Source organism: Chitinophaga caeni, assembly GCF_002557795.1.
GTDB lineage: Bacteria > Bacteroidota > Bacteroidia > Chitinophagales > Chitinophagaceae > Chitinophaga > Chitinophaga caeni.
In genome coordinates this window covers 3,035,416-3,093,086 of the sequence record NZ_CP023777.1, presented here as the reverse complement: position 1 = coordinate 3,093,086, position 57,671 = coordinate 3,035,416, and the positions used below count along the sequence as shown (strand labels likewise).

The following is a 57,671-nucleotide window of genomic DNA, read 5'->3' as shown; positions in this document are numbered from 1 at the left end:
CCGTAATACTTGAAATCCGTGAACCTTATGCTTTAATGGACACCTGCAAATCCCTATTGTATTTATTTCTATACTCGATCGGGGACAATCCTGTCGTCTTCTTAAAAACCGACCTGAAAGCCTTGGTATCCGAATATCCCACCATGTACATCACCTCGTTAACATTATCCCGTGATGTTTCAAGGCTCATCTTGGCAGCTTCGATCTTTACACGTTGGATATATTCCAAGATAGTATTAGAAGTAGCCTTTTTGAACCTACGTTCCAGGTTTCGCCTACCGATCGCCAGCATTGTTGCCAATTGATCTACGGTAATTTTTTCCTGGTAATTTTTCTCGATATACTCTTGGGCCCTAATTATCGATTCATCATCATGCCCCTTCTGTCCACGGAACATGATAAATTGCGATTGGCTACCGCGATCAAATTCAATCTGGAAAGTTTTGGAGCAAAGGATCGCGATCTCCCTCCCGGCATACTTCTCGATAATGTATAGCACCAGGTTTAGGAATGAATAAGCGCCTCCACTAGAATAAATACCTTGCTCATCCGTAATAATTTTTTCATCTACCAAGTCTATGCGGGGATAAGTTTTTCTAAATTCATTGGCATATAACCAATGCGTTGCACAACGTTTTCCATCTACCAAGCCCGTTTCTGCCAAAAGGAAAGCCCCCACGCATAAACTCGCAATCTCGGCACCCTTATTATATTGTTCCACTACCCATGGAATAAATTCTCTATTCATGCTAACAGACTCCTGCATATCACCATGCATCGCCGGTATAAATATCAAATCGGTATGATCTATATCATGGATCATCTTCTCCGGAAATACAGAAAACAGTCCCTTGTTTAATACGGTCGAACTATTTGCCCCTACCAACTCCACCTTGAATACGGGATCATTCCCCATGCTTTCCGCGATATCATTAACTGCCGTTAACAATTTATGGGTTCCTTCTATACTGCCCAGTATGGCTTCGTTTAAAACGAGAATGGAAATGTGTTTCATAACATAAAATTATGTAAATATTTTGTCGCAAACTGCCCCTAAAATTGGCAATTTCAACCATCAATTCAAAATTAGGAGATAATTAGCTTTGTAAAATAATCATTCTCAATGGAAAATAATTTTTATATGTTTAAACAACAATTTACATATTTCGAAGATGCTTTACAGGATCTCGAAAATGCCATCGCGACATTTAATGATCAAAATTTTAATACGAAACCGGCTGAAGGCGCCTGGTCGGCAGGACAGGTAGTGGAACACCTCATAAAATCTTCCGATGGACTGGATGCCCTCATGATCAACCCCGTTACCAAAACTCAACGGGATCCCCTGGAAAAAATACCACTGATAGAATCGGTATTCCTCGATTTTGAGGCTAAATACAAAGCGCCGGAGTTCAATACGCCATCTGAAGAGCCGAAGGACAAAACTTTATTGCTACATCAAATATTAGAAAACTATAGAAATTTCCGGGAGACTTACCTACAACTTCCACCGGGAGAATTGTGCACCGGTTTCGAAGTTCCGACAATGGGTACATTCACCAGGGCTGAATGGCTGGCATTCGTAAGATGCCATACCACCAGGCATACCAGGCAACTACGCAACATTTTCAATACTGTTTAACCGGGCAGTTAACTTGTAAAACCATCACAGCATATATACTTCCCATCCCGGTAAACATCATTGCAACTAGATGTAATTTTTCCGTCGATGTTCCATGTTTATAGTAAAATTTTCGGTAGATTTAACGCCTAATCAATTTTAATAACTGCCGATATGGAGCAAAGTAAATATATAACGAACAACATCAGCATTAATGCTACTGCGGAAGAGGTTTGGGATGCTCTTGTAAACCCTTTGAAAACCCGGCAATACATGTTCGGTTGCGAAACGGTTTCAGATTGGAAAGTTGGGAGTGAATTACGCTGGCGTGGAAAGATGGATGGCAAAGAAATAGATTTTGTTACTGGATATATCGTAAGTATCGATCCGCCATCAAAATTAGTCTATACAGTTTTTGATCCCCTTTCTGATATGGAAGATATCCCGGAAAACCATCTCACCGTAACTTACGATCTAATCACCGAAAACGGCGCCACGACTTTAACGGTAACCCAAGGTGATTATTCCAAGGTAGCTAACGGTGAAAAACGGTATGCCGATTCTTATAATAATGGCGAGGGTTGGATGCCCGTCCTGAAAGCGATAAAAGATTTAGTCGAAAATGGATAAACCTACATTTTTTAAAAATGCAGCGGCATTTAAAAATTGGTTAAAGAAAAATCATGATAAAGAAACGGCCTTCTTGGTAGGTTTCTACAAGGCTGGCACGGGAAAACCCAGTATGACCTGGGCGGAATCGGTGGAAGAAGCACTTTGTTACGGCTGGATTGATGGTATGCGCAAAAGCATTGATGAAGAAAGCTATTTTATCCGTTTCTCGCCGCGCAAAATGAATAGTACCTGGAGCGCCAAGAACATACAGACCGTAGCAAAGCTAATCCTTGAAAAAAGAATGCAAGCGCCGGGTTTACATCTATTCGAAAACCGTGCCCCGGGTAATACAAATAAGTATAGCTTCGAAAATAAGGGCACCGCATTAGATGCAAACCTTCAAAGAATACTTAGAAACAATAAAAACGCTTTCAAATTTTTTGAGCAGCAAGCGCCTAATTATAAAAAAGTAATGAATCATTGGATCATGTCGGCCAAACAGGAAACAACACGGTTAAGAAGGTTGGAAAAGCTGATATCCGCTTGCGTTGAAGGGAAAAGATTACATTAGCAATGAATTACCAGGTTTTCTTACCATCACCCGAATTAGCGCCTTATATCCGCTTGTATTGGAGCCTTTCCAGCGATCAAGCTTATATTCATCACGCGATGGCGGATGCATGCGCGGAAATGATTTTTCACCTTGATGGCCAATTTGAAGAAATCTTGCCCGGTAATTTGTTTTCACGATCTCCCCTAACAGGCCTAATCGGCCCCGCCCAGCAAGCCAGGAGATTCCGTATCGAAAACGGCTTCCAAATTTTCGGGGTATACCTCTATCCTTTCAGCATCCCCTTGATATTTGATTTACCTGCCGCGGCACTGACCGATGAGATGCCTCCATTAGAAGATATTTTGCATAAAAATCACCGCCATCTTGTAGAACAAATTATGCTGGCCGGTAGACACGAAGAAAGGATAGCCATTATGAACCGGTTCTTCATGGAGAGGTTGCAACGTAAACAACACGATGACCTGCCCGTCTTTGGCGCCATCCGGCAAATTATACAACAAAAAGGACTCGTCGATATACAAGATTTATTTAAATCCGGTTACCTTTCTAACCGTCAATTTGAACGGCAATTCAAAAAATTCGCCGGCCTACCCGCCAAAAAACTGGCCCGGATTGCGCGGTTCCAGGCTGCAACGGCAATGTACGGTCAAGATATTCAGCTCACGGAAATGGCGTATAGTCTCGGCTATTATGATCAGTCCCATTTCATCCACGATTTCAAGTCCTTTTCGGGCGTTTTGCCAAAGGATTATTTTGCCGGCAATACTGCTGCCAGCGATTGGCGTGAATAATGTCGTTTTTCTACAATTCTCCCGGTAAAAACCCTCATAACTTTGTGATCATTACCATAAAGAAATAAAATTCATCATTATGAAAATTCCATCCACCCACCAAAGCTTAATGGCTTACTTGATTGTACCCGACGCCAAGCAATTTTTCAATTTTTGCCAAAAAGTATTCGGCGCCGAAAAGACTTATGAGCTATTACGCGAGGGAACAGATACCATTCAACATGCTGAACTGCAAATAAATGGCATCACCATCATGTTTGCTAATGCGATAGAACAATGGCCGCCTGAAACCGGCAGTTTCTTTATTTATGTAGATGATGCCGACAAAACTTATAAAGTTGCATTAGAAAATGGCGCAAGTTCCATTTTGGATTTAAGCACCAAGGATTATGGGCGAACTTGCGGCGTAAAAGACCCTTCCGGCAACACCTGGTGGATCACGTCATTACCCGGTAAATAAAATTCTTACTTTTTTTAAGTTGCGAAGGCTTTAAATTTGCCGGATGGATTATTTCAAGAAGCTATCCGGGCTATTGAGGGAAGAACGTAAAGAAGACCGGTCTATTTATGAAACATTGACCGCCAGTACTTCGATTTACGATCGTAGGGCAAATGGGCTTACCTGGTACCCCTTGGCCAACAGGGGTACCGAACCCAGCAAAGGTGATTATATCAACGTGGAGTTCGAAAGAACTTCCTACCAAGATATTAACCCGCAATTCAAAAGCGGCTCTGCCGTCATGTTGTTCTCCAACCACAATCCCAAGGAAGATCGCTTAGAAGGTACAGTGACCTATCTATCCGGGAATAAGCTGAAAATTAATTTCCGCACGGAAGAGCTCCCCGATTGGGCTGATGACGGGAAACTGGGTATCGATACGCTTTTCGATGATAATAGTTATGACGAGATGGAAAAGGCGCTTACCATAGCTGAAAAACGCTTGGAAGCCGGCGGAAAGGACGATCGCCTGGTAAAAATCATCACGGGTCTCAAAAAACCCGAATTTTACGAACAACGTAAAGTTCATGGTCTTTCCGAACATTTGAATACTTCGCAACAATTAGCCATCACTAAAATTATCCAGGCAGAAGATCTCGCTATCGTTCACGGCCCGCCGGGAACGGGAAAAACAACGACCCTCGTGCAAGCGATCGCCATGCAGTTGGAACAAGGCGCCAAGAAGGTTTTAGTAACTGCACCGAGCAACACTGCCGTTGATCTGCTGAGTGAAAGACTATCAGAAAAGGGCTTGAAGGTTTTACGCATCGGCAACCCTGCCAGGATCAGCGAACGGCTGGAGTCGCTCAGCTTAGACTATCAACTGGCCCAACATCCGGCTAATAAGGAGATCAGGGCGTTCAAGAAAAGGGCTAAAGAATTTAAAGACATGGCCCACAAATACAAACGCAATTTCGGTAAGGCCGAAAGGGAACAGAGAAAAGCGCTCTTCGATGAAGCCAGGAACATCATGAAATCGGTAGAAAAAACCGAGCAATACATGATGGACGACCTGGTAGCAAAGGCTCAAATCATCACGGCCACCTTGGTGGGAAGCCAACATTACAGTATAGCGAAAATCACCTACGATGCCGTATTTATTGATGAAGCCGGGCAAGCATTGGAGCCCGCCTGCTGGATACCGATCCTGAAAGCGCCTAAACTGGTACTTGCCGGCGATCATCAACAATTGCCCCCTACCATTAAATCCCGCGAAGCAGCAAAACAGGGCCTGGCTGAAACGTTAATGGAAAAGTGTACACGGCTTTATCCCGAAGCAGTAGTTTTGCTCGAAGAGCAATACCGGATGCACCGATCGATCATGCATTACGCTTCCCAAGTATTTTATGATAATAAATTAAGAGCACATCATACCGTAGCAGAACAACTACTATTCACCGGAGATTTACCGGTTAGTTTTATCGATACCGCCGGCTGCGGTTTCGAGGAGAAAATCGAAAATACGGCTATCTCGAACCCCGAAGAAGCACAATTCCTTTTTCAACATCTCATGCAGTTTTGCCTTCAACTTGTTCAACATTTCAAGGATAAAAAATACCCTTCCATCGCGATCATTTCACCTTATAAAGCACAGGTTCAGTTGCTAAAAGACTTATTGATCGAATCGCAATTGCCGGGCGATATAAAAAATTATATCACGGTGAATACGATCGATAGCTACCAAGGACAAGAACGGGAGGTCGTATACATCAGTATGACACGCAGCAACCCCGACAGTAAAATCGGCTTTCTTTCAGATAACAGGCGGATGAATGTTGCAATGACACGCGCCAAGAAGAAATTGGTAGTAATTGGCGACAGCGCCACTTTATCGCAATTTGATTTCTATAAAAATTTTATTCAATATACCGAAGCGCAAGACTCCTACTTGAGCGCATGGGAGTTTATGGAATATTAGCCGGCGATTGAAAGCAGCTTTTTTTAGTAAATTGGAAACGGCAAGGAAAGAAAATGTATCTTTCGGCCACAGATATCGAGGCTACTAATTGGGCAGTGGCAAGATGAAGAAAAATTTTACCTAGAATACGATGCAGAACTCCAAGTTTAAGTTATTGAAATTGACGTTATCCTTATTGTTGTTGCAGATCAATATTGCAACGGCGCAAGAGGTTAATAATAAACCGAAAGTGCTTTCATTTTTCTACGGGAAAGATGATTTGGCCCATGTTAGCTTTGATCATGAAGCTAATGAATGGTTTTCTAAACTAGCTGTGGAGAAAGGCTTTATTTACGATACCACGAGTAATTGGGACCTGTTGGATACCGCCGTTTTGAAAAACTACCAAGCTGTATTCTTTCTCGATTACCGTCCCAACACTGCAAAACAAAGGGCGGCATTTGAATATTATATGGAGAATGGCGGCTCTTGGCTCGGATTTCATTTCGCCGCATTCGCATTAACGCCGAGCAAATACCCGCAAGACTGGGATTGGTACCATATCCATTTTCTAGGTTCGGGAAGTTATGTAAGTAATACTTGGAGACCGACGCCCGCCTATTTAAAAGTTGAATCAAGGCACCGTACTACGCGCCGGCTTGACAGTGTATTCATTTCCGGGGCCAATGAATGGTACCGCTGGGAAAGGGATCTGCGCAATAATCCTAAAATAAAAATATTACTATCCATCCACCCGGAAAGCTTTCCTTTAGGCACCGGGCCGAAGCCTTCCGAAATATGGCACCGCGGGTTCTACCCCGTTGCCTGGACGAATAAAGATTACAGGATGGTTTATATCAATATGGGGCATAATGATATGGATTACGAAGGAGGCACCAATAAAACATTAAGCCATACGTTCGGCCATGAAATGCAGGATAAGTTCATCACCCAATGCGTGGCATGGCTATTGGATTTATATTAAACAGGTTTACGGTCGCTATGGCCCAGGCTTTTACCGGGATTAACATGATCCCTGACCGTTTGTTTCAACTGTTTTATTTCCGGGAACTGCCCATCACGCTTCCGGTCGAATAAAACGACCTGGTCCAGTAAAACCTGGTAAGAACCGGCAATCTCGGCAGGCTGTAAACTCACCGCGCTTAAATCTTCTTCGAAAGTAGTTAACAACTCCTGGGCCATGTATGCGGCCCTCAAAAGCCATCCACATTTCGGGCAATAACGTATCGTAATGCCGGGTTTATTTTGTAGTTCCATAAATGTTCCTGTTGGCATTTAATTAATAAACAAGCTACAATTTTGAGCCGCAATATTTGCAAAATTCCGCATCGTGGTCATGCCCATCCTTCCCGCAAGAAGGACAAGCTTCGTTAGTATGAAATTTTCTCCTCGCGGCTAAAGCCATCTCCGTAGTAACAATTCCCGTGGGCACGGCAATAATACCGTATCCCAACAGCATGATAAAGCTCGCGATGAATTTCCCGAGCGTAGTTGCCGGGGCAATATCACCGTAACCGACGGTTGTAATCGTTACGATCGCCCAATATACCGATTGCGGGATGCTGGTAAAACCAGAATTCTCGTCTTCCACGAGGTAAATCACCGAACCGAGAATTATTACGATCGTAATAACGAACAAGATGAATACGCTGATCTTGCGTAAACTATTGGTAACGGCGATCGTTAAAAATTTGATCTCCGAAACGAAATGCACCAACCTAAATATCCGGAATACCCTTAATAAACGTAAAGCCCGTAATACAAGCAAGGATTGCGATCCCGGGATCAATACGCTTAAATAACTCGGTATAACGGCAAGTAAATCAATAATACCAAAAGGGCTCAGGGCATATTTCCAAGGGCGGGTGATGCAGAGCAGGCGGAGTAAGTATTCCACGGTGAACACGGCAGTCAAACCCCATTCGATAGCGTGGAACAAGACCCCGTAACGGGCGCTTAGCTCCTGTACACTATCGAGCATAACGACGATGATACTTAAAATAATACAGCACAATAGGGCCACATCAAAAGCCCTTCCTGCCGGGGTATCCGCTTCATAGATGATCCTATGAACCTTTTCTTGCCAAGGTGAGGGTGTTTTGTTATCGTTCATAATACTGGTAGAATCCGGTCAATGATAATGAATTGCACTTTAAAAACAAAACAGTCCCGTTCTAGTTACATGAAAAAGTTCTCGGAAACAATTTTACCATCCTTTACAACATACACGCAAATTTCATCCATCTTATTACGCCCCATCTTCGGATCTTTATAAGTCGCATCGAGAGAAAGGACGACGGAAAAAGAATTGCCGGCAATGACAGGTTTGCCAACTTCGCAACTATGAAATTCCTGGACGATCTCGTTAAACCGCCTGCTTTTATCAAAAAGATTATCCAGCCCCTTCGTTACCTTTGGAAAGCCAGGGGTATCGTATAATTCAATACTTTCAGCATCCTTGGAATACAGTTCCTCCAATGCTTTTTCAAACTCGCCCCGATTGCATAACTCAACGAGGCGATCTGCAATTTCTTGGATTTTCATACCGTATATTTTTTAGAACATCAATTTAACCAATTTCTTTACCATTGCCATTTATAAAATAAGCAGAACCGCTATCCGTTTAAAAATGTAAATTAGACACTTATACTATCTACCTACAGTTATGAAGAAATATTTATGCTACTTGTTGGCAGGTTGTTTATTTACAGCTTGCCAAAACTCCGGATCTAAAACGGGACATGCCGAATGGCAATATTTATTCAACGGCAAAGATCTTAACGATTGGATTGTCAAGATTCACCACCACGAAACCGGCGATAATTACGGGCAAACATTCAGGGTGCAGGACAGCATGTTACTGGTTCGCTATGACCAGTACGATCATTTTAATGAACAGTTCGGGCATATTTATTACAAAACGCCTTTCTCAAGATACCACCTCAAGTTCGAGTACCGCTTTACCGGTAAATGGCGGCAAGATGCACCCGGCTACACGATCCTCAACAGCGGGGTAATGTACCATTCCCAAGATCCCCGTACCATGCCAAAGGAGCAGGATTGGCCCATCTCGGTAGAAATGCAGTTATTGGGTGGTTTGGATGATGGCCAGCCACGCCCTACAGGTAATATGTGTTCACCAGGTACGCATGTAGTTTATGAAGGAAAATTAGATCAACGCCATTGCATAGATTCCCATTCCAAGACTTACCGGGGCGATCAATGGGTGAAGGCTGAATTGATAGTGTACGGAGATTCATTGGTACAACATATTATAAACGGGGATACAGTTTTGCAATATAGCCAACCACAAATTGGCGGAGCTGTCGTGAATCGCTACGACAGTACCCAAAAAATAGATGGCAAAATATTGTCATCCGGTTACATCGCCTTTCAAAGTGAAGGCCAACCCATTGATTTCAAGAATATTATGATCAAGGATTTGTCAAAATAAATATTCCAGGGGGGAATTATACTAATAATCCCCCCTTTTACTACTTCCTCTCCAGGATTAGTGATAATTTTGCGTTTTAAATTAATGATTTTGAGCGCGACAGTATTATTAATCACACCTCCATTTACACAACTCAATACCCCCTACCCGGCAACGGCTTACCTGAAAGGCTTCCTGAATACGAAGGGAATCAGCTCTTTCCAGGTTGATCTGGGCATAGAAGTAACGGTAGCCCTGTTCTCGTCGGGAGGTTTAACCACGCTCTTCCAACAACTAAATCAAAATCCCCGGGAATGGGATGCTAACATTCAACGGATATTAGCTTTACAAGATGATTATATCCAAACCATCGATGATGTAATTTCCTTCCTTCAAGGTCATAATCCTACCCTGGCGCACCGAATTTGCAAAAGGGCCTTTTTACCGGAAGCCGGTCGATTTTCCCAATTGGAGGATATCCACTGGGCATTCGGCAGCATGGGGATACAAGATCAAGCTAAGCACCTGGCCACGATGTACCTTGAAGATCTTTCGGATTTAATTATGACAACCGTAGATGAACATTTCGGTTTCAGTAGGTACGCGGAAAGGTTAGGAAGATCAGCAAATAGCTTTGATGAGCTTTATCAGGCTTTGCAAGCCCCTTTTACTTATATAGATCAACTTACAATAGCATTATTACAACAACACCTGGAAACCGTGCAGCCGGAATTGGTAGCCCTTTCTGTCCCGTTTCCCGGCAATCTTTATACCTCCCTACGTTGCGGTCAATTCATCAAGAAGCATTATCCCAAGGTGAAAGTGGCCATGGGTGGTGGATTTGCCAATACCGAATTACGGTCAATCTCGGATCCGAGGGTGTTTGAATTTTACGACTTCATCACCTTGGATGATGGAGAAGCGCCGGTAGAGCAATTGGTAAAATTCGTTCAAGGCGACATTCCCAGGGATGCATTGAAAAGGACGTTTTTACTCGATGAACAGCAGGTAATCTTTATCAATAACACGGCCTGCAAGGATTATAAACAAAGCGAGGTCGGCACCCCGGATTACAGCGATTTTTTGCTTGGTAAATATATATCCGCTATAGAGGTGATCAACCCTATGCACCGCCTTTGGAGTGATGGCAGGTGGAATAAATTAACGATGGCGCATGGTTGCTATTGGGGCAAATGTACATTCTGCGATATTTCGCTTGATTATATAAAGATTTACGAACCTATTGCCGCAAGCATGATTTGCGACCGCATGGAAACCATCATGCAACAAACGGGGCAAACAGGCTTTCACTTCGTGGATGAAGCGGCGCCGCCTTCGCTGATGAAAGCGGTTGCACTGGAAATTATTAAGCGTAAACTAACCCTCAGCTGGTGGACGAACATCCGTTTCGAAAAAAGTTTCACAAGGGATTTGTGTTTGCTCTTGAAACAGTCCGGCTGTATTGCCGTATCTGGCGGTTTGGAAGTGGCTTCAGACAGGTTGTTGGCATTAATTCAAAAAGGGATTACCGTTGCGCAAGTAGCCCAGGTAAATCGCAATTTCATGGAAGCCGGTATCATGGTTCATGCGTACCTGATGTATGGATTTCCAACGCAAACAGCACAGGAAACCATCGATTCACTGGAAATGGTCCGGCAGATGTTCAAAACCGGGATCTTGCAATCCGCCTTTTGGCATCAATTCGCGATGACAGCTCATAGCCCGGTGGGCATAGACCCGGCAGCCTTCGGGGTAAAGAAAGAAAAAGAATTGATGGGCACTTTCGCAAATAATGATATCGTCCATATCGATGAGCAAGGCGCTGATCATGAAATGTTTAGTTTCGGGCTGAAAAAGTCTTTATTCAATTTCATGCACGGACTTTGCCTTGATGATCCCTTGCAAAAGTGGTTTGATTTCAAAGTACCCAAAACGAAAGTGGCCCCGGATTTTATCGAGCAGTCCCTTGAAGAAATTCAATATCAAACGAAGAAATCAAACACCAAGGTCGTATTTACCGGTAAACTACCCTCGCTTGAGATAGTTACCAAATCAAAGAAAGGGCAGCAATGGGAAGTTTGCAGCCTTACTTTCCAAGGATTGAAAAGTTCACATAATATCCAAGTATCCCCGGGGCAAGGAAAATGGCTTAGGGCAATGCTCGGAGAATTACAGCCCAACCGGGCCAAGTTATATTCCTTGCAAGAAATCAGCCAGTCATACGAAGCGGCCGGTTTAGAAGATTTCGAATTATTTTGGGATAATAAGCCGGTAAACACACTTCATAAAGTAGGCTTATTACAGGTATAACTGCAAGATTACGGTGGTTGCCCTTACTTTTCCGCGGCCATCCTTTCAGCAGCATCTTTCAATTGTGCTATGATTAACGGGATCGTATTTAAACCCCAATGCTCAAGATATTGACCATCTTTCAGGCGCACCATATCCATCACATCGATCTTGATATCTAAGCCCGTGGGAGGAATTCCCAATAAGTTACCGGTATGCTTACCCGTGATCGTTTTCCTGCTCGACACGAGATCACCTTCCGCGATTTGCTCCAGGATATCGACTTTCAGACCAGGGAAAGCTTGGTGCAATACATTCTTCACCGTGTTAATCATACCTTGAGCGCCGTTGTCAGCAGTGGGTGGCGCCGTGCGATTGATAAATTCCGGGTGCATAATTTCAGCGAAGCTATCCAGGTTGCCATCCTGTAATACTTCGTAATTAAAGCGTCTTACTACCGCTTTGTTTAGTTCTAATAAATCTTGCATGATTTCAAACTGGGTTTTACTTGGTAGGCTTGTAGATGTATTGAATGGTAAAAATATGAAAATTAGAAAGAACACGGGAAGTCAAATTAAATGGTCATATTTTCTTGCTTTTCGATAAAATACGCAATACCCTCAACCGGTTGTATTGTTGTAAGAATATTGGATATAAATTATAAAGAATATTATTTAGAAAAATGATGATAGCCCAAATCCAATCCTTTTCTACGGCAGCATAAATTGAAACCGCCAACATAAAAATCCATAGCAACATATGGAAACGTTCGAAGAAGTATGTTTTAGCAATATAGCCATCGATATCCTGCCGCCTGAAAATGACCGTATAGTTAGGGTAACGCCTCCTAACGGCCTGGTTGACCCAATCACCGTCCTGGCTAAATTTCCGGATCAACAAGATGCCAACTTTATGGTAAACCCTGATCCGGTTAGATAATTGAATCCAGAAATAAAAACGGTGCGGTAAAGCCGCGAATACAATGCTGATCCCCCCGAATATGTATAAATATTTCAAAGGTAAATCTGAAAAGCAATACACGGTTACCGGCGTAAGATGCAAAACCGTCCATATCATATTAGGAATAATATTATATAAAGAAGCTAACCTTTTCCCTTCGGTATAAGATTGCCGCCTGGATATATGTCTATTTTCTAACATAATAATTGCAATAATATCTAAGAAATGTCGCTATTGAAACGGATGAATAAAATACAACATATTTTATTGGCGTACAAGTGCGCGGTATCCCGGTTTGCAGTATTCTTAAACAACTGTCAAATTCTGTATTTTTTAACAAATCCCCACTCACAGGAAGTCAATTTTCCGACTATCTTTGCCTTGCTAACAAGATGGCCATTTTCCCTACCTTATATCGATTTGCAAAACGTACCTGGCACTACATCGTCAACGTAGGTGTTTATGAGGGTATGCCGTTTATCGAATCGCGGCGCACCAAGTTGCTGAACTTGATTACCATCCCTTGTATACCTTTTATGTTTTACTTCGGCTGCTTAAATGTTTACCAAGGCAGGTACTTGCTTTCAATAGTCAATTTCACAACCACCTCGATAGGTATTGCCGTATTTTTCCTGCACCAATCAAGGCGTTACGTTACGGCAAGGTTCCAAATGATTATTTTAAGTATCCTTTTATACACTTTTACGGGTGTATATTTTCATAATGGTTCCGAATACTTCCTGCTTAATATCTTGATCGTTTCCATCCTCGTATATGATCATAAATGGATCGTTACGGGTTTAAGTATGTTGATTATTACCGCCTTCCTCTTTATCATTTTTATGCCCCAGGATAAGGTTTGGGCAGATCCCGTTCCTACGCAAAGGGTTTGGGTCAACGTGGGAATGGCTATTTCTTTCATTGCCGTTGCATTGGCCTATTTCAAATATATTCAATCCGATTACCAGAAGGAAATCGAGCATCAACGGCAAGCCCTTGCTAACATGAACAAGGACAAGGAAAAATTGTTCTCCATCGTGGCGCATGATATCCGTAGCCCATTGGCCACATTGGAAGTTTTGCTGGAGATGTTTCAAAAAGGAGAATACCCGGAAAAAGAGATGGTAGAGGCCGCGGCTGCCTTGCACCAAAAGGTTTCACAACTCGGGGGCACCTTGGATAACCTACTCCGCTGGAGCACCAAAAGTATGAAAGGCATCCAAACGCAACCGCAAGATTTCCTCATAGATCCCTTACTGAACGAGGTAATTGGTTTTTTCCAGATGATACTACAGCAAAAGAACATTCAACTACTTATCGAACATCAAGAACCGGTAGCTGTATACGCTGACCGGGACCAGGTTTCAGTAATACTGCGTAATGTACTTAGCAACGCCATTAAATTCAGCCCTGCCGGGTCACAGGTTAAAGTTGCGTTCTTTCAACAAGATGACCTAGCTATTATCGAGGTAATGGATCATGGCCAAGGGATGAGTAGCAAGCAATTGAAATCGCTGTTTACGTTTAACAGCACCCCTTCTTACGGTACCCATGGAGAAAGGGGCAGCGGTCTTGGTTTAATGCTTTGTATAGAATTTATCAAGTCAAATAATGGCACCATCGATATACAAAGCAAGGTTGACCAGGGAACCCGCATCAGGATTGGCCTTCCCAAAGGAAACCTCATGGCAAAAATGAACGCCTCCCCACCCGCTTTGTCCAATTGAGAACTTTAATTGCCGGTTAATCAAATACCACTGTTTTATTTCTAAATACGAACACCCGGTCATCGAATACTAATTGCAAAGCCCTCGCCAATACTGCCATCTCTATTTCCTTGCCGGCCTGGCGCATTTTCTGGGCATTGTAAGTATGGTTTACAGGAATTATTTCCTGGAAGATAATAGGCCCTTCATCAAGATCATCAGTAACGAAATGTGCCGTAGCGCCGATCAACTTCACACCTCTTTCAAATGCCTGTTTATACGGGTTAGCGCCGATGAAAGCCGGTAAGAATGAATGGTGGATATTGATAATCTTCAAGGGATATTTCGCGTTAAATGCAGCGCTTAATATCCGCATAAATTTTGCCAAGACTATAAAGTCAGGTTGGTATTGATCGATTATACTTGTAATACCTGCTTCGAAACCGGCTTTATCTTTCCCTTCTGCTGCGACTGCATAAAACGGCACATCGAAACGCTGGCACAAATCCTCCAAATCAGGATGATTTCCAATCACACATTGAATAGATGCCCCCAATTCTTTAAAATGATGGCGCACCAATAAATCGGAAAGACAATGATGCTCCTTGGTAACCATTACCACTATTTTTTTAAGTGCGATCGGGTTCACCTGGACGGTAGCCGTGGCTGGCAAAATCCCCGATAATTCCCGCTGCAATAACAAGGCCTCCGCATCATTAACCTGGCCGGATGTCTCTATCCTTATAAAAAACCTGGTTGTTGACGGATCCACGTATTCCCTTAGGGAAATGATGTTCCACCCCTGCTTTGCTAACACACTTGAAATAGCTGCTACCAAGCCTACTTGATCTGTACTTTGTATGAGGATAACCATAACTTGAAGATACACTTTGCCTTCAAAATTATTTACTATTTCATCCTGCCCCTGGTAAATCAGATAGGGATAACTTCCAAATACTACCGCATGGTAAATTCCTGGATCCAGTCTAAAAACTGCCGGAATTATTCTCCTGACTGCCCTCTAGCAAATGCCGGCATCTAAGTTCATGGCTGGGCTTAAAAGTAAAAACAGGTTTTCGATCCATAAAGATATTTAAAGAATTGTTTGAGAATCGCGGATAGATAGTAGCGCAAATCCGTAAATATTCTCTTACGGATCGCGGTATTCACCTGGAAATAAAAGACTTCCGGGGAATATGGTTTTAATTATCAGGCGTCCCGCACGCTATATTATCGGAATTTCCGAACGGCCTCACCGACTATAGCTATTGCGCAGCAAGAAAGGCACTGGCAGTTTGTACACTCTCAACCCATAATCCGGAATTAGGCATGATTACAAACTCGCTCAGACCATTCTTTTCAGACTCTCCCGGCGCCCAATCGTAAGTATAGCCCATCCGCGTCCAAGGGTAGTGGTAAGCGGTAGCTGACACCAGGCTACGGTAATACGCAAAGATGATATAGTTATCGAACCAAGTGGCGTACTCTTGCGAAACATTATCAACAAGATTATAAGTAGCGCTATTGGTTAGCACGCTTGGATTCCCTGCCGGCCTATAAACGTTGGATAACTTCACCCATACTTGCGCGATATGTGTATTACTGTTTTCCCCTAAAGGCGGTAATCCTAACAATTGATTAATTCTTAACGTGGTATCGGAGCTTGCCGTGAATCGACCATTTAACTTCGTCTTCATCTGTCCAGGTACAAATACCCAGGACTCGCCCCAGGTATTGGTAATAGAATCCCCTGCCGGATAGCTACCGGGGTATTTCATATAAGTAGCCATCAATACGTACTCCTGGCCATGAATGGTTTTCCACTTTACAGCCGGGTTTGAACCGGAAAGAATCATCAGGTTATTCGCGATTTCATCATCCTCCGCCACCATTGCATCCTTCACTGCTGCTGAATACAATGTCTGAAGATCCGATGGTAAAGGTTCGCCATCACTATCTTTACTACAACTCCAAATTAAAATGGGAAATGTAAGAACAAGCAGGCAGCGCAAACAATGTTTTCTCGTTTTCATAGTGATTGGTTTGTTAAACGCAATCTAACGAAATTCAAAATAATTCGGGAGCAAGCTTAGCTATAAAACAACCCTAAATATAAAAATGAACGAAATGAACAAAGATTATGGGTCGAACAAGCCGTTCATTGCGCCTTATCATAAATTGACAAGTCAATAAATATTACTTCTTTTTAGCGCCTCTCGTTTTGGGTTTGCCATATTTTACCCGCATTTTATCCGCATGGCTGATTTTACGATTTACTTTTTTATTCTTGGCTTTCTTTTCATGGAATGCAGGTCCACCGGGCTCCCATTTCGGTAGTTTTGCCGAAGGCAGGTTCTTCACGGGAATCTTGGGCATCTCGTCTTCTGTAAGGCGGGTTTCAATAGTCACTTCAGCCGGGAATTCGACTTTCTCGATCGATTGTCCCATAGATGCTTCAATCGCTTCCTTGTTGGCCGTCTCCGCGGGACTAGTGAATGTAATTGCCACGCCTTTTTTATCGGCACGGCCGGTTCTACCGATACGGTGAATATAACTCGCCGGGACATCCGGGGTATCAAAATTGATGACATGGGATACGCCTTCTATATCGATGCCGCGCGCAACTAAATCGGTTGCGATGATGAAGCGGTAGGTTCCTTCCTTGAACTGGTTAACCGTGTTGAAGCGGTATTTTTGATCCTTGTTGGCATGCATCACGCCCATCTGGTTCTCAAACTTGGGCAACAAGGCTTCAAAAAGCTCATCGGCCATTTTCTTCGTACTAGCGAACACGAGAACTTTATTCATACTTTCATCGTTCGATAATAAATATTCCAAGAGGTTTACCTTGGTATAAAAGTTCGGCACCCCGTAATAAAGTTGCAAAATATTTTCAACAGGAGTACCGGCCGGCGCAGCTTCTACCCGTTCCGGGAACTCGAAATGGGTATCCATAATTTCTTCTACCTCCGGGGATAAGGTAGCAGAGAAAAGCAAATTTTGACGCTTGGGTGGCAGCAAGTCCAAGATATTATTCAGTTGAACTTTAAAGCCGAGGTTCAACATTTCATCGACCTCATCTATTACCAATTTCTTGACGGACTTCAACTTTAAAGCGCCGCTCAAAACGATGTCATATAATCGCCCCGGTGTGGCCACGATAATATTCGCGCCCTCTTTCACGGCTTCCATCTGCGGGTTCATATTAACGCCACCGAATACGCCGATGGTCTTAAAGCTCGTATAGGCATTCAATTTATTCGATGCTTCCACTACCTGCGCAACGAGCTCCCTCGTCGGTACCAATATCAATACGGAAGGGTTCTTTTCCTTCGTAAATTTCATCTGCCTAAGAATTGGAACCAAGTAAGCAAAGGTTTTCCCGGTGCCTGTTTGCGCAATCCCGCACACATCCCGACCCGACATGATAACGGAAAAAGACTTCTCCTGGATCGCGGTGGGCGTTTCCAAGCCCATCTCGTCCAAAGCATTCAGTAACGGCGTATTGATATTTAAGGATCTAAATGACATCTTTATATAAAATTGAACCGCAAATTTAGTGATATTCTGCCGACACCCGGCAATAAAAAAGCCCGGGACGCTTAAACCCCGGGCTATCCAATATTAAAATCCGGTTATCGTCAATACCTGGTTACCAATGCAACGCCATTATAAATTGAAAGCGTACCTGGGTCCATGAAAACCACGTTGCCGCCACTTTTCGCAACTGCATCCACCAAATCCAGCACCACATCGGGAGCATCTTTTTCTTGAGATACCGAGATGAGTCCATCTTTTATTCGGCCAGGTTGAAAAAAGTCTCTTTCCAGGTAAAGGCTTTCAGCATTGCCCCCGGTCGCGGCCCGGTAAATATCATTCAAATCGTCCATTACTCTTTGTGCACGTTGCCCTGCTTCAATTTGGTGCAAATAGGCAGATTGGCGATCTTTAATAACCTGGCTCACAACGGGGTAAACCATCCTAACCAATTCTCCCGGATCGGTATGATCGTAGCTACCTTCCAAGGTACCCATCACGATATCCTTGATATCCATCTGGTGCGGATAATGTGATAAATTCCAGGAATCACCTGCCAATACAACCGGCAAGGGGTTATTATAGTAATAAGTTTTGAACCTCTTATCTGCCACGTTAAAATATTCCATCAGGTATTTATCTTCCACGTTGCCTTGGCCCTTTCTAATCGGATCGGAAGTATAATATTGCGTATTCTCGAATGGAAAATCCTTATTACTAAACTCCTGCACTAACTTGTTATTAAATGCTTCCAGCAAGCGGATCTTCTGCATGCTAATTGAAATAATATAGTAATGCTCCACCTGTTGCATTGCTTTGTAGACCGGTCTAACATCGAAAGAATCACCGATTACGACGCGGGCAGTAACTTCGGTAGCCAACTTAACCAGCTTAGCAAAGGTAGGCGTTGCGTAAATGATCAGCGCGTCCAGGTTGTAATCGCGGTTAATATCGCTCTCGATGGCTTGCAAATGCTCCAAAATAGGCCAAACGGTCCTTTTCTCATATTTTTCATACAACTGCTCTTCCGCGGTTTTAATTAAATTTTTCAACTGGATTTCATCCTGTAAATTATCAGGGTGAGTCCTATGCGTTGGCAACATGATCGTAACTGCCGGTACATCCTTTTGCTGCATCAAGAGGGCGAGTAATTCTTTCATCGGGTATTGCTTTTTGCAAACTATAACAAGGATAAAAAGATGAATGTTTAGATAATTTAATGAATACCTGATAAAATTGACCCCTTATTTGCAACACCGTCTTCCCCTAAGCCGCGTGAACCCCGGTTGACCTGGCATTTTTCTAAACCGTAAGTGCCGGCCTTTTCTTGCTAATAGCATTACAACTGCCCGCAAGCTATGGCGCCCCGGTATTCATCAGCTCGATAACACGCTCACTAAATATATAACCGGCTAATATCCAAGCCCCTATAACGGCACATTATCAATTCTTGATAAAACCGTATCTTTACAGATTGAATTTTTGATTAAAGTAGCGATGGATCATCAATTATTTGAACCTTACCAACTAGGAAGACTGCAATTAAAGAATAGGATCGTGATGGCCCCGATGACGAGGAGCAGGGCAATCGACAATCTCCCCAATGAGCTGATCAGCACCTATTACCAACAGCGTGCCAGCGCCGGGTTGATTATCGTGGAAGGTACAGCCCCGTCTATCAACGGTTGTGGCTATTGCAGGATTCCCGGGATTTATACCGAAGAACAAGTAAAGGCATGGCAACAAGTTACCACCGCGGTACACGGTAAAGGGGGGCATATTTTCTTGCAAATCATGCATACCGGGCGGGTGGCACATCCACATAATATTCCGGAAGGCGGTAACATCCTGGCCCCATCAGCCATCGCTATAAAAAATGGACATATCTATACGGATAAGGCCGGGATGCAACCTTACGCCCTCCCGAAAGAAATGGATCAAGAAGATATCGATAACGCTATTGAAGAGCACGTAACCGCGGCAAAGAACGCGGTAGCAGCCGGGTTCGATGGAATCGAGTTACATGCAGCCTACGGGTACCTGGTCGAACAATTCCTGAGTCCGAATAGCAACCGGCGTACCGATGCATATGGCGGATCCCCGGTTAAAAGGGCCAAGTTCTTACTAGATTTATGCAGCGCATTAAGCGAAGCTATCGGTGCAGACAGGCTCGGCGTGCGCATCTCCCCGTATAATACGGCGCTGGATATAGGCGCCTACCCGGAACCTGATATAGTGGAAACTTACCGTGGCATCGCGGGGCATTTAAACGACTTACAAGTTAATTATCTACATATTTCATCGCAACCGCAGCTCCCCGCTTCCTTTTTAAAAATGCTGCGTAGCAGGTTTAACGGGAGTATCATTATTTGCGGGCAGATGGACAATGAAAAAGCACAGGAAGTAATAGCCCAAAACCTGGCTGACCTCGTAGCGTTTGGAAAACCATTCCTGGCCAATCCCGATTTCGTGGAGAGGCTTAAAAATCAATTGCCGCTAAATGAAGCTAGGCCACACTTGTATTTCACACCGGGAGAGGAAGGTTTGATCGATTATCCATTTTATCAAGCTTAAACAAATGCTGCCGCTAAGGATAGCTCAAGACCGTTAAATACAGAAAGAAATGGCGTACCATTTCCTTCGAAAAAGTATACATCAAGCGATATGTAAGCTTTTTATTACGTAATTACTTGTTAATATCCGCGATACTCACAACCCTCGTTTCCCCTTCTATGATATCCGTTGTAAAGGTGTAAACTTTTTCGCCGTTCGGGTATTCAAAATACATCTCCAAGGGCAATACAACCAGGGGGTAATTCCCTTCCATTTTCATGATTTCAATTTCGGTGCGGAACCCGTCGGGAATAAAAGCGTAGGCTGGGAATACGGAACGCGGATCCATCGGTATCCAAATATGCGCCGTAACATTTTCATGTTTTCCACTGGCCTGGTTTACATCCAGTTTTTTAGTGTGCGTAATATATTCTTCACAGGCAACGCCGGTAATCAATTTTGTTTGGCCGGTCTTTTTCAACTGGGTCAGCTGGTTGATCTCGCCGGGGTATTCGGGGTTCATAGTTTTTAGATCCATCAAGTCCTTATCACCTGTAGCCATGCGGTATAAACCCGTCATATTGACCTGGGTACGGTTATTAAAATCCCCGTAAAAATGGTGCTTCGTTTGCGTGGCCCTATCTATAACCTGGATGCTGTACTGGGGCAATTTACTACTGTAGTAAATCACGATGTATTCACCGCTGTTCTTCACTTTGTTCATCCCTTTATAGCGAACTGATTCCTGGTAAACAGCGACATCATATTCAAATGCGGAATCAATATAGATCGATTCATCCCCGCTTATTACCAAAGATTTCTGCACGGCATGCTTGGCCGCTGTATTATTTTCAGAAGCGTTAGAACCTTTAGCATGTTCGCTGGTTTTCAGGGATGCCGTGGGCATCGGCTTTTTCTTTGCTGGAGTGGAAGTGCTTTTCTTCTGCTGCGGCAATTCCTTCGTAGGCTTTACCACCTGCGCACGCAACGCCGGGGAACACAAAAACAAGGCAGCCGCTAATAGCGTTTGTAATTTCATAGGTGTAGTGTTTCTAAAACACGAACTTATGAAAGTTTTTTATGTTATTAGTAATTTTATGTATAAATAATTTAAATCAACTAACCATTAAACTGCATCCCCTTAAGGCAGATTGATCCAACCTGCCCAGCACCTCGAAGCTTCCACCGGGATGTAGCTTACCGATATCATCCGTGGCTATAAATGAGCAGGAAAAAATATTGGCTAAGTCTACCACGTTAATTACACCGGACCGGCGTTGCAAAGATGCGTCCAGGGGATCACTTTCATCCCTCAATAAAACTTTCATCCAAGCGGGGCATTCAAACTTGCCCCCGCCTTTCGAATATGCTTGGGACAATAACTCTGTCATACCGTATTCCGAATGAATAGTTTGCACACCCAAGCGGGTGGATAAAAAACTATGTACCTCGTCGCGCGTCCATTCTTCCCGGCGACCTTTCATCCCACCCGTCTCCATGATGATCGTATTTTTCAAGTGCACCTGGTGGCTATCTGCAAAATCCAACAATGCGAAGGTGACACCGATCAACAAGGTCGGTGTTTGTTCATCTTGTAATACCTGCTTCAGTTTATCATGTTCATACAAGTAGAAACCGCTTTGCGGGTGGGCGCTCTGCTCTATCATATCTTTTACCATGTATACCAGGGAAGAATGTTTCCTTTCGAGGTAAGAAGGCAGCAAACCGATTACCCTGTAGCCTTGAGCCCGCCCATAAAAATGTTCAAACGCTAAGCGGAAACTCTTTTCATAAATACGAACTTCTTTTACGAGATGTTGACTGTTGACCGTTTGCGTGGTTCCGCTGCTTTCAAACAAAACTTCAGGCTCGAAAGAACCGCAGGTAACCCGGTGCGTCTTAAAAAATTGTATTGGTAAAAATGGTATTTGCTGCAATTCCTTCACCTCCGGGGGTTTCACCCGCAATTGATCTGTATAGGCCCGGTAGATTTCATTCTGCTGGTATTGGTAACGGAAAATTGATAAGGCAGCTGCCTCGAAATCCGCCTCCTTGAGAGAAAATATACTGTTGATAAAAGCCTCGTTCATAAAATGCTAGCCTGGTTGCCGGCAAAGTTAGTGATTCGCGGGGGTAATTGTTCAAATTACAAGGGAAGCAGGTAGGGCCAGCTTAAAAAATACTACGGTTGCCACGTAACAAACGCGATGTTATGCCGTTATATTAACGGATGACGAAACTTTTGGATATTTCCTAAATTAATGTAGGTTTGTTATATGAAGAAATTGCTTTCATTTTTTGCCATAGCCTTGATCTTGGTTATTTCAGCTTGTTCGAAAGAAAGTAGCGGGGATTCAAAACCGGCGATATCCTTCAAGGAATTTAGTACGGATGTGCTGACATTGGACTTCCCCTCCGATTATAAATTTGGTATCACGCTCAATATTCAAGATAAAGACGGGGACATTGAAGACTCCGCGTTTGTAAAAATCCGTTTCCTCGATCCTCCGGAAGATAGGAACTATCAACCTTACCAAATGCCGGAACTCGGTGTTTACGGCGGTAAAGATATCGATGCCGAGCTGGTTTTATATCTAAACATGATCGATTTCAACAGGGATAACCAACCCGAGGTAGATTCCGTTTATTTCGACATCTTCGTTAAAGACCGTAAAGGGAATTACAGCGATACGATTACCACCCCTAAAATGGCTTACCATTCATTATAATCTTTCCCCATCCCCGAAATTATTAAAGGATACCTCCATGGGTATCCTTTTTATTTTTTAGCTTTACCCCTCATATTAGAAAACCATGGATAAAATCGAACAACTTCAGCAGCAAGTGGCAACAGCCCAATTAGGCGGTGGACAAGTACGTATTGACTCGCAACACAAGAAAGGGAAGCTGACCGCCAGGGAGCGCTTGCAACTGCTATTAGACGAAGGTTCTTTCGAAGAATTGGGTATGCTAGTACGTAACCGGAATAAAGGTATTACAGCCGAGCAAGAGCAATTTCTTGGTGATGGCGTAGTAACGGGTTATGGAACAATTAACGGTCGCTTAGTATATGTATTCTCACAAGATTTTACCGTGTATGGCGGTAGCCTTTCAGAACCCCATGCGGAGAAGATCTGCAAGGTGATGGATTTGGCCATAGAAAACGGCGCCCCGGTAATCGGGTTGAACGATAGCGGTGGCGCGAGAATCCAAGAAGGCGTTGTAAGCCTCGGTGGTTACGCGGATATTTTTTATAGAAATACGAAAGCATCGGGAGTAATTCCCCAAATATCTGCCATCATGGGCCCCTGTGCCGGTGGTGCAGTGTATTCACCTGCTATAACGGACTTTATCATGATGGTTGAACATAGTTCATATATGTTCGTTACAGGTCCTAATGTCGTGAAAACGGTGACCCATGAAGAAGTTACTTCCGAAGAACTCGGCGGCGCACAAACACATGCTTCTAAAAGCGGCGTGACCCACTTCGCTTGTTCCAACGAGATTGAATGTATACAATATATCAAGCAGCTATTAAGTTATATCCCGCAAAACTGCGAAGATAAAGCTCCCATGTACCCGTATACGACGGGCAATGAATCCAGGAAAGCTTTGAACACGCTCATCCCTTCGAACCCGAATCAGCCCTATGATATGAAAGAGGTGATCGAGGAACTGGTAGATGCTGAAAGCTTTTTCGAAGTTCACAAGGACTATGCAGAAAATATCATCGTGGGTTTTGCCAGGATTGCAGGCCGCAGCATTGGTATTGTAGCCAATCAACCCGCCCACCTGGCCGGCGTGTTGGATATCAAGGCTTCTGTAAAAGGCGCCAGGTTCACACGTTTTTGCGATTCCTTCAATATACCTTTGCTGGTATTAGTAGATGTTCCAGGATTCTTACCGGGAACAGACCAGGAATGGAACGGGATCATCACCAACGGCGCCAAGCTTTTATACGCCCTTTGTGAAGCCACCGTACCTAAATTAACGCTTACCACGCGCAAGGCATACGGCGGCGCATATTGCGTAATGAATTCCAAGCATATCGGTGCTGATTTGAATTTTGCATTTCCCCAGGCAGAAATTGCTGTAATGGGCGCAAAAGGAGCCGTTGAAATTATTTATAAAAAGGAAATAGATGCTTCCCCTAACCCGGAAGAACGGATGAATGAGTTGGTTGCCGAATACACGGAACGTTTCGCCAATCCTTATCTTGCCGCGGAAAAGGGTTATATAGATGAAGTAATCGTACCGGATCAAGCAAGGATTAAACTCATAAAAGGATTTGCCATGTTGGAAAATAAAGTGGTCAATATGCCACGGAAAAAGCATGGTAATATACCATTGTAATTAAGGCCATGTTCAAGGCATTATTTAACTTCATATTATTCAGCTCTATCTACATCGCTATTTGCGCAGTCTGCATGACCTGGCAAACAAACGTGCTTTTAGCGCTGAATTATGACGCGACGGACTATTACAAGTTTGTATTTTTCGCCACACTTTGCAGCTATAACTTTCACTGGTACCTTACCCCCGTGAGCCTGGATGCATCGCACCGGATACAATGGGGCGCGGGAAAGAGAAGGCTGCAAATGGCTTTTACGATCTTGGGAGGACTGGCATCGGCCTATTACGTCATACCCTTATTACAACATTGGTTCTGGATCGCCATCGCCATGGTAATGACCTTTTTATATTCCGCCCCGAAAATCCCACACCCGCTGGCCCGGCATTTACAAAAGGTGGCCTTCGGTAAAACCTTGTTCTTAACATTTGTCTGGACTTACGTAACCACTACGCTACCCGGATTGATAGCCGGAAATTGGGAATGGCTCCCGTTCCTAGCCTTGAACATACACCGCTTTTTCCTAATTTATGCAATCTGCATCCTGTTTGACTGGAGGGATAAGGTTCCCGACAAGGCAGCAGGTATCAGGAGCTTAATCACCTACATGGATGACCGTCACCTATTCATGTTGTATTTTGCTTGCCTGGCGGTATCTGGAATCGCAGCAATTTCGTTGCTGCCCCATACCCCTACTTGGATCGTAGCCACGCTGCTGGTTCCCGTGATTATTATAGCCACGATCCGCAAGTTTGCGCAAAAAAATACTAATGATTATGTTTATTATTTCGTATTAGACGGGATGATGGCATTTTCTGCATTCTTACATATTTTAACCTTAATACTATTACACCCCGGGGTTCGTTTAGAATACTTACATTTGTAACGCAAAATTCGAAGAGCTATGGCAAAGAAACAGAAATCGATCTTGAACAAATCATCCTTGGAGTTTTTAAAGACTTATCTCAATACCGCTGCTCCGACAGGTTTTGAGAAAGCAGGACAAAAAGTTTGGTTGAAATATTTGACGCCTTATATTGATAAACATATCGTGGATCCTTACGGTTCCGTGGTGGGTATTATTAACCCCGATGCACCGTTCAAGGTTGTTATCGAGGCTCATGCCGATGAGATTAGTTGGTTTGTTAACTACATCTCTCCTGAAGGTTTGATTTACGTAATCCGTAACGGTGGTTCCGACCAGCAGATCGCTCCTGCCAAAAGGGTGCATATCCATACGGAAAAAGGTGTGGTAAAAGGCGTTTTCGGATGGCCCGCGATCCATACCCGTTTAAAAAGCGGTGAAGGAAAAGAACCACAGCCTAAAGTAGACAATATCTTCATCGATTGCGGCGCTAGATCCCGTAAAGAAGTAGAGGATCTAGGCATCAAGGTCGGCAACGTGATTACGTTTGAAGATGGTTTCGATGAACTAAACTACGATTATTTTATCTGCCGCGCTATTGACAATAGGATCGGTGGCTTCATGATCGCGGAAGTTGCCCGCATGCTGAAAGAAAATAAGCAAAAATTGCCATTTGGTTTATATATTGTGAACGCTGTACAGGAAGAAGTAGGGTTACGTGGCGCCGAGATGATCGCCAAACGTATCAAAGCAGATGTTGCCATCATCACCGATGTTACACATGACACCACCACGCCGATGATCAATAAAAATATCGAAGGTGAAACCAAGTGTGGCGACGGTCCCGCAATTACATACGGGCCAGCTGTACATAACATACTAAGAGACCTGATCATCAAAACAGCAGAAAACGAAAAGATACCGTTCCAACTAAGAGCTACCAGCCGCAGTACCGGGACCGATACCGATGCTTTTGCTTATGCCAATGACGGTACGCCATCAGCATTGATCAGCATCCCATTGCGATACATGCATACAACGGTGGAAATGGTGAAGAAAAATGATATCGAGAATACTATTTTATTGATATATCATTCCTTGTTAAATATTACCCCGAAAACAAATTTCTTATACTTGTAAGGATTATTATCCAACAAAAATCTATCGAATATGGAAGATCTGCAAATACGCCACGATTGGACATTGGCAGAAATAAATGATATATATAACATGCCATTGCTTGAGCTGCTTTATAAAGCGGCAACAGTACACCGTCAATACCAGGCCACGGGGGAAGTACAAGTTTGTACACTACTCTCCATTAAAACCGGAGGTTGCCCTGAAGATTGCGCTTACTGTCCCCAAGCGGCTCGTTATAATACCGGGATCGATGTAAAATCTCTCATGCAAAAAGAAGAAGTATTGGCTTACGCACAGAAAGCGAAAGACGCCGGATCTACACGCTTTTGCATGGGTGCAGCGTGGAGGGAAGTACGCGATAACCGCGATTTTGACCGCGTGCTAGACATGGTCAAGGGCGTAAATGCAATCGGGTTAGAAGTTTGCTGCACGCTGGGCATGCTTACAGAAGAGCAAGCTCAAAAATTGGCTGATGCAGGATTGTATTCCTACAACCATAATTTGGACACATCTAAGGAGCATTACAACGATATCATTTCTACCCGTACGTACGATGATCGTCTGCATACCCTGGATAACGTGCGCAAAGCCGGTGTAACGGTTTGTTGCGGCGGCATTATCGGTTTGGGCGAGAAACATGATGATCGCCTGGGAATGTTGCATACTTTATCTACCATGCCTGAGCATCCAGATTCTGTTCCGATCAATGCCTTAGTGCGCGTGGAAGGTACACCGCTAGCACATTTACCGAAAGTTGAATTTTGGGACATGGCCCGCATGATCGCTACGGCACGTATCTTGATGCCGAAAGCAATGGTTCGGCTCAGCGCCGGGAGGGCCGAGATGAGCGTGGCAGAGCAGGCATTCTGCTTTATGGCTGGAGCCAACTCCATCTTCACTGGTGAAAAATTATTGACAACACCGAATCCTACTTTCGATGAAGATAAAATGATGTTCGAACTACTTGGATTAACGCCCCGCGAAGCTTTCAAAGAAGAAAAAGCGGAAAGCTGTTGCTCGAATTAAATGATGAATTTAAATATTTAGAGAGCTGTTGCTCGAATTAACTAATGAATTTAAATATTTAGAGAGCTGTTGCTCGAATTAAATGATGAATTTAAATCATTGTTGTCCGACTAAAATTGCATTAAATTTACTTGGATTCCTTACTTGGTCAAGGACATAAGCGAAGGATGATCTATTCAGCCCCGCCAACAAAACCGTGGAACTTCGCACCGTTGATAGCGAACGGCAGCTGAGCAATACAGTAGTACAAATGCTGGATCGAGCGATCAAATTGGCGGCCGTAATGGCCAATTTGTGCCCTTTTTGGGTACCTTTTTTGGGCAAGCAAAAAAGTACAAGAAACGGGCAGATGAACATTGAATCGAACTATTGAGGAATCAAATTGCTCCCCGGTTAAAATTTAGTCGGACAATAATGAATTAAAATATATAATTCGAGCAGCAGCTCGAATTAACTGATGAACTTGTTATAATAATAAATTGAAAGCCGCTGAATTCAGCGGCTTTCAATTTATTAAAGAATAAAAAAAGATTGAGCATCTTACCCAATCTTTTCCATATATGCAACAAATCATTTTTTCATCAGGGTAAGAAATATTGTAATCCAAGCTCGTACCCCTTCATTCCCAAACCGAAGATTCCGCCCACACATTTCGGCGCTATCAAAGAAGTATGCCTGAAGCTCTCCCTTGCATAAACATTAGAGATATGTATTTCCACAACAGGGGATTTAATACCGGCAATAGCGTCCCTAATTGCAACGGAAGTATGCGTATAAGCGCCGGCATTAATCAGGATGCCGTCAACTTCGAAGCCTACTTGGTGTAATTGGTTGATGAGCTCCCCTTCCACGTTACTTTGAAAATATGAAAATTCCACGGCGGGATATTTTGCCTGCAGTGCTTTATAATATTCTTCAAAACTTTCATTCCCGTAAATTCCGGGTTCTCTTTTCCCTAACAAGTTCAAATTAGGCCCGTTAATAATCGCAATTTTCATGATAACACAAGATAAGGAAAAGTTAAGATTCATTCCCCCAGCGGAATGTTTTTTGAGATAACCCGGCCAGGTCAATGACACGGTCAGTAACCGTCGCAGCCACTTCTTCTATCGTTGCCGGCTTGCTGTAAAAAGAAGGCGTTGCCGGGCATACGATACCGCCCGCTTCCGTGAGCGCCTGCATATTCTTGATATGAATTAAACTGTAAGGCGTTTCCCTGGCTACGCAAACCAGTTTACGGCGCTCTTTCAGGATTACATCGGCCGCCCTGGTAATTAAATCATTGGAAATGCCCTGCGCGATCCTTCCGAGCGTTCCCATCGAACATGGACAAATAATCATCGTATTATACAATCCGGAACCGGAAGCGAAAGGTGCATGAAAATCTTGTTGGGAATAAATCTTGAAGGGATGGTCATTATAAGAAGCATCACCTAATTCGGTTTCCCAAACGGTACGGGCATTCGTCGTCATGACCACGGAAACCTGGTCAATTTGATCTTTTAGCACCGATAATTTTTGCAATACCTGCCTCGCGTATATAGAGCCGCTTGCCCCCGTGATCGCCACAACAATTCTATGTTTCATTTCCATCCTTCAAATTTACGACAAAGCGGTACATTCCAACAAAAAATCCCCCCGGTCGCGGAAACATGTTTCGCAACTAGTGGTTTTTCATAGGTTTTGCCCGTAAGCGAAGATACTGGTTGAATGAATTTAAGATTGGGTGGCAACGGATTCTATCTCGTCCATGCTGATCGCGAAATGACTTTCCGAATAAATACACTCCCCGTTTTTAATCAGCAAAACCTGGGGCGATTCATGCGGAACATTAAATTTAGCCGCGATAAAGTCCGAGAGGTTCCTGTAACGGATCAAGTCCAGGAAATAAAATTCAATGGAAACAGTTGTAGCAGAGCGTTCCATGCGGTTTAAAACCATGCTGCTAATACTACAACGGGTACTGTGCTTGTAAATCAATACAGGCAGCTCGTAAGAGCGCGCTTGTAAGGATGTTAACCCGGCCTCTGCATTCAGCTCATGCCATTCCATACGCTAGCAATGATGATCTTGAATGGTTTGAGATTGCGTGATTTTGCTAGGACAACCCATTTGCCTGGAGGATGCACAAGAACCCATAACAGCAACTAATCCCACTAATAATACCGCAACAAGCAAAAAGCGTTGGTTCAATTTCATAAAATTTTACTTTAATTTAAGAACGATTTTTTTCATCACAAGCATGATTAAACTTTGCCATTCATTTTTTGTGATGTTATTTTGCAAAGATAACCAATATATTAAAAAAAACAACACTATGTTGGCGTAAGCCTCCAATAGTTCGAATATATGGCAAAAGTACATTTTATTGCAATTGGCGGGAGCGTAATGCACCAATTAGCCATTGCTTTGAAGAAAAAAGGTTACCAGGTAAGTGGTAGCGACGATGAAATCTTCGAACCGGCGCTTGGCAACCTAAACAAAGAGGGCATACTTCCCGCTCAAATGGGCTGGAATCCCGGCAATATTACGCCCGATTTGGACGCCGTAATACTGGGGATGCATGCCCGTGCCGACAATCCCGAATTACAAAAAGCGCAAGAATTAGGCCTAAAAATATACTCCTTCCCCGCTTACATCTACCAAGAAAGCAAGGATAAAAAAAGGGTAATCGTAGGTGGTAGCCATGGTAAAACCACTACAACCAGCATGATTATGCATGCCTTGCAGGTAAGTGGTACCGCTTTTGACTACCTGGTGGGCGCCAAATTGGACGGGTTCGAACAATCCGTGCAGGTAACCGGGGCCCCTATAATTGTTTGCGAGGGCGATGAATACCCTGCATCCGCTATAGAAAAACGGCCCAAATTCCATTTTTTGCACCCGCAGGTCGCAATTTTGACGGGCGTTGCTTGGGATCATATTAACGTATTTCCCACCTTCGAAAATTACAAGGAACAATTTGCTATATTTATTAGGACAATGGAACCGGGAGCCATCTTAATTTACAATGAAACGGATCCCGTGCTGCAAGAAATAGTGGTAAATGAAGCGCAACACTTGCAAAAAATACCTTATAACATCCCGGTTCACCGGGTAGATCAAGGTATTACAAGCGTAACTTTCAGTGAGCATACCGTACCTTTGCAGGTTTTTGGAGATCATAATTTACTCAACCTTCACGCGGCCATGCTGGCCTGCAAACAATTGGGTATAGGGGAAGCAGCATTTCTTTCTGCCATGCAAAGCTTCAAAGGAGCTGCCAAAAGGATGGAGTTAATCGGTAAAAATGATCAAACAGCGATCTACCGCGATTTTGCCCATGCCCCTTCGAAGGTTAAAGCAACGATCGCGGCAGTAAAACTGCAATTCCCGGGACGCAAGCTGATAGCCGTATTGGAATTGCACACTTATAGCAGCCTGAACGCAGATTTCATGCGGGAATACCTCCACGCTATGGATGCTGCAAATATTGCCGTAGTGTATTACAGTAGCCATGCGCTGGAGATCAAGAGGATGCCGGATTTAGACCCGGCCACTATCCGCGGCGGTTTCGGCAGGGAAGATTTAGTGGTGATAAATCAGCCCGCTGCGCTTCAAGCTTTCCTTGATCAACAACATTATGAACAGGCGAATCTCTTGATGATGAGCTCCGGAACATACGATGGACTAGATTTTCAAACCTTGAAAAAATATTTATAATTGGCTGACCCGGTTTTCGCCGGCGACATTTATATCGATAAAATTATGTGTGCATTACAACTGACAAGGCCCTTAGCCTTTATTGACTTGGAAACAACCGGTACGAATGTTGCGACCGACAGGATTATTGAGATTGCGATCGTGAAGGTATTTCCCGACAAAAGTTCTCAATCCAAAGTAAAAAGGATTAATCCGGGGATGCCCATCCCTCCTTCTTCGACAGCCATACATGGCATCAAGGATGAAGATGTTTCGGATGCGCCTACATTCAAGCAAATGGCTAACGAGTTGAGACAATTCCTCGATAATTGCGATATCGCCGGTTACAACTCCAACCGCTTCGATATTCCGATGCTGGTAGAAGAGTTTTTACGCGCCAACCTCGATTTTGAAGTGGGTAGCCGTAAATTTGTTGACGTGCAGAAGATTTTCCACCAAATGGAAAAAAGAACTTTAGGGGCCGCTTATAAATTTTATTGCGAGAAAGAATTGACTAACGCTCACAGCGCGGAAGCGGATGCTAGTGCTACTTATGAAATCTTGGAAGCGCAATTGTTGCGTTACGAAATTTTAGGCCGCGATGTTGATGCCTTGGCAAAATTTACCAAGGAAGATGATTACGTCGATTTCGCGAGGAGGATTATCTTCCAAAACGGTGTTGAAACGTTCAATTTCGGTAAATATAAAGGTCGCGCGGTAAGGGATGTTTTGAAAGTTGAACCCCAGTATTACGATTGGATGATGAAAGCCGATTTCCCTCTAAACACCAAGCAGAAACTCACGGAAATCTACCACAGTATGATGTTAAAAAAATAATAATGTTTTTTTAAAAGATACTAACTTGCCGTGAAAATGTGCTAATTTCGCGGTTTCATAAATGACCCAATCGATTGGAAAAGCTCGTCATCATACCTACTTATAACGAAAAGGATAATGTCCGGAAAATTATTGAAGCAGTATTTCAATTGCAGCAAGGTTTTCATGTGCTCATCGTTGACGATGGCTCACCGGACGGGACAGGACAAATAGTAAAGGAAATGCAGCACCAATACCCCGATCAACTTTTCATCGAGGAGAGAAGCGGGAAACTTGGTTTAGGTACAGCTTATATTCACGGTTTTAAATGGGCACTGGCAAGGGATTACCAATACATCTTCGAGATGGATGCCGATTTCTCGCACAATCCCAATGATTTACCACGCTTGTACAATGCTTGCAAAGTAGGTGGCGCAGATCTTTCCGTCGGTTCCAGGTATGTGAAAGGAGGTAAAACAGAAAACTGGCCCTGGGACCGGGCAGTACTGTCTTACGGCGCATCGATTTATGTTAGAACTGTGACCTGGATGCCTGTAAAGGATGCAACGGCAGGATTCGTATGTTATACTAACAAAGTGCTCAAAGCCATTAACTTGGATGCGATCCAGTTCGTCGGTTATGCTTTCCAAATAGAAATGAAGTTCACGGCTTGGAAATTAGGTTTTAAAATTCAAGAAGTACCCATTACCTTCGTGGATAGGAAAGAAGGCTACTCCAAGATGAACAAGGGGATTATCAAGGAAGGTATCCTGGGCGTCTTAAAAATTCAGCTGCAAAGTTTATCTGGCAAATATCCAGGTAAAACAAAGAAATAACAACAGCACGATATATACCCGCTAAAGGTATCAGCATATTAAAGTGCTTTCAACATATTGCCCCGGCAAGTTGGAAGCACTTTTTTAATACGAGATCAATTGATTTTGCATGAAAAAGGCATTTCTACAATTACACCTTTCCGTTTTCCTGGCAGGCTTTACAGGAGTTTTCGGGAAACTGATCAACCTAAGCGAAGGAGTCTTGGTTTGGTACAGGTTGCTGATTACCGTGGTGAGCATGTATTTATTATACCGCTGGAAAGGCTCTTTACCCAGGATACCCAGGAAAGAAGTTATGCCGGTGGCCTTAACAGGTTGTATCGTGATGCTACACTGGTTGTTTTTTTACGGGAGTATCAAGTATGCTAATGTTTCGATCGGTGTTGTTTGTTTTTCATTAACTAGCCTATTCACGGCGCTATTTGACCCTATTATAAACAGGAAGGCTTTCGATAAAATAGAGCTGCTTTTAAGCCTGCTAACATTGTCAGGTATATTATTGATCTTCCATTTCGATACGCAATACCGTACAGGTATTATCCTCGGCATCATTTCCGCGATGTTTGCCGCGTTATTTACCGTGTATAATAAGCGCTGGGTAGCCCGTTTTGACACCAAGGCAATTACATTTTACGAGTTGGGCGCCGGGTTCGCAGGATTAACGATCTTGATGCCCTTATACCTTTGGCTTTTCCCGGGTGTTAAATTGACTCCCAGCATCCAGGATACTACTTTCCTTATCATACTGGCTTGGTGCTGTACGATATTGATGTATCAATTATCCATGGAAGCATTGAAGAAAATTTCTCCCTTCACCGTGAACCTGTGCTTTAACCTGGAACCTTTGTATAGCATCCTGCTGGCCTTTATCCTATTTAATGAAGGCAAATATTTACATAAAGGTTTTTATGCGGGCTTAGCGCTGATCGCATTATCGGTAATATTACAAATGTTGAGAGTTGCCAGGCAAAGCAGGAAAGATAGCTTGGCAGGAGTAGCCAATTAAACAAGCCGGTATAACCGATTCCCGTATCTTTTCTTGCAACCGGGCCGTTTATGATCGGCATATAAAAGTTGCTATTCCTTCACGTAAATCTCCACAATTTCATGGTAAACATCGAGCGAGTCAATCTTCTCAACTCCTTTTTGCATGAGTGTATCATTGCTCCGGGTTAATGTAAATGTGAAATCGTTATTTTCCCAGCCCCTTGCGTTGCAAAACTCCAAATGCTCCTTGTAATCGGTCCCATCCAAACTATAGGTCCCGCTACCTGCTGCAAAAAAGGCGTTGGTAGAATCCGTCCCCTTGCTAAGGTCATGTTGGAAGAAGGCAAAATGCGAACCGTTAAATATCTTGATGATCTTCCGTTGTTGCCCGGCAACCGGGTATGTAATGGTGGTATCATTTTCTTTTATCAACTTGCTGGACACAAGTTTCCAAGTTCCTTCAATTCCAGTCTTAGTATTTTCTTCCACGGGCTTATCCGGTTGTTGACAAGCCATGAGGACCGGGAATAATAGGGCAAATAGTATCTTTTTTTTCATAAACGTGCTGATTTGTATAATAGATTTGTAAAGATATTTTACCAAGGTAAACAGGAATTGTAAATATGCTAACAACTATTTTCTTCCATGAACCAAGATAAAATATTCTTTATTAATTTTTCCAGGTATTCAGCAAATAGTACGCGAAACCCTGGTCTTAAAATTAACTGCGAGGATATTTTTTAAATACGTGCTCCCTTTTATTAGTTTGTATACATGTTAACTTCTCTGTTCCCCCGGAGATAGCTACGAAGAAAGGAGCTGAATTGGCTATTACGGTCGCTTGTTTGATCGCGCGACCAAGCTTATGTACTACTGCTTTTCCAGGTTTCAATACGACCGTTAATGAAAATAGTATTCATTCCCCGCTTTCGACCTTCCGGGTGGTATTATCTTCCCAAGTTTCGTGTTATTCCACTTTTAACACCGTGTAAATCGTAAAACATGCATTATTAATTGCTATGTCCCGCGGCAACGATACGGTTCCATTCGGGATGTTTCTGCAAATAGGCTACGACTAATGGGCATAAAGGAATCATCTCGAAGCGGTTGGCTTCCAGGTAATCCAATGTTTTTTCGATCAAGGCCGTGGCAACTCCCTTACCTTGTAATTGTTCAGGGGATTCGGTATGGATCAACCATATTTTACCATGCCGTTCCTTGAAGTCGATAAAAGCGGTATGCCCGCTGACAGTCAATTCAAACCTGTGGGTTTCGTCATTTTTAACTAGTGGTAATTCCAAGTATTCTGCTTTCATAATCTTTATATTAGGAGTTAGACGATGCGGGTCTTGATTTATCTTCCGGTAACGGAACAAAGCCTGTTTCACCGGGCACTTGTCCGAAACCTTGCCGTTGCCATCTTTCTTTAGCCGCTTCAATTTTATCCTTACTAGAGGAAACAAAATTCCAATAAATGAACCGCTCTTCCGGAAATGCCTCACCACCGAAAATGAAAACCGTGGTATTAGCTTCCATTGTAAAACTGCACAACGATGCATCTTTTGCTACCAGGATATGTTTCGGTTCGTAAATATTTCCATCACTTTCAACGGAGCCTTGCAAAATATACATCCCAGCTTCACCAAATAAGCCGTGGCCAATATTAATTTCTTGCTTCGAAAGACTGTGTATTTCCAAGAAAAATTGCGGGCTATAAGTTGGTACGGGGGAAACATGCCCCAGCACCTCCCCTGCTATTAGCCGGAAAGTCACATCCCCTTCTTCCCAATACGGAATTTTAGTTGCTTCAACATGGTGAAAAGTGGGATCCATATCCTCTATATCCTTAGGTAATGCCACCCAAATTTGTAAACCATGGATGGATTTATCAGAATGCCGCAAGTATTCCGGCGTTCGTTCTGAATGCACGATACCTTTGCCCGCCGTCATCCAATTGACCGCCCCGGGTTGAATTTCCATCTCTGTACCCAGGCTGTCTTTATGCATGATACTACCTTCGAAAAGATAGGTTAAAGTAGACAAACCTATGTGCGGATGCGGAGGTACATCAAAATTTTCATGGTTGCTCATCGCCGCGGGCCCCATGTGGTCAATAAAAATATAGGGCCCTACCATCCGTTTTCCCTGGAACGGTAATAATCTCCCTACCATGAAGTTGCCTATGCTACGGGGTCTTTCCTCAATTATCAATCCAACATTTGACATAATTAGTAATTTAATAGAATAATAACACGGTGACTATTTCATTGCGATTAACAATTTCAATATATACCCTGGGAAACGAATTTCTGAAAATTTTGCAGTATTATCAATAATATTGACCTGGTAAAAAAAATTCTAACGTCTTATCCCGGTTAACATTAACAGCAAATGGCATCCAAAGAATTTTTATATCCTTGTGAATGCCATTTGAACTATAATTAAAAACTATGATTTAAGGCAAAGTACTAAAATTGATAACCGGTGCACTGGCGGTATTCGTATAATTTAATACGGTATTAGGCGCTACGATGGTATTAAAGAACCCGCCGTTTTGCAAGAAATAACCGTAACTATTGGTTCCACCCATCGCGTCTATTCTTTGATTTGCGGAATAAGTCCCATCTACGGTGAACTTTGCAGCATTAACCTTCATCCATGAACCTGCCGCTGTATAAACCCATTGATTCTTATAATTTGCCGTTCTGCCATGGTAACCATTATCAGGCGAGAAATTCTCCAAGAAGCTATGGAATCCCTTGAGATAGGTATTCGTATACGGCCGTTTAAAACTCGCTATCAACTGCCAAGAACCGGGCGACGGAGCATAAAACCAAGCTGTGAAATCTGTTTTACCTGTCCCATCGGGAACGCCTTTCAATAAGAATTTATAAGTCGTTGCAGACGACCAGTTATAAACGAGGTAACTTTGTCCCCCCGCACCTTCATTGCCAAACTCCCCTACGGTCACACCTGTACCTTTACGGTTCAAAGTAATTTTATAATCTTCCGGGATGGATGAAGGATCATCCGTGCTATACGGGCTCCATACGGAGAATAATATTCTCCTTTCACTGGCTGAATTAACCTGCATACCGAAATAACCTTGGGAGAAACCATCGGCCATAAAATAGGAGCCGATTGGGTCTTGCCCGCTCGGCACTTCCAGCTCGCAATAATAATATGACACATCTGAAGAAGTCGGTAAGGTATAGCCAAGATGGCAAGAAGGTCCGCGGCGAGCCCAGTAATAATAATCCGGATCATCAGAATATACCACGCCGTTAGCTACAGCCGAGCCACCCACGATGATATGCGATACATCCCCGAAATAAGATCCCGTTTTAGATACCCCTTGCAAGTCAACCCTGACATAACCCGGCGTATCAATATCAAATTCCCCTACGTAATAATCCTGGTAACTGGATCCACTCATATTTAGGTTTTGGCTTGTGCCGTTAACCGTAACTTTTACCACGCTACTATTCCCGGAAGGGGCAACTTTAGCTCGGAGGCTAAGGCTTAGCTTACCCGTATCATTTACCCTCACATAAGCACTGGCAATGGCCCCGCCGTTGGTCCAGTTAGCCAAGCCATTAGAGCCTATTAACTCGCTGGCGCCACCCGGTAAAGTTGTAATGAAAGCATTCCCGGCAAGCGCCACTTCATAAGATGGCCCGGAGCTACCATTCATCGCGGATCCATCAACGATGATGTGGGACAGGTCAGCGTAATAGCCCCCGGTTTTGGATACACCTTGAAAGTCGATGCGAACCGTTTTGGGAGATGATATGCTAAAGCTACCCACGGTGACTTCATGAAATGTGCCACCCGAGATAGCAACATTTTGAGAAACACCATCGACGGTAACCTTGATGACGCTATTATTTCCATCCGGTGCAACTTTCAAGATCAGCTTAAGATCGAGGTTGCCAGCATAAGGAACTGCCACATCGATACTGGTTATCGTGCTTGCACTGGTCCAATTGGCCAAGCCGTTCGAGGAAGTAATAACTTCGTATGCTCCCGATGCTTTATAGGTAAAATAAGCGTTTCCATACAACGGAATTTCAGTACTGGTTGCCGACATGACTGATGCATCGAGGTTCGATAACTGTCCTGCTGAGCCTGCATCTAAAATAGCTTGGTTTTTTTGACATGACAATAGCATAGCTATGCCAAACATAAAGAATAGCAATTGTTTCATGGATGATTTGTAGGTTTTAAATGTTGAGATATTGTAAGCTATCTTTATAAATGTATCTAATACGTTTTAAAATTCAAAATATTATTATTCACATTTATACGGATTATAAAAAATATTGAACTAACTAATTGTGCTACAGTAATTATTGATATGATATTTTTTTTAGAAAGTCATTCATACTGGTAATTATTTATAAGAAGTACAGTAATTATAATGACCAGGCAAATATTTTCGGTCATTGTTGTCCGGCTAAAATTGCATTAAATTTACTTGGATTCCTTACCTGGTCAAGGACATAAGCGAAGGGTGATCTATTCAGCCCCGCCAACAAAACCGTCGAACCTCGCACTGTTAATAGCGAAGGGTAGCTGGGCTATACAGTAGTACAAAAGTTGTATTGAGCGATCAAATTAGCGGCCTTGATGGCCAATTTGTGTCTTTTTTTGGTACTCGTTTTTTGGGTAAGCAAAAAAGTACAAGAAACGAGCAGATGAACATTGAATCGAACTTTTAAGGCGATGATAATTTTTTCGTTGAAAATTTAGTCGGACAATAATGATTTTCAGTTATAAATTAATTATTGTGAAGATCATTAAATTGACATATCAATTTAAATACTTATTACACCCAAATGTCAAAACTTATATTTCCTTCTTTATTTACTGGTAATAATCGATCAAATTTCTAACAACACCTGATGAACCTATACTGCATTTCATCCGGCGGATAGCCCTCTCCTACTTTTATTTCCATGGTTGCACCGGAATATTAACCCTAAAAACGCAGCCCAACGCTTGTTCATCCGTCAAGTAGCTCATTCATCCCAATTTTAACCTAGAAGTCCCCAGATTCATTAACTTAGGGGCAAGTCAACCAAAATACGATAACATCTAAACCATGAAGAAATACATTAATTGGCTGAGCTGCTTGATGGTAGCCGCCCCGATGTCAATTTTAGCACAATCTAAAAAACCGCTGGACCATTCTGTTTACGACGGCTGGCAAAACATCGGTCAACAGAAAATTAGTACCGACGGGCATTGGATTTTATACAATATAGATGTCCAAGAAGGGGATGACCAGCTTGTTATTAAAAGTACAAAGGATCAAACAACCTACTTGGTAGATCGCGGTTACAATGGGAATTTTTCATTTAATAACCAATACATGGTTTGTTCGGTAAAGCCGCATTTCAAGGATCTCCGGCAAGCTAAGATCGATAAGAAAAAGCCTAATGAAATGCCGCACGACAGCCTAGTTGTACTCAACTTAGCTTCAGGAATCGTGGAACGTATAGCGGATGTGAAATCATACGCGGTAGCCGAAGAAGGCGGGGATGTATTTGCTTACCAAAGACATCCGCAAAAAGATACTACCCATAAAAAGAAAACAACTGGAAATGAAGCTGAAAAAAGTGATGCGGCGGCTCCTTATTTTGCACCGCCACGCGGTGGGAAAGATAATGATGAAGGGAGTTTAATCATCCGGAAATTCGATCAGAAGTTTGCTGACACGCTGGAAGGAGTGAGTCATTACGAGTTTAACAGGCCGGGAAGTTCCTTGTTGATCGTCAAGGAGAAAACTAAAAAGGATTCCCTTTCCGCCGTAGGGTTAGCGATCTGGATGGTAGATAAACGCGATACCAAATTTATCAGCTACGGTGATGGCATGTATAAACAATTCAATTTCGATAAACGAGGAGAACAAGTCGCATTCGTTGTTTCAAGGGACAGCAGCAAGGCTTTACAACACTTCTACGAACTGAAATATTACCAGCCTAAACTCGATAGCGCTGAAACCGTTGTAACTAATGCTTCCCCTGGAATACCCCGGGGCTGGGGCGTTTCAGAAAACGGGAGAATTAGTTTTAGTGATGACGGTTCTAAATTATTCTTCGGAACAGCGCCTATTCGTCCACCGAAAGATACTAGCATCGTGGATTTTGAAGTTGCCAAAGTTGATATCTGGCATTACCAGGACGATTATTTACAACCGATGCAACTGAAGAATTTGGACCGGGAGCTTAAACGTACCTACACGGCGGTATATTACCCCGCTTCAAATAAGTACCTGCAACTATCCGACGGGGACCTGGAAAATATCCGTTTGACACAGGATAAAAATGCTACTTACGCCTTGGGCTTTACAGATAAGGGTAACCGCATCCGCATGCAATGGACCGGTAGTACTTTGAAGAAATTATATGCCGTAAACACGGAAACGGGCGCTAAAACCTTGATCGTTGACAACCTGGATTCCTACGGTGAAATTTCTCCTTCAGGCAAATACATTACCTGGTACGACCAAAATACAAAGCAATGGAATGCTTATGAAATTGCTAGTCAAACTACACGTGTAATCACGAAAGAGATACCGCAACCTTTATACGATGTTGAGAATGATGTTCCGGACGCCCCGCGCGCCTATGGTATCGCTTGCTGGTCTGAAGATGACCAGTCCGTTTTCATTTATGATCAATACGACATTTGGCAAGTTGACCCCAAAGCCGGCAAGGCGCCATTTATGATTACAGGCGGATACGGGCGCTCGCATAAAACCCGCTTGCGTTACGAGCGCTTAGATCCGGAGCAATATTTCGTTAGCACTAAGGATACCTGGTACTTGGAAGCATTTAATGATACATCTAAATACAGTGGTTATTTTACTTACAATGCGCGCCGTAAGAAAGCTTTGCAAGAAGTGATAATGGCTCCCTTTGCCTACCGCTCTTTACGGAAGGCAAAAAATGCTTCTTATTTCACCTTCACGAAGAGCACCTACGAAATGTCTCCGAATGTTTTCGGGGGAAAAGATATCGCGGATGCCACCCAGTATAGCCAGATCAACCCACAACAGGCAAATTATAATTGGGGTACAGCCGAACTCTATACCTGGACAACTTTTAAAGGACATAAAAGTACGGGGATATTATACAAACCGGAAGACTTTAACCCGGGTAAAAAGTACCCTGTACTACTTTATTTCTACGAGAAATTGTCGGACGGGCTATATAATTACCAAGCTCCTGCTCCCACTCCATCACGCTTAAACATATCATTTTTCGTAAGCCGCGGCTATATTGTTTTCGCACCGGACATCACTTACGAGAAGGGGCAGCCGGGAGAAAGCGCTTACGATTATATCGTGAGCGGGGCAGAGAGTTTAACCAAATTGCCCTATATCGATGGTAAAAATATGGGCATACAAGGTCAAAGCTGGGGCGGTTACCAGGTAGCTTATTTAATAACCCGCACCAATTTGTTTAAAGCAGCATGGTCGGGCGCCCCAGTTGCCAATATGACCAGTGCATATGGCGGAATCCGCTGGGGAAGCGGGATGAACCGTCAGTTCCAATATGAATTAGGTCAATCAAGGATCGGGGCAACACTCTGGGAAGACCAGGAAGCATATATTGCCAACTCACCCTTATTCCATTTGCCAAATGTTGAAACGCCCGTAGTTATCATGGCAAACGATGGTGATGGCGCTGTACCTTGGTACCAAGGTATCGAGATGTTTACCGGTTTGAGAAGACTGGGGAAACCTACTTGGTTGTTGAACTACAACAATGATGAACATAACCTGATGATGCGTCAGAACCGGAAAGATATACAGCGGCGGGAACAACAGTTCTTTGATTATTACCTCAAGGGCGGACCGAACGTTGAATGGATAAAATACGGTGTTCCCGCAACAGAAAAAGGGATCGATTGGGGTTGGGATACCGTGAAATAACAAGTATGATATAACTTTTCGATAGGCGGCTGAAATTCATTTTCAGCCGCCTATTGATTTTCAAGCAATTATAAACAGATCAAAATTTATCGCCCCGGCTATTTAAAAATTTTCATGCAAAACGATTTATATGTGAATAATATTGTATATTTACTATAAATTTAGAAAACCGAAACTATCCTATTGCTTCATATTAATGCCTTGCACCTATGAAAAGCCAGTCAAAACTTGCTCAATTGTCATTGCGACCTTATGTACAGCAATATACTTATGTTGAGATGGAAAGCTGGGATGAGCTGTCCCACCATCATAAGTTGTTTACCCTCGGTGAACAATCGCTCGTATTTATACTTTCCGGTTCCATTACATGCCAGCCCTGCGAGCACGTACCGTTTGAACTACCGAAGGCGTCCGTAGTAGGACCGTTCAGTTGCAAACAAACCACGAAAGTTAGCGGCCCGGTAAAAGCATTCGTGGTGCGCTTGAACACTTACGGCGCTTATCGCCTCCTAGGTCTGAGCATGGATACCGTTGTTAATTATTACAGGGACCTGCTGAAGATAGATTTTAACTTTTGGCAAAATATATGCGATTCAATATCCTCGGCAAGATCATTCGACGAAATGATCCGCTTGATGGATAGCAGCTTGATACAAAAAATGCAATACCATACCTGCTATTTAAAAGAAGTTGATAGCATGATTCATTATATGGAGATGCAGAAAACGGTAATAGACTGGGATGCCATGGCTAAATATTTCAAAACTTCCCGGCATACATTGGAAAGACAGTTCATGGAAGTTACCGGTCTTACCCCTCAAATGTATTGCAGGATTACGCGGTTTACCGCAACGATGCAGCAGGTGCATAAGCTGCATACGCCGGCATGGCGCCATGTATTGGCCCAAAATGGCTATAGCAGTCCTTCGCAATTCGTAAAAGATTTTTATTATTTCGGTTCCAATAAAAATATTCTAGCAACGCAAAAAGATCGAAAACCGACAATGCAGATTTCTTTCAGGAAGATTCAGCAAGTAGCACAATCATTGTACCCTGCTGCTGCTAGCTGATCCTTTCAATAAGGACACTTTATCAATATTGAGCCGGCTTCATTTTTGGAGCCGGCTTAATTATATTTAGCTTCCAGCAATTATTTGGGATTTATGAATTGCACTGATTTTTGCTTGGCTTTGTTTTTGGGATGGAGATACTTATTAAAAGATTTATTTTCGTTGAAAAATAGTTATGGATGTGTATGAAGTTTTGTCTGATGGGTTTAAGCTGAGTACCGATAAGGATTTGCTGGATTTAGAATTGATTTACAAGGTATTGTCTGGTACCTATTGGGCTGAAAATATCCCGGTAGAAGTTATAGCTAAATCTGTGGAACATTCTTTATGTTTTGGTTTATATCATGGCGGTGGGCAGCAGCTGGGCTTTGCCAGGATGGTTACCGATAGAGCCACCTTTGCATATTTGGCAGATGTATTTGTTATTCCTGGTTACAGGGGAAAAGGACTGTCTAAATTCATGATGAAAGCTATCTTGGAACATCCGGATATGAAGGGCTTGAGAAGAATTATGTTAGCCACCCGGGATGCACATGGTTTATACAAACAATTTGGATTTACGGCGGTGCCCAACCCTGAAATTTTCATGCAAATTCATAGACCCAGCATTTATAAAAATCAAATTCAAAATGACTAAGTCAGCCCAATACTGGAAATCTACTTTAGGCTTGTTACCTCATCCTGAAGGCGGGGCCTTCAAAGAAACTTACCGTGCTGCTATTGAAATACCAACCGATCGCGGTACACGGCATGCTTCCACAGCAATTTATTTTTTGCTTGAGGCGGGGCAATTTTCCGCCTTTCACCGCATCCGATCCGATGAGATGTGGCATTTTTATGATGGTGTGCCCCTGCATATTTACGAGATTCAAGTTGACGGTACCTTTATTTTACATAAGCTGGGAAATGCAGCAAGTCAAGGTTGCCAATTCCAAGTTGTAATACCGGCGGGTAGCTGGTTCGCAGCCAAGGTGGCAGAACCGGGCGGGTATAGTTTAGTAGGCTGCACGGTATCTCCCGGGTTTGATTTCCAGGATTTTGAAATGGCAGAACGGAACCGTTTACAGTCACAATTTCCCGAACATGCAACTTTAATCGCGAGCCTAACATACGAACAGAAGCCATCATAAAATTTTCTTATATTGGAAAGCAGATTACCACCAATATTATGAAGAAAATATTAGCTTGGATTGTCATCCTGTTTATTTTAATCGCGGTTTTCGCATTGGGCAAGAGATACGGAAGCAAGACCGTAACGCAACAGGTAGTTTCCAATAGTTTCGTTGTTAAGGAGATCGCAGAATTGGCCACCCTCGAAGTGCGGGGAACTGCCAGTATAAAGCGGAGTAATATTGAAAATTCAGGGGACTGGACCGATAATCTGAAAAAAACATTCGCTGAAAATACCGTTTGGGTGAACGTACCCTATATAGCCAAGTATGGAGTTGACTTGGACGACAAGAATTTTAAGCTCCATTTTAAAGAAGGCGAGGGTATTACCATCGAGTTACCGGCACCCAAATTACTCTCCTACGAGCTAAGGCTCAACGAAATGGAAGCATCCGCCAGGAAGGGTTGGTTCACGTTTTCAGATGATGAAACGTACACGGAAGTACAAAAGAAATTATACCAACAATCCCGGCAACAGCTGGCCGGCAATAAAATTTATACCGACCAATCCAAGAAAAAAATCAAGGGCATACTAGAAAATTATTACAGTCCTTTAAACATAAAGGTTACCGTTCGTTTCGATGATGAAAAAATGGATAAGATTACGCTGCCTTAAGCCGCATGCGTCGAAATATACTTTACCAGCGACCTTTTAGCAATGGGTAATAATGTTTCCCTTACTGGCACCACCAGGTCAGTTTCAATACAAAAGACGGCAGGGTTCGGGAAATCCCATTGATGCTTTTTAATTAGCTCATATTTTATTTGCTCCCTTGTATTGCTAAAGCTTTTCTTGAAATGATAGCGGTAATCCATATGAATCCCCCGGTACTGCTCGTCGTGCCGTTCGAACAATGTTACCCGGTACTGGTATACGAGGGTGCCTCGGTGGCGCCCATCTCGCAGCAACATAAACCCTTCATCCATCTTTAGCGGCATGATACCTACCGGTTCAACGCCAAGATGTTCTTCAATAAAATCGTAAATACCGGTACCTTCCTGGATCGTGCCTTCCATCTCGGCAATAGCATATTCTATAATATCTTCCAGTTCAGCCATCATTTCATCATCATTCACAATCCTTTCATACAATAGCTGGACCTTTTCCAGGTCAACCCCGGAAAGTTTTTTGGGAAATTGCTGTTGCATCCAATGTTTATGTTCTTTGATTGCGACCAGGTTATTAAAATGAAAAACGAGGTCAGATAAAGAAGGGTATAATTTCACCTGGTTGAAATGTTCATTTATAGCTTGTAAATAAGCCAGGAGGGTGTATTTCTTCAATTCGAAATCAATATATCCGTCTGCAAACCAAGTATGACTGAGTTGACGCATAATTACAGGTTTAATGGGCTCTATTAATATACAAAAAAATAAGCAACTTCCCCATTTCAAAATTCCTGCCTTGCCCGCCACCGGGAGGTATTTAAATTATTGGCGACCTGGTAGTTATATGACATGCTAAAATATATTAGGGGTGAATCTGTTTTTGCGGTATATTTACTAAGTTCAATATTATCTCATTTTTTAACTTTCATTCTCATGAACATCTACGTAGCCAACCTGAACTACAGGTTGAACGATGAAGACCTTCACCAGCTCTTCAGCGAATTCGGACAAGTAACCTCAGCTAAGATCATCAAAGATCATGAAACTGGCCGTTCCCGCGGTTTCGGTTTCGTGGAAATGCCTAACGAAGAAGAAGGATTAAAAGCTCTGGAAAATCTGAATGGCAGCGAGGTGGATGGTAAACAATTAACAGTAAACGAAGCTAGACCCAAGCAACCGAATAATAATTTTAGAGGTGGTGGTAATAGCCGTGGTGGAGGATATGGTCCACGTCGTTACTAATCACCATTTATTCGAAAAAATAAACGCGCCGGTGAAAATTCGCCGGCGCGTTTATTTTTGCTCTACAGGGATGGGCCACAACCCATCCCCAGCCTATCGTGAACCCATCACGCGGATTATAGCCCGCGTTCCGGATCAAAATTCTCCAATTCCGCAGCCACTGCACTCAAGAATGATGCCCCGATGGAACCATCCACAATACGGTGATCGTAGCTCATAGAAAGGTACATCATATGACGGATCGCTATAGAGTCGCCTTGCGGTGTCTCGATCACTACCGGCCGTTTTTTAATCGCGCCAACAGCCAAGATCGCTACTTGGGGTTGGTTGATGATCGGTGTGCCGCCCAAGCTGCCGAAAGTACCGACATTTGTAATGGTGAAGGTACCATTCTGGGTATCATCGGGCTTCAATTTATTGTTCCTGGCAGCGGTAGCCAAGCTATTTACCTGTTTGGTTAACCCGACCAAGTTCAGCATATCTGCGTTCTTAATAACGGGAACGATCAGGTTACCACTTGGTAAAGCTGTTGCCATGCCGATATTAATATCTTTCTTGATAATGATCTTATCGCCATCGATAGAGCAATTCACCAACGGGTATTTCTTTATGCATTTCACGATTGCTTCGATGAACAGGGGCATGAAAGTGATCTTCTCCCCTTCGCGTTTTTCGAAAGTACCCTTCACACGGTTTCTCCAGTTTACCATGTTAGTAACGTCCGCTTCCGCGAAGCTACTTACGTGCGGGCTCACTTGCTTGCTTTTCACCATATGATCCGCGATCAACTTGCGCATGCGATCCATTTCGATGATCTCGACATTGCCCCCGTAAGAACGGCTTTCGGGGTTAGCTGCTTTCGCAGGCGCCTGGGCAGTTGTATTTTCTATTGGAGCTGAAACGGGCGCTGTAGCGGCGGGAGCCACTTTCCCGGCTTTCTTATCCGCCACGTATTGCAAGATATCTTTTTTCGTTACACGGCCTTCATTTCCTGAACCCGGAATCTTTTCCAATTCAGAGAAACTTACACCTTCCTGTTGTGCAATTGTTAAAACAAGCGGAGAATAAAAACGGGGTTCGTTGCTACTTAAAGGAGCAGCTGTAACGGGCGCTTCCTGTGCTACCGGGGCAGGAGTCGGCGCTTCTTGCGTTGTTGGCGGTTCGGGCGCAGCAGGGCTTGCAACGGCGCCGGCGCCGTTTTCTGTTTTGATCCGTGCAATGACGGTACCAACGGGCACTACATCGTTCTCGTTAAATAGGATTTCGGATATTTCACCATCCGCTATAGAAGGAACTTCGCTATCCACTTTATCGGTAGCAATTTCCAATACGGTATCATCCACTTTTACGGGATCTCCTGGCTTTTTATGCCAACGCAGAATGGTTGCTTCCATAATGCTTTCACCCATCTTGGGCATCACCAATTCGACTATAGCCATAATTTTTGTTTTAGTGTTTTAGTGTTTAGCGGGTCACAAAAATAAGGGAATTGCACCTAAATCGCGCAGCTTCGGCCCTAATATCAGCACGGTGCCGCAATTTTCACGGGAATTACAGCTTTGCTTCAACAAATCGTTTCAATTGTACGAGCGCCGCCGTAATCGTCAATGCCGTATTCCTTTTGCGATCGTATCTCCATTCGTATTTCCGCGTGTAAGCCCGCTTATTATTGGCCGTGGCAATCCAGACGGTACCTACCGGTTTATCATCTGAGCCACCGCCCGGCCCCATAATACCGGTCACCGCAACGGCATAATCGGTATGTAATACTTTTAACGCCCCGTTTACCATTTCGAGTGCCGTTTCTTCGCTTACTGCGCCATATAATTTTAACGTATTTTCCTGTACACCTAAAATTCCCGTCTTTACCTCGTTAGCATAACTGGTCACACCACCTTTAAAATAATCGCTACTGCCTGCAATCGAGGAAATTACAGCGCCGATTCCGCCACCGGTACAACTTTCTGCCGTACCGATACTGGCGCCTGCTTTCCGCATTATTTGCGCTACGATTTCAGCCATGGATATATCTTCATCGGCCACCATGATATCTTCCACCAAAGCTGCAAGCTTATGAAATTGTATTTCCAATTCTTTTTCAGCAGCGATTTTATCTACGCCGTTAGCCGTTAACCTCAATTTTAAAACACCGAAACTAGGCAAATATGCCAACTTGATATTCCCGGGCAATTGTGCTTCGAAATCCACCAGTCTTTCCGCAACAAAAGATTCTCCCATGCCTGCCGTTAACAATGTTTTATGTAATAGTCCCGGGGGTTGAAATTTCTCAACCAAGGCCGGGATTACCGATGCTTCCATCAATCCTTTCATTTCAAAGGGCACGCCCGGCATCGATACGAATACTTTTCCGTTTTGTTCGAACCACATTCCCGGCGCCGTACCTCTTAAATTATCGATCACCGTGCAAACATCCGGCACCATGGCCTGTTGCATATTTCTATCCAGGGTTGCCAGCCCGCGTTTCTGCATCATTTCAATCAACCTGGCTTTCGTGGGCGCATGTTCTACCAACTTCCCGCCGAAATACTTGCATAAGGTAGGTTTCGTGATATCATCTGCTGTCGGCCCTAATCCCCCGGTGATCAAGATGATATTTGTTTTCGATTTTTCCTCATCCAAAGCCTGTGCGATCGCGTTGGCATCATCCCCGATCGCCACGCGGCGATGTACCCATATGCCTGCCGCGTTCAATTGCTGCGCCATCCAGGCAGAATTTGTATCAATAGTCTGTCCTATCAAGAGTTCATCCCCGATCGTAATTATAGTGGCAGTAACTTTTTCCACGCTGAAAGGTTTTTAAATAAACGATAAACAAATTTACAGGAGAAATAATTGCCAACACATTATTAATTTAGTCGCATGAAAAAAATACTTTCCCTCGTTGTGTCGAGTTGTATCTGTATAACGATGCAGGCACAACAGATTGAAGGCACACTTCAGAAAGCCATTAACAGCTTAGTACAAGATGATCAATTTAAATACGCCTCCTATTCCATTTGCGTTTTGGATGGCAATAGCGGTAAAATATTATTCAAGGTCAATGAAAACCAAGCGCTGGCGCCAGCATCTTGCCTGAAAGTTTTGACCGCCGCAACGGCTTTAAAAAAACTGGGACCACGATATCAATATAAAACCCGGCTACAATATACCGGTCATATCGATAGCGCGGGAACTTTGCATGGCGATATCATTATTAAAGGCGGCGGGGATCCAAGTTTGGCTAGCCCGCGCTGGTCATCAACCATTGAAGAAAAATTACTCGATAAATGGACAGCTGCCTTACAAGGCATCGGCATAAAAAAAGTGAATGGCAGGATAATCGGCGATGATAGTTTTTTCGATACGCAAACCACTCCCGATGGCTGGATCGTACAAGACATCGGCAACTATTACGGGGCCGGGCCAAGCGGGCTAAGCTGGCGTGAAAACCAGTTCGACATCTTACTAAAACCAACACAAACCGGGAAAGAAGTAGAGTATATCCAGATGAAACCCTGGATCCCTCAATTAACACTGGTCAATGAATTAACTACCGGCGCCAACGGAACAGGGGATAATGCTTACGTTTACTCTGCACCGTACAGCAATATTGCTTATATGCGCGGTACCGTCGGCGCAGACGAAAGAAACTTCGACATCTCCGCCTCCACGCCTGACCCGGCATTAGATGCGGCATTCCGTTTGAGAACCGCACTTAAATCAGGCGGTATCGATGTAACCGGGGAATTTACCACGGTAAGACGTAATCAACAAGCGATTCCCGCTGAAGGCACTACTATTGACATTACCACCTCCCCCGGGCTTGACAAGATCATATTTTGGTTCTTAAGAAAAAGCGTCAACCTTTTCGGGGAACATCTGATTAAAACGATAGCATACGAAGAGCATTTGCCGGTTTCCACCAAGAACGGCGTTACGGCGCTTCGTTCGATATGGCAAATGGAAGGTATCGATTCTAATTCCATGAATATTTTTGATGGAAGCGGACTTTCCCCGGCCAACCGTATAACAACGGAAAGTTTGGCCAAGGTAATGTTCCTTGCGCAAAAGGAACCCTGGTTCAATGTTTTTTACGATGCATTACCAACCATTAACCAGTTGAAGATGAAAGACGGGTATATCAACGGCGTGAGAAGCTACACGGGTTATGCAACGGCTAAGAACGGTCACAAATATGTATTCTCTTTTATAGTAAATAATTTTGTAGGATCGCCGGGTACAGCAAGACAAAAAATGTGGCGGTTACTAGATGAATTGAAATAAATGCTGGGGGGCGATCGCGATCGCCCCCCGCATTTGTGATCGCCCCCCAGCATTCGCCGCAGGTTATTTAAAATAAGGCAGTAGCCGTTCATTCAGTGCAGGAGGTAGACCTACTTTTTTCTTAGTTGTAGCATCAACGAATACGAGTGTAGTCACACCGACATTTAGCAATTCATCCTTTTCATTATACAATTCGCTGTGAAACTGGATTTTAGAAGCGGAAGGTAATTCTTTCAAAATTGTTTTTACGGTGATCAAATCATCGTAAAATGCTGGTCTTAAATATTTAACATTTAATTCGGCGACCGGCATAATTACGCCTTGCTCTTCTAACTCGCGGTAAGTAAAGCCCAGTTCGCGTATAGCTTCCGCCCTGCCTACTTCATAATACAAACCGTAATTCCCGTAATATAAATAACCCATTTGGTCGGTCTCACCATACCGCACCCTGATTCGTGTCGTACTCGTAAACATGGTTCTACAATTATAATATTATCATTTCCAGATCAGGCTATCCAAGGAGAAACGGCCCGGTCCGCAAAGCAATAATACGAAGAAAGATGCCAAATACATCATACCTGGCTCTTGTTTTGCAACGGCATCATTGCCATGGATCATGAAAACGATCACGCACATGCAAATAATTACAGGGATTGCTGCTAAACGTGTAAAAAGTCCGATCACGGCCAATCCGGCACAAAATACTTCAGCGAAAATGACCAAGGTCAAGGAAATTTTGGATGTGACGTGAAATGGATCGGGGAAAGATCCCGACATCTGGCTAAAATTCTCGATTTTCATCCAGCCATGGGTCATCAGCAGGATACCGAAAACCAGGCGGATCACAAGTAAAGAAAAATTAACGGAACCATTGGTAAAGCGCACAGAAAATAGTTTTCTCATAGATTTAAATTGTGGTTTGATTCTTGTAAGGATGATCTCCATGCAAGATAAGGAATTGCCATATTATTGCAGCCCGAGTTATCCACATCTTGTGCTTATCCACAACACTGTAGATAACCTATCGCCAGGTAAAGAGCAGAATCGATTATATTTGTTCCAAAGGCCAACTTCCACGCGCAGTTTACGGGGAATCCAGCAGTTCCCGGGTGGAATTGGATGCTCTCTTTTGGGTGTACCAGTTAGGGCTATTGAAATATTTTAGCGGACAATTCGTTTTAAAACGCAAACAAAGGCTTAAAGGATAAAGCATGAAGCAATTCATAACACGCATTTTTATTTCCCAAAGGGTTACCTGTTGGGCTATTGCCGTTTCAGGGGCCAGTGTCTTGGTGCCTAGCATGACACATGCCCAGCAAACCAAGATTTATACTGACGAGGATAAGACTTTTAAAGATGCTCAATTACTATATAAAGAGGGCAAATATGCCGTGGCGCTACAAATGTTCAGGCAAGTAATCGATGAAGTCGGTTATTTCAAAGAAACGAACCGCTCGCTAGTTAATGCGGATGCGCATTACTATTACGCAGTTTGCGCTTTGAAGCTGGGCCAACCCAATGCTGAACAAGTAGCTTTGGATTATGTGAAAATGTTTAACAATACCCCGAGGGAACAACTTCTTAGTTACGAGCTTGGGAAATATTATTTTCATAAAAATCAATTTAAAGAAGCGATTCCCTATTACGAAAATGCGAGCATCGACAACCTTTCTAATGACGAGATCGCGGATGCCAAGTTCGAACTGGCGTACTGCTATTTCAACGTGAAAGATTTCAAGAAAGCCCAACCGCTTTTTGCATCTATCAAGGAAATTCAGAATAAATATTATATCCCGGCGAATTATTACTACGGTTTCATCGCTTATTACAATAAACAGTACGCGGAAGCATTAAGAAGCTTCCAAAGGGTTGAAAAAGAACCTAAATACGCGACGATCGTCCCTTACTATATCGCGGAGATCTATTATTTCCAAAAGCAACATGATAAATTGTTGGCCTACGCGCAACCGTATATCGACAAAGGCAACCTTTATTACGATGCCGAAATGAGGAAATTAGTTGGTCAAGCTTATTTTGAGAAAGGCGAATACAAGAAAGCATTACCTTACTTAGAAGAATTTAATAAAAATGCCGACCAGGTTAGCCGTGAAGATGTATATGAATTGTCATTCAGCCATTATCAAAACGGGAATTATCTCAAGGCGATCGACGGTTTTAAACAACTCAGCAGCGAACAGGATTCCTTGGGACAAAACTCTATGTACCTATTAGGCGATTGCTATTTGAAAACAAACCAAAAAGCAAATGCCCGGAATGCCTTTGCATTTTGTTCCCGCAATAGCAGCAACCCGGTGCAACAAGAAATATCCAGGTTCAACTATGGCAAATTATCTTACGAATTAGGTTATGCCGATATCGCATTGGCAGAACTAACAGGCTTCCTGAAATCTTATCCTGGTTCCAAGTACAATAAAGAAGCCCGCGAAATTATCGTGGGATTATTTATGAATACGAATAATTACCGCGATGCTTTGGCTACTATTGAACAGATCGGGGAAAAATCCCCTACCATTCAAAAAGCGCATCAAAGGGTTGCATATGGCAGGGCCACGGAATTGATAAACGACGGGAATCTTGCTGAAGCCAACCGTTTATTGGACGAAGCGCTCTCTTACAATTTCGATCCTGAAATAAAGAGCCTCGCGCAATTCTGGAAAGCTGAAATCGCTTTGCGTCAAAATAAAAGCGAACAAGCAATCCCTTATTTGAAATCATACCTTTCCAGCACATTCCCCCCTACTTCCGGGGAAGCAAATGCACAGAATGCCAGCTATAACCTCGGTTACAGCTTGTTGAAAGCGGAGAAATATTCTGAAGCGCTTCCTTATTTCGAAACGGCCCAGCAAGCAAAGGGACCGAATGCCTCTAGGATCGCCAGTGATGCTGCATTGAGAAGCGCCGATTGCTATTACATGGTAAAAGATTACGGCAGGGCCAGCGCTATTTATGATAGAATCATCGCTAACAATGATCAAGGGGCGGATTATGCCACCTATCAAAAAAGCGTGATCGCGGGATTACAAGGAAGGAATAACGAGAAATTGAGCTTGCTGAAACAATTGAACAGCAAATTCCCGAACTCTCCATTTAACAATGACGCTGAATTTGATATCGGTAACACTTACCTTTCTAACCGTCAATACAACGAAGCGATACCTTATTTCAAAAATATTCTCGACAAACAACCTAACGGCGCCAACGCCCCCAAGGCTTTGTTGAAGCTTGGGCTGGCATATTACAATGCGGGCAATCAAAGAACTGCCATCTCTTATTACAAGCAAGTGGCAGAAAAATTCCCCAATACCTCGGAAGCCAATGAAGCAGTAGAAAGCTTGAGATCCATTTATCTCAGCGAAGGAAAAACGGATGAGCTGACGGCGTTTATGAAATCTATCGGTAGAACTTTGAGTACTTCGGCAGAAGATTCATTGACCTATACTGCTGCAGAAAATAAATTCATGCAAAATGATTATACCGCTGCGGCCAATGCATTCAATAGCTACTTGCAACGTTATCCCGACGGGCAGTTCGCATTATCAGCCAATTTCTATAAAGCTGAATCTTACTATAATGTAAAAGATTATAAGAATGCTTTGAGCGGGTATGAATACGTATTGTCACAAAGCGCTAGTCCTTTCACGGAACGTGCAGCTTTACAGGCGGCATCATTAAATTATTCGCAGGAGAAAAATTATCAGAAAGCATATGATTATTTCCTAAAACTACAGGAAGTAGCTACTTCGAAAGAAAATAGCCTGGCTGCAACACGCGGGTTATTGAGATCCAGCTACCAGTTAGAGCAATGGGATAATATTTCGCAATACGCGGAGATGTTGCTTTCCAGTACGAATATCAGTACGGATGATCAGATCATCGGTCATTTCTATCTCGGTAAAGCACAACAACAAAAATCGGCTTACGATGAGGCAATCCGTGAATACAAAACCGTGATCGGCCTTACCAAATCAGAAATTGGCGCCGAAGCAAGGTACAATGTTGCTTATTGTTACTTCTTGAAAAATGAACTGTCTACCGCCGAAAAATCAGCCTTCGACGTGATCAAGAATACGCCTTCATACGAATTCTGGATCGCCAAAACATATATACTGTTGGGAGATATATTCACCAAGCAGAAAGATTATTTCAACGCGAAAGCTACTTTCCAAAGCGTGGCAGAAAATTGCCCGATCGAGGCATTAAAAAATGAAGCGAAAGAAAAACTGGAAAAAGTGACCGCGGATGAGAAAGCTAATTCAAAAATTAAGTAGACAGGTTATTGTTCAAGATAAATAACATGTATCAAAAAGAAACTTTAGGAATGAACCGCATATTCAAATATAGTACACGCTTATTCGTTGCATTAGGAGCCGGGCTTTTGATCGGGCCCGCTGCCTTTGCACAAGATTCCCTGAAGCAGGCAACCATCGAATTGATTTCGACCTACCAGCCCAAGCTGCGGGATGCCGCCAAGTTGAATTTAACCGCCAGTCTCCCGGCTGCCGATACCAGTAGGGCACGTATGACTTACGATATTCCGGCATTGAACCTCAACTTCATGTACCAACCGGTTCCCTTGCGACCACTAGCCCTGGGAAAAGACTCGGTAAATGCCTTGCAGAATAACTTCGTGAAAGTGGGTTTCGGTAATCTCAAAACCCCGCTCGTGCAAGCAGGCATCGGCAGCGGCAGAAATGATCAATACAATTTCGGGCTATTCGTTAATTACATCGGGTCCAAGGGAAATATCGAGTATCAAGATTATAACAACGTGAACGTTTTAGCCTCCGGTACTTACTATTCACCCTTGTTCGAGATTGATGGCAAAGTAGCTTACAACCGCAACCAGGTTCATTATTATGGATACGATCATGCATTGTACGATTATAGCAAAGCGGATGTAAAACAAACGTTCAACGAGTTTATAGGTAAAATCGGTCTGAAAAACAGGCCTACCAACGAATGGGGTTTCATTTTTAAACCGGCTGCGGAATTTATTTATTTCAATGATGCCTTCGACCGTAACGAGCGCACTTTCACATTGAAAGCCTTGCTTAGAAAACAAATATTCGAAGACATCTACCTGCAAGCGGAAGGCATTGCCGACCTATCAACCTTCAAGGAGAAAGACCTCGAAAGTATTAACAATAACGTAGTAAGCATCCATCCTGCATTGGAAATTGCCAAACCCGGATTTTTCTTGCATGCCGGTGCAAACCCTACCTGGACGAACGGTTATGATAATACTGGCTTCGTAAAGAGTAAATTCTATTTGTTGCCGGACATCGTGAATGAAACGCATCTCGTGAAAAAGAAATTAATTCTTAGCAGCGGTTGGATTTCATATTTCGAGAAGAATAATTTCCGCAACCTGGCCCAGAAAAATCCTTTCATCGACAGCTATCCGGGTGAACCGGCAAATACCCGTATCGAAGAGCGGTATACCGGTATTAAAGGTACTATCGGCGGACATTTTAACTACAATACAAAGTTTTCCTCTATCGTATATGAAAACATGGCCCTTTTCGTAAATAATGATACCGACGGTAAAACGTTTAATGTTAGGAACGAAACTGAAATGAAAGCGTTCCAAGTACATGCGGAAGTTGGATATATAGAAGAAGAAAAATTCCAGGTGCGTGTTTCAGGAGATTGGTTTAATTACCGCAAACAGGCGACCGAATTAAAACCTTGGGGCTTGGTGCCATTTATGGCTAACCTGAATGCACAGGTGAGCGTGGCGAAGAAATTACATTTAACAGGGGACTTATACGGTTTCAGCGGTAGCTATTACCTGGTGGCGCCAAATGATTTCGCTAAAACAGACGGCGCCTTCGATTTAAACCTCGGCGCTAATTACGATATCGGGAAGAACGTAAACCTTTGGATAAATGCGAATAACCTGTTTAACTCGGAGTACCAACGTTGGAACGGTTATAAATCCTACGGCTTTAACATCGTCGGTGGTATAATGCTGAAATTTTAATCGTAAACTTGTATTCTAAACTAGTTAACAGCCCATGTTGCAACAGTATATCGCTGAAGTTTTATATAAACAACAAACGTGTGTAGTACCCGGTTTGGGGACTTTCACAGTCGAGCATATCCCGGCACAGTTTGATGTTGCAGAAAAAAAACTGATGCCGCCCAAGGAACAAATTACTTTCAGTAATACTTGGACGGACGACGGTTCCTGCGTGCAATGGATCGCCAATAACGAACATCTTGTTTCCGATGTAGCCAAGCTCAAATACGATAAATATTTAGAAGAATTAAAATCGCAACTAGCTACGGGAGCGCCTTTTGTCATAGATGGTATCGGCACTTTGAGGATGAATGCCAACCAGGAGTTGCAATTCATCCCCCAACAGATACCCGGTTCTTTCGAAGCGCTGGATGTACAGCATGTATTAAGGGGCGCTGATGCTCCGCCACCCGTTGTAAAAGTTGGTAATACGGAGCAGGTGAACCAAGAAGTGGTGGAACATCTTTCTGCCGCACCTTTTGAAGAAGAAAATTCGGGTAGGTTAAAATGGTATTGGATTGTATTACCAATTTTGGCAATCGTTGCTGTAGTAGTAGTATGGTTGTTGTATAAAAATATGTTGCCAGGCCAGGAAAGTATTTTTCCAGCTGCTCCCAATACAACTTTAACCTCCAGTAAAGCGGATAGTACCCAGCAACAAATGAATACCGCGGATTCAATAGCGAAAACTGCGGCAGATTCATCAAATAATATAGTTGAGGCTCCCCAGGTTGTAGCGAACTGGCCTGAAGATTCTATAATTACCTACAAAGTAATATTTGAATCCAAGCCTACCTTAGCGTCTGCAACGAAAAGATATGAACAACTGAAACGATATAAGCAGGATGTTTATATCATTCCAGCAAAAGACTCCAGCCAATATTTTATTGCTATTCAAAAAAGCTCAGCAGTCCAAGATACAGCCGCGGAAACTTCGAAAATCAGGATAAATTACGGTTCAAAAACCTCTAGTATTGTTTTTGAATAAATGAATTTTTTGGCAAGCATTATCATTGTAGGTACAGGTTCCGACCTGTACCTATATTTTTTCATCTATGTTGGTCAGGGTCGCGACCCTGACCAGCAGATTCTGACCAGCTGATTCTGACCAGATGA

55 protein-coding genes (1 of these 55 running past the window's edge) are annotated in these 57,671 nt (G+C 43.2%); 31 read left to right on the top strand and 24 right to left on the bottom strand.

The annotated features are described in order from the left end of the window. A protein-coding gene (locus COR50_RS13080; RefSeq protein WP_098194401.1) for a hypothetical protein crosses the window boundary here: on the top strand, nt 1-13 show its final stretch. 266 nt of this gene lie to the left of the window's left edge; only the last 13 of its 279 coding nucleotides appear in the window; the start codon falls outside the window, past its left edge; its stop codon occupies nt 11-13. A 12-nt stretch (nt 14-25) separates the two neighbouring features. Here the strand turns inward: COR50_RS13080 and COR50_RS13075 are convergent, their stop codons facing one another. Further along, entirely contained in the window at nt 26-1,015 is a 990-nt protein-coding gene (locus tag COR50_RS13075) for a GlxA family transcriptional regulator (RefSeq protein WP_098194400.1), read from the bottom strand. A gap of 126 nt (nt 1,016-1,141) precedes the next feature. On the opposite strand from COR50_RS13075, the gene COR50_RS13070 reads away from it, so the two are divergent. The 7 genes from COR50_RS13070 to COR50_RS13040 all read left to right on the top strand — a co-directional run bounded on the left by COR50_RS13070 (nt 1,142) and on the right by COR50_RS13040 (nt 6,979). Continuing rightward, nucleotides 1,142-1,642, top strand: a complete 501-nt coding sequence (locus COR50_RS13070) for a DinB family protein (RefSeq protein ID WP_157760819.1) — start codon at nt 1,142-1,144, stop codon at nt 1,640-1,642. Between the two features lie 153 nt (nt 1,643-1,795). Then, nucleotides 1,796-2,251: an SRPBCC domain-containing protein gene (locus COR50_RS13065; protein WP_098194398.1), complete on the top strand. Its 456-nt coding sequence runs from the start codon at nt 1,796-1,798 to the stop codon at nt 2,249-2,251. After that, nucleotides 2,244-2,804, top strand: coding sequence for a YdeI/OmpD-associated family protein (locus COR50_RS13060; protein ID WP_098194397.1), 561 nt, complete (start codon nt 2,244-2,246; stop codon nt 2,802-2,804). The genes COR50_RS13065 and COR50_RS13060 overlap by 8 nt, the downstream gene beginning before the upstream one ends. Nucleotides 2,805-2,806: 2 nt before the next feature. Next, the gene (locus tag COR50_RS13055) at nt 2,807-3,598 is read left to right on the top strand and encodes a helix-turn-helix domain-containing protein (protein WP_098194396.1); all 792 of its coding nucleotides are present in this window, start codon (nt 2,807-2,809) and stop codon (nt 3,596-3,598) included. Between the two features lie 79 nt (nt 3,599-3,677). After that, a complete protein-coding gene (locus COR50_RS13050) occupies nt 3,678-4,058 on the top strand; it encodes a VOC family protein (protein ID WP_098194395.1) in 381 nt (126 codons plus the stop codon). A 43-nt stretch (nt 4,059-4,101) separates the two neighbouring features. Next, nucleotides 4,102-6,015: an AAA domain-containing protein gene (locus COR50_RS13045; RefSeq protein WP_098194394.1), complete on the top strand. Its 1,914-nt coding sequence runs from the start codon at nt 4,102-4,104 to the stop codon at nt 6,013-6,015. A gap of 130 nt (nt 6,016-6,145) precedes the next feature. Further along, nucleotides 6,146-6,979, top strand: coding sequence for a ThuA domain-containing protein (locus COR50_RS13040; protein WP_098194393.1), 834 nt, complete (start codon nt 6,146-6,148; stop codon nt 6,977-6,979). Here the strand turns inward: COR50_RS13040 and COR50_RS13035 are convergent. The 3 genes from COR50_RS13035 to COR50_RS13025 all read right to left on the bottom strand — a co-directional run bounded on the left by COR50_RS13035 (nt 6,976) and on the right by COR50_RS13025 (nt 8,559). Beyond that, nucleotides 6,976-7,272, bottom strand: coding sequence for a SelT/SelW/SelH family protein (locus COR50_RS13035; protein ID WP_198405642.1), 297 nt, complete (start codon nt 7,270-7,272; stop codon nt 6,976-6,978). The genes COR50_RS13040 and COR50_RS13035 overlap by 4 nt on opposite strands. A 34-nt stretch (nt 7,273-7,306) precedes the next feature. Continuing rightward, on the bottom strand, nt 7,307-8,128 hold the full coding sequence (locus COR50_RS13030) for an ion transporter (protein WP_098194391.1): 822 nt from the start codon (nt 8,126-8,128) through the stop codon (nt 7,307-7,309). Nucleotides 8,129-8,193: 65 nt separating this feature from the next. Next, nucleotides 8,194-8,559 carry a nuclear transport factor 2 family protein gene (locus COR50_RS13025; RefSeq protein WP_098194390.1) on the bottom strand — a complete coding sequence of 122 codons (366 nt, stop codon included), beginning with the start codon at nt 8,557-8,559 and terminating at the stop codon, nt 8,194-8,196. A gap of 121 nt (nt 8,560-8,680) precedes the next feature. On the opposite strand from COR50_RS13025, the gene COR50_RS13020 reads away from it, so the two are divergent. Together COR50_RS13020 and COR50_RS13015 are read left to right on the top strand one after the other, a co-directional pair. Continuing rightward, nucleotides 8,681-9,469, top strand: a complete 789-nt coding sequence (locus tag COR50_RS13020; protein WP_098194389.1) for a 3-keto-disaccharide hydrolase — start codon at nt 8,681-8,683, stop codon at nt 9,467-9,469. A 90-nt stretch (nt 9,470-9,559) separates the two neighbouring features. Continuing rightward, nucleotides 9,560-11,758, top strand: coding sequence for a B12-binding domain-containing radical SAM protein (locus COR50_RS13015; protein WP_098196225.1), 2,199 nt, complete (start codon nt 9,560-9,562; stop codon nt 11,756-11,758). A gap of 23 nt (nt 11,759-11,781) precedes the next feature. On the opposite strand, the gene COR50_RS13010 is transcribed toward COR50_RS13015, so the two are convergent. After that, nucleotides 11,782-12,225 carry an ester cyclase gene (locus COR50_RS13010; protein ID WP_098194388.1) on the bottom strand — a complete coding sequence of 148 codons (444 nt, stop codon included), beginning with the start codon at nt 12,223-12,225 and terminating at the stop codon, nt 11,782-11,784. Nucleotides 12,226-12,319: 94 nt separating this feature from the next. Continuing rightward, nucleotides 12,320-12,898 carry a glycosyl-4,4'-diaponeurosporenoate acyltransferase CrtO family protein gene (locus COR50_RS13005; protein ID WP_098194387.1) on the bottom strand — a complete coding sequence of 193 codons (579 nt, stop codon included), beginning with the start codon at nt 12,896-12,898 and terminating at the stop codon, nt 12,320-12,322. 191 nt (nt 12,899-13,089) lie between these two features. Between COR50_RS13005 and COR50_RS13000 the strand changes: the two genes are divergently transcribed. Continuing rightward, nucleotides 13,090-14,424, top strand: coding sequence for a sensor histidine kinase (locus COR50_RS13000; RefSeq protein ID WP_098194386.1), 1,335 nt, complete (start codon nt 13,090-13,092; stop codon nt 14,422-14,424). Nucleotides 14,425-14,440: 16 nt separating this feature from the next. Here the strand turns inward: COR50_RS13000 and purU are convergent, their stop codons facing one another. The 4 genes from purU to COR50_RS12980 form a co-directional block, all read right to left on the bottom strand. Then, the gene (purU, locus tag COR50_RS12995; protein ID WP_098194385.1) at nt 14,441-15,277 is read right to left on the bottom strand and encodes a formyltetrahydrofolate deformylase; all 837 of its coding nucleotides are present in this window, start codon (nt 15,275-15,277) and stop codon (nt 14,441-14,443) included. 391 nt (nt 15,278-15,668) lie between these two features. Beyond that, a complete protein-coding gene (locus COR50_RS12990) occupies nt 15,669-16,436 on the bottom strand; it encodes a hypothetical protein (RefSeq protein WP_098194384.1) in 768 nt (255 codons plus the stop codon). A gap of 163 nt (nt 16,437-16,599) precedes the next feature. After that, the gene (locus tag COR50_RS12985; protein ID WP_098194383.1) at nt 16,600-17,934 is read right to left on the bottom strand and encodes a DEAD/DEAH box helicase; all 1,335 of its coding nucleotides are present in this window, start codon (nt 17,932-17,934) and stop codon (nt 16,600-16,602) included. 110 nt (nt 17,935-18,044) lie between these two features. Then, nucleotides 18,045-19,100 carry a baeRF3 domain-containing protein gene (locus COR50_RS12980; protein WP_098194382.1) on the bottom strand — a complete coding sequence of 352 codons (1,056 nt, stop codon included), beginning with the start codon at nt 19,098-19,100 and terminating at the stop codon, nt 18,045-18,047. Nucleotides 19,101-19,437: 337 nt separating this feature from the next. Between COR50_RS12980 and COR50_RS12975 the strand changes: the two genes are divergently transcribed. Beyond that, nucleotides 19,438-20,514: an alkene reductase gene (locus COR50_RS12975; protein WP_098194381.1), complete on the top strand. Its 1,077-nt coding sequence runs from the start codon at nt 19,438-19,440 to the stop codon at nt 20,512-20,514. A 112-nt stretch (nt 20,515-20,626) separates the two neighbouring features. Here the strand turns inward: COR50_RS12975 and COR50_RS12970 are convergent, their stop codons facing one another. Both COR50_RS12970 and COR50_RS12965 read right to left on the bottom strand, forming a co-directional pair. Further along, nucleotides 20,627-21,532: a hypothetical protein gene (locus COR50_RS12970; RefSeq protein ID WP_098194380.1), complete on the bottom strand. Its 906-nt coding sequence runs from the start codon at nt 21,530-21,532 to the stop codon at nt 20,627-20,629. Nucleotides 21,533-21,608: 76 nt separating this feature from the next. Beyond that, entirely contained in the window at nt 21,609-22,583 is a 975-nt protein-coding gene (locus COR50_RS12965) for a LuxE/PaaK family acyltransferase (RefSeq protein WP_098194379.1), read from the bottom strand. Between the two features lie 186 nt (nt 22,584-22,769). Between COR50_RS12965 and COR50_RS12960 the strand changes: the two genes are divergently transcribed. The 5 genes from COR50_RS12960 (at nt 22,770) to bioB (ending at nt 27,875) form a co-directional block, all read left to right on the top strand. Further along, the gene (locus COR50_RS12960; RefSeq protein ID WP_098194378.1) at nt 22,770-23,222 is read left to right on the top strand and encodes a hypothetical protein; all 453 of its coding nucleotides are present in this window, start codon (nt 22,770-22,772) and stop codon (nt 23,220-23,222) included. An 85-nt stretch (nt 23,223-23,307) separates the two neighbouring features. Then, nucleotides 23,308-24,846, top strand: a complete 1,539-nt coding sequence (locus COR50_RS12955) for an acyl-CoA carboxylase subunit beta (RefSeq protein WP_098194377.1) — start codon at nt 23,308-23,310, stop codon at nt 24,844-24,846. Between the two features lie 8 nt (nt 24,847-24,854). After that, a complete protein-coding gene (locus tag COR50_RS12950) occupies nt 24,855-25,730 on the top strand; it encodes a UbiA prenyltransferase family protein (protein ID WP_098194376.1) in 876 nt (291 codons plus the stop codon). An 18-nt stretch (nt 25,731-25,748) separates the two neighbouring features. Then, nucleotides 25,749-26,849: a M42 family metallopeptidase gene (locus COR50_RS12945; protein WP_098194375.1), complete on the top strand. Its 1,101-nt coding sequence runs from the start codon at nt 25,749-25,751 to the stop codon at nt 26,847-26,849. Between the two features lie 30 nt (nt 26,850-26,879). After that, nucleotides 26,880-27,875: a biotin synthase BioB gene (bioB, locus tag COR50_RS12940; protein WP_098194374.1), complete on the top strand. Its 996-nt coding sequence runs from the start codon at nt 26,880-26,882 to the stop codon at nt 27,873-27,875. 581 nt (nt 27,876-28,456) lie between these two features. Here bioB and aroQ read toward each other — a convergent pair. The 3 genes from aroQ to ytxJ all read right to left on the bottom strand — a co-directional run bounded on the left by aroQ (nt 28,457) and on the right by ytxJ (nt 29,927). Beyond that, nucleotides 28,457-28,873, bottom strand: coding sequence for a type II 3-dehydroquinate dehydratase (gene aroQ / locus COR50_RS12935; RefSeq protein WP_098196224.1), 417 nt, complete (start codon nt 28,871-28,873; stop codon nt 28,457-28,459). A gap of 22 nt (nt 28,874-28,895) precedes the next feature. Continuing rightward, nucleotides 28,896-29,462, bottom strand: coding sequence for a UbiX family flavin prenyltransferase (locus tag COR50_RS12930; protein WP_098196223.1), 567 nt, complete (start codon nt 29,460-29,462; stop codon nt 28,896-28,898). A gap of 129 nt (nt 29,463-29,591) precedes the next feature. Beyond that, nucleotides 29,592-29,927, bottom strand: coding sequence for a bacillithiol system redox-active protein YtxJ (gene ytxJ / locus COR50_RS12925; protein WP_098194373.1), 336 nt, complete (start codon nt 29,925-29,927; stop codon nt 29,592-29,594). A 297-nt stretch (nt 29,928-30,224) separates the two neighbouring features. Between ytxJ and COR50_RS12920 the strand changes: the two genes are divergently transcribed. From COR50_RS12920 to COR50_RS12905, 4 genes are all read left to right on the top strand, one after another. Then, nucleotides 30,225-31,577, top strand: a complete 1,353-nt coding sequence (locus tag COR50_RS12920; protein ID WP_098194372.1) for a UDP-N-acetylmuramate--L-alanine ligase — start codon at nt 30,225-30,227, stop codon at nt 31,575-31,577. Between the two features lie 45 nt (nt 31,578-31,622). Then, nucleotides 31,623-32,393 (top strand): 3'-5' exonuclease, encoded by a 771-nt coding sequence (locus COR50_RS12915; RefSeq protein WP_098196222.1) that lies wholly within the window; start codon nt 31,623-31,625, stop codon nt 32,391-32,393. A gap of 74 nt (nt 32,394-32,467) precedes the next feature. After that, nucleotides 32,468-33,208 carry a polyprenol monophosphomannose synthase gene (locus COR50_RS12910; RefSeq protein WP_098194371.1) on the top strand — a complete coding sequence of 247 codons (741 nt, stop codon included), beginning with the start codon at nt 32,468-32,470 and terminating at the stop codon, nt 33,206-33,208. A gap of 109 nt (nt 33,209-33,317) precedes the next feature. Then, entirely contained in the window at nt 33,318-34,214 is an 897-nt protein-coding gene (locus COR50_RS12905) for a DMT family transporter (protein ID WP_098194370.1), read from the top strand. A gap of 71 nt (nt 34,215-34,285) precedes the next feature. Here COR50_RS12905 and COR50_RS12900 read toward each other — a convergent pair whose 3' ends face one another. The 4 genes from COR50_RS12900 to COR50_RS12885 form a co-directional block, all read right to left on the bottom strand. Continuing rightward, entirely contained in the window at nt 34,286-34,753 is a 468-nt protein-coding gene (locus COR50_RS12900; RefSeq protein WP_098196221.1) for a lipocalin-like domain-containing protein, read from the bottom strand. Between the two features lie 452 nt (nt 34,754-35,205). After that, complete coding sequence (locus tag COR50_RS12895) at nt 35,206-35,511, bottom strand: GNAT family N-acetyltransferase (protein WP_098194369.1); 306 nt, start codon at nt 35,509-35,511, stop codon at nt 35,206-35,208. Between the two features lie 10 nt (nt 35,512-35,521). Then, on the bottom strand, nt 35,522-36,421 hold the full coding sequence (locus COR50_RS12890; protein WP_098194368.1) for a pirin family protein: 900 nt from the start codon (nt 36,419-36,421) through the stop codon (nt 35,522-35,524). A gap of 229 nt (nt 36,422-36,650) precedes the next feature. Next, nucleotides 36,651-38,402: a DUF3472 domain-containing protein gene (locus tag COR50_RS12885; RefSeq protein WP_098194367.1), complete on the bottom strand. Its 1,752-nt coding sequence runs from the start codon at nt 38,400-38,402 to the stop codon at nt 36,651-36,653. An 897-nt stretch (nt 38,403-39,299) separates the two neighbouring features. Here COR50_RS12885 and COR50_RS12880 point away from each other — a divergent pair. The 5 genes from COR50_RS12880 (at nt 39,300) to COR50_RS12860 (ending at nt 44,993) form a co-directional block, all read left to right on the top strand. After that, a complete protein-coding gene (locus COR50_RS12880) occupies nt 39,300-42,137 on the top strand; it encodes an alpha/beta hydrolase family protein (RefSeq protein WP_232516164.1) in 2,838 nt (945 codons plus the stop codon). A 209-nt stretch (nt 42,138-42,346) separates the two neighbouring features. Next, complete coding sequence (locus COR50_RS12875; protein WP_098194366.1) at nt 42,347-43,207, top strand: helix-turn-helix domain-containing protein; 861 nt, start codon at nt 42,347-42,349, stop codon at nt 43,205-43,207. A 175-nt stretch (nt 43,208-43,382) separates the two neighbouring features. Next, complete coding sequence (locus COR50_RS12870; RefSeq protein ID WP_098194365.1) at nt 43,383-43,844, top strand: GNAT family N-acetyltransferase; 462 nt, start codon at nt 43,383-43,385, stop codon at nt 43,842-43,844. Then, a complete protein-coding gene (locus COR50_RS12865; protein ID WP_098194364.1) occupies nt 43,837-44,337 on the top strand; it encodes a cupin domain-containing protein in 501 nt (166 codons plus the stop codon). Before COR50_RS12870 ends, COR50_RS12865 begins: the two co-directional genes overlap by 8 nt. Nucleotides 44,338-44,375: 38 nt before the next feature. Next, nucleotides 44,376-44,993 (top strand): DUF4230 domain-containing protein, encoded by a 618-nt coding sequence (locus COR50_RS12860; protein ID WP_098194363.1) that lies wholly within the window; start codon nt 44,376-44,378, stop codon nt 44,991-44,993. Here the strand turns inward: COR50_RS12860 and COR50_RS12855 are convergent. Further along, a complete protein-coding gene (locus tag COR50_RS12855; protein ID WP_098194362.1) occupies nt 44,990-45,712 on the bottom strand; it encodes a hypothetical protein in 723 nt (240 codons plus the stop codon). The genes COR50_RS12860 and COR50_RS12855 overlap by 4 nt on opposite strands. 207 nt (nt 45,713-45,919) lie before the next feature. On the opposite strand from COR50_RS12855, the gene COR50_RS12850 reads away from it, so the two are divergent. Further along, nucleotides 45,920-46,228 carry an RNA recognition motif domain-containing protein gene (locus COR50_RS12850; protein ID WP_098194361.1) on the top strand — a complete coding sequence of 103 codons (309 nt, stop codon included), beginning with the start codon at nt 45,920-45,922 and terminating at the stop codon, nt 46,226-46,228. A 116-nt stretch (nt 46,229-46,344) separates the two neighbouring features. Here COR50_RS12850 and COR50_RS12845 read toward each other — a convergent pair whose 3' ends face one another. Then, the gene (locus COR50_RS12845) at nt 46,345-47,667 is read right to left on the bottom strand and encodes a dihydrolipoamide acetyltransferase family protein (RefSeq protein ID WP_098194360.1); all 1,323 of its coding nucleotides are present in this window, start codon (nt 47,665-47,667) and stop codon (nt 46,345-46,347) included. A gap of 112 nt (nt 47,668-47,779) precedes the next feature. Continuing rightward, entirely contained in the window at nt 47,780-49,033 is a 1,254-nt protein-coding gene (locus tag COR50_RS12840) for a CinA family nicotinamide mononucleotide deamidase-related protein (RefSeq protein ID WP_098194359.1), read from the bottom strand. A 75-nt stretch (nt 49,034-49,108) separates the two neighbouring features. On the opposite strand from COR50_RS12840, the gene dacB reads away from it, so the two are divergent. Continuing rightward, nucleotides 49,109-50,512: a D-alanyl-D-alanine carboxypeptidase/D-alanyl-D-alanine endopeptidase gene (gene dacB / locus COR50_RS12835; RefSeq protein WP_098194358.1), complete on the top strand. Its 1,404-nt coding sequence runs from the start codon at nt 49,109-49,111 to the stop codon at nt 50,510-50,512. A 63-nt stretch (nt 50,513-50,575) separates the two neighbouring features. Here the strand turns inward: dacB and COR50_RS12830 are convergent, their stop codons facing one another. Both COR50_RS12830 and COR50_RS12825 read right to left on the bottom strand, forming a co-directional pair. Next, entirely contained in the window at nt 50,576-50,986 is a 411-nt protein-coding gene (locus COR50_RS12830) for an acyl-CoA thioesterase (protein WP_098194357.1), read from the bottom strand. A gap of 21 nt (nt 50,987-51,007) precedes the next feature. Then, on the bottom strand, nt 51,008-51,415 hold the full coding sequence (locus COR50_RS12825) for a DoxX family protein (RefSeq protein WP_157760817.1): 408 nt from the start codon (nt 51,413-51,415) through the stop codon (nt 51,008-51,010). Between the two features lie 308 nt (nt 51,416-51,723). Between COR50_RS12825 and COR50_RS12820 the strand changes: the two genes are divergently transcribed. Genes COR50_RS12820 through COR50_RS12810 form a run of 3 tightly spaced genes read left to right on the top strand, consistent with a single transcriptional unit; the run spans nt 51,724 to nt 57,543 of the window. Next, the gene (locus COR50_RS12820) at nt 51,724-54,801 is read left to right on the top strand and encodes a tetratricopeptide repeat protein (RefSeq protein WP_098194355.1); all 3,078 of its coding nucleotides are present in this window, start codon (nt 51,724-51,726) and stop codon (nt 54,799-54,801) included. A 50-nt stretch (nt 54,802-54,851) separates the two neighbouring features. Then, complete coding sequence (locus COR50_RS12815; protein WP_157760815.1) at nt 54,852-56,516, top strand: TonB-dependent receptor; 1,665 nt, start codon at nt 54,852-54,854, stop codon at nt 56,514-56,516. A gap of 34 nt (nt 56,517-56,550) precedes the next feature. Beyond that, on the top strand, nt 56,551-57,543 hold the full coding sequence (locus tag COR50_RS12810; protein ID WP_098194353.1) for an HU domain-containing protein: 993 nt from the start codon (nt 56,551-56,553) through the stop codon (nt 57,541-57,543). The last annotated feature ends 128 nt before the right edge of the window (nt 57,544-57,671 follow it).

Excerpts from the sequence above, each read along its gene's own strand:
- COR50_RS13075 (WP_098194400.1), bottom strand. The coding sequence starts at position 1,015 with ATGAAACACATTTCCATTCTCGTTTTAAACGAAGCCATACTGGGCAGT.
- COR50_RS13070 (WP_157760819.1), top strand. The coding sequence starts at position 1,142 with ATGTTTAAACAACAATTTACATATTTCGAAGATGCTTTACAGGATCTC.
- COR50_RS13065 (WP_098194398.1), top strand. The coding sequence starts at position 1,796 with ATGGAGCAAAGTAAATATATAACGAACAACATCAGCATTAATGCTACT.
- COR50_RS13060 (WP_098194397.1), top strand. The coding sequence starts at position 2,244 with ATGGATAAACCTACATTTTTTAAAAATGCAGCGGCATTTAAAAATTGG.
- COR50_RS13055 (WP_098194396.1), top strand. The coding sequence starts at position 2,807 with ATGAATTACCAGGTTTTCTTACCATCACCCGAATTAGCGCCTTATATC.
- COR50_RS13050 (WP_098194395.1), top strand. The coding sequence starts at position 3,678 with ATGAAAATTCCATCCACCCACCAAAGCTTAATGGCTTACTTGATTGTA.
- COR50_RS13045 (WP_098194394.1), top strand. The coding sequence starts at position 4,102 with ATGGATTATTTCAAGAAGCTATCCGGGCTATTGAGGGAAGAACGTAAA.
- COR50_RS13040 (WP_098194393.1), top strand. The coding sequence starts at position 6,146 with ATGCAGAACTCCAAGTTTAAGTTATTGAAATTGACGTTATCCTTATTG.
- COR50_RS13035 (WP_198405642.1), bottom strand. The coding sequence starts at position 7,272 with ATGGAACTACAAAATAAACCCGGCATTACGATACGTTATTGCCCGAAA.
- COR50_RS13030 (WP_098194391.1), bottom strand. The coding sequence starts at position 8,128 with ATGAACGATAACAAAACACCCTCACCTTGGCAAGAAAAGGTTCATAGG.
- COR50_RS13025 (WP_098194390.1), bottom strand. The coding sequence starts at position 8,559 with ATGAAAATCCAAGAAATTGCAGATCGCCTCGTTGAGTTATGCAATCGG.
- COR50_RS13020 (WP_098194389.1), top strand. The coding sequence starts at position 8,681 with ATGAAGAAATATTTATGCTACTTGTTGGCAGGTTGTTTATTTACAGCT.
- COR50_RS13010 (WP_098194388.1), bottom strand. The coding sequence starts at position 12,225 with ATGCAAGATTTATTAGAACTAAACAAAGCGGTAGTAAGACGCTTTAAT.
- COR50_RS13005 (WP_098194387.1), bottom strand. The coding sequence starts at position 12,898 with ATGTTAGAAAATAGACATATATCCAGGCGGCAATCTTATACCGAAGGG.
- COR50_RS13000 (WP_098194386.1), top strand. The coding sequence starts at position 13,090 with ATGGCCATTTTCCCTACCTTATATCGATTTGCAAAACGTACCTGGCAC.
- purU (WP_098194385.1), bottom strand. The coding sequence starts at position 15,277 with ATGGTTATCCTCATACAAAGTACAGATCAAGTAGGCTTGGTAGCAGCT.
- COR50_RS12990 (WP_098194384.1), bottom strand. The coding sequence starts at position 16,436 with ATGAAAACGAGAAAACATTGTTTGCGCTGCCTGCTTGTTCTTACATTT.
- COR50_RS12985 (WP_098194383.1), bottom strand. The coding sequence starts at position 17,934 with ATGTCATTTAGATCCTTAAATATCAATACGCCGTTACTGAATGCTTTG.
- COR50_RS12980 (WP_098194382.1), bottom strand. The coding sequence starts at position 19,100 with ATGAAAGAATTACTCGCCCTCTTGATGCAGCAAAAGGATGTACCGGCA.
- COR50_RS12975 (WP_098194381.1), top strand. The coding sequence starts at position 19,438 with ATGGATCATCAATTATTTGAACCTTACCAACTAGGAAGACTGCAATTA.
- COR50_RS12970 (WP_098194380.1), bottom strand. The coding sequence starts at position 21,532 with ATGAAATTACAAACGCTATTAGCGGCTGCCTTGTTTTTGTGTTCCCCG.
- COR50_RS12965 (WP_098194379.1), bottom strand. The coding sequence starts at position 22,583 with ATGAACGAGGCTTTTATCAACAGTATATTTTCTCTCAAGGAGGCGGAT.
- COR50_RS12960 (WP_098194378.1), top strand. The coding sequence starts at position 22,770 with ATGAAGAAATTGCTTTCATTTTTTGCCATAGCCTTGATCTTGGTTATT.
- COR50_RS12955 (WP_098194377.1), top strand. The coding sequence starts at position 23,308 with ATGGATAAAATCGAACAACTTCAGCAGCAAGTGGCAACAGCCCAATTA.
- COR50_RS12950 (WP_098194376.1), top strand. The coding sequence starts at position 24,855 with ATGTTCAAGGCATTATTTAACTTCATATTATTCAGCTCTATCTACATC.
- COR50_RS12945 (WP_098194375.1), top strand. The coding sequence starts at position 25,749 with ATGGCAAAGAAACAGAAATCGATCTTGAACAAATCATCCTTGGAGTTT.
- bioB (WP_098194374.1), top strand. The coding sequence starts at position 26,880 with ATGGAAGATCTGCAAATACGCCACGATTGGACATTGGCAGAAATAAAT.
- aroQ (WP_098196224.1), bottom strand. The coding sequence starts at position 28,873 with ATGAAAATTGCGATTATTAACGGGCCTAATTTGAACTTGTTAGGGAAA.
- COR50_RS12930 (WP_098196223.1), bottom strand. The coding sequence starts at position 29,462 with ATGAAACATAGAATTGTTGTGGCGATCACGGGGGCAAGCGGCTCTATA.
- ytxJ (WP_098194373.1), bottom strand. The coding sequence starts at position 29,927 with ATGGAATGGCATGAGCTGAATGCAGAGGCCGGGTTAACATCCTTACAA.
- COR50_RS12920 (WP_098194372.1), top strand. The coding sequence starts at position 30,225 with ATGGCAAAAGTACATTTTATTGCAATTGGCGGGAGCGTAATGCACCAA.
- COR50_RS12915 (WP_098196222.1), top strand. The coding sequence starts at position 31,623 with ATGTGTGCATTACAACTGACAAGGCCCTTAGCCTTTATTGACTTGGAA.
- COR50_RS12905 (WP_098194370.1), top strand. The coding sequence starts at position 33,318 with ATGAAAAAGGCATTTCTACAATTACACCTTTCCGTTTTCCTGGCAGGC.
- COR50_RS12900 (WP_098196221.1), bottom strand. The coding sequence starts at position 34,753 with ATGAAAAAAAAGATACTATTTGCCCTATTATTCCCGGTCCTCATGGCT.
- COR50_RS12895 (WP_098194369.1), bottom strand. The coding sequence starts at position 35,511 with ATGAAAGCAGAATACTTGGAATTACCACTAGTTAAAAATGACGAAACC.
- COR50_RS12890 (WP_098194368.1), bottom strand. The coding sequence starts at position 36,421 with ATGTCAAATGTTGGATTGATAATTGAGGAAAGACCCCGTAGCATAGGC.
- COR50_RS12885 (WP_098194367.1), bottom strand. The coding sequence starts at position 38,402 with ATGAAACAATTGCTATTCTTTATGTTTGGCATAGCTATGCTATTGTCA.
- COR50_RS12880 (WP_232516164.1), top strand. The coding sequence starts at position 39,300 with ATGAAGAAATACATTAATTGGCTGAGCTGCTTGATGGTAGCCGCCCCG.
- COR50_RS12875 (WP_098194366.1), top strand. The coding sequence starts at position 42,347 with ATGAAAAGCCAGTCAAAACTTGCTCAATTGTCATTGCGACCTTATGTA.
- COR50_RS12870 (WP_098194365.1), top strand. The coding sequence starts at position 43,383 with ATGGATGTGTATGAAGTTTTGTCTGATGGGTTTAAGCTGAGTACCGAT.
- COR50_RS12865 (WP_098194364.1), top strand. The coding sequence starts at position 43,837 with ATGACTAAGTCAGCCCAATACTGGAAATCTACTTTAGGCTTGTTACCT.
- COR50_RS12860 (WP_098194363.1), top strand. The coding sequence starts at position 44,376 with ATGAAGAAAATATTAGCTTGGATTGTCATCCTGTTTATTTTAATCGCG.
- COR50_RS12855 (WP_098194362.1), bottom strand. The coding sequence starts at position 45,712 with ATGCGTCAACTCAGTCATACTTGGTTTGCAGACGGATATATTGATTTC.
- COR50_RS12850 (WP_098194361.1), top strand. The coding sequence starts at position 45,920 with ATGAACATCTACGTAGCCAACCTGAACTACAGGTTGAACGATGAAGAC.
- COR50_RS12845 (WP_098194360.1), bottom strand. The coding sequence starts at position 47,667 with ATGGCTATAGTCGAATTGGTGATGCCCAAGATGGGTGAAAGCATTATG.
- dacB (WP_098194358.1), top strand. The coding sequence starts at position 49,109 with ATGAAAAAAATACTTTCCCTCGTTGTGTCGAGTTGTATCTGTATAACG.
- COR50_RS12830 (WP_098194357.1), bottom strand. The coding sequence starts at position 50,986 with ATGTTTACGAGTACGACACGAATCAGGGTGCGGTATGGTGAGACCGAC.
- COR50_RS12825 (WP_157760817.1), bottom strand. The coding sequence starts at position 51,415 with ATGAGAAAACTATTTTCTGTGCGCTTTACCAATGGTTCCGTTAATTTT.
- COR50_RS12820 (WP_098194355.1), top strand. The coding sequence starts at position 51,724 with ATGAAGCAATTCATAACACGCATTTTTATTTCCCAAAGGGTTACCTGT.
- COR50_RS12815 (WP_157760815.1), top strand. The coding sequence starts at position 54,852 with ATGAACCGCATATTCAAATATAGTACACGCTTATTCGTTGCATTAGGA.
- COR50_RS12810 (WP_098194353.1), top strand. The coding sequence starts at position 56,551 with ATGTTGCAACAGTATATCGCTGAAGTTTTATATAAACAACAAACGTGT.